The organism is Achromobacter sp. RTa, from assembly GCF_000757485.1.
GTDB lineage: Bacteria > Pseudomonadota > Gammaproteobacteria > Burkholderiales > Burkholderiaceae_B > Achromobacter.
This window is the reverse complement of the sequence record NZ_JPYO01000042.1, coordinates 833,533-889,950: the sequence shown is the minus strand read 5'-3', so window position 1 is coordinate 889,950 and position 56,418 is coordinate 833,533. Positions and strand designations below refer to the sequence as shown.

Below are 56,418 nucleotides of genomic sequence, written 5' to 3'. Positions count from 1 at the left end.
ATGTGCAAAAGCAAGGAGAATGACCATGCATCGAAGAGCTGTGCTAGGGGGAGGGATGGGGGCGCTGGCCATTGCCGTGGGAGGATGGCGTCCGGCCATGGCCAGCCCGCCGGGAGTTGGCATCGAGGAGCCGGTATTGTTTCCAGAAGGAAAGCCGGTCCCCACGGTCGAGCAGATATTGGCCAGCTTGCCCAGGTTCCAGGGGGGGCACCCCGCCTACGCGAAGGAGATCGAGAAGGGCCGAAGGATCATGGAGGGCTGCGCGCGCGATGTTGCGCCCATGGCTGTCGCCCAGTACTTCGCGACCTTGTGCGGGGGAGCGCTCAACGAGGAATACGGAGACGATGCGCATCTGTATGCGCAGGAATGGCCGGTGCGCGCCAATCCCGTGATCGTGGATTTTTTCAATGCCACGAGCACCAGGGTGCCGAATGGGGACGTGACGCCTTGGTGCGCGGCATTCGTGAACTGGTGCCTGTGGCGCAGCGGGGCCGTGGACGGCACCAATAGCGCCGCGTCCTCCTCGTTTCGAAGCTGGAAGCTAGCCACGACAGAGCCTCGGCCGGGAGATATCGTGGTCTTCCAGCACAAGCATGACGCCTGGAAGGGCCACGTGGGCTTCTTCATCAGCCGGACGGCAGGTGGAACCTATGTGCTGGGCGGCAACCAGATGCCATTGCGGCGCGATCTTCCCCCAGGCACCTACGAGGCAAGAAACACCGGGGAAGTGAATGTCAAGCTTCTGCCGGATAACGGGAAGGACCTGAAACTGCATTCCTTTCGTACCGTCGACGGCTTGCGGGGCGGCTGAGCGAGCGCGGGAAGGCTGCATCGAGCATCGCGGTCGCAGCCTCTGCGACCATCTCCGTTAGATGGCCGCATGGGTTGCGCGCGCTGTATACCTGAGTCCTTTCTTAAGGACTCTCGCGCTACACCCATCCTACACACCGAGGTACCGGTGCGCCAATTCGGGTTGGGCGGCAAGTTCGGCGGGGCTGCCCTGCCACACGACGCGGCCTTTTTCCAGGACGTGGTGGCGGTCGACGAGCGTGGCCATCTCCTTCAGGTTCTTGTCGATCACCAGGATGGTCTGGCCTTCCTCCTTCAGACGGCGCAGGCAGTTCCAGATTTCCTGCCGGATCAGCGGCGCGAGCCCTTCGGTGGCTTCGTCCAGAACGAGCAGGCGCGGATTGATGAGCAGGGCGCGGCCCACGGCCAGCATCTGCTGTTCGCCGCCGGACAGCGTGCGGGCGGATTGCAGGCGGCGTTCCTTCAAGCGGGGAAACAGGTCGAACACGCGATCCACGTGCCAGCCGGCGCGGGTGTTGCGCGCGGTCGCGACGAGGTTTTCTTCCACCGACAGCGAGCCGAAGACACGGCGGCCCTCGGGCACCAGGCCGATGCCCAGCTGCGCGATGCGGTGCGGCGCCAGGCCCGCGATGGGCTTGCCGTCCAGCAGGATGCCGCCGCCCTGCGCGGGCAGCATGCCCATGAGCGTCTTGACCGTGGTGGTCTTGCCCATGCCATTGCGCCCGATCAGGGACACGACCTGCCGCGGCGCGATGTCCAGGTCCACGCCGAACAGCACCTTGCTTGCGCCGTAGCCGCCCTGCAAAGCCTTGATCTGCAGCATCATTCCTCCTCGCCCAGGTAGGCGGCGCGCACGTCCGGATGCCTGCGCACCTCGTCCGGCGTGCCGGTGAAGATCGTCTTGCCGTACACCAGTACGGTGATGCGGTCGGCCAACGCGAACACGGCATCCATGTCGTGCTCCACCAGCAGGATGGCGTAACGGCCCTTGAGTTCCCGCAGCAGCGCCGTGATGCGCTGCGATTCCTCGGCGCCCATGCCGGCCATGGGCTCGTCCAGCAAGAGCACGGAAGCGTCAAGGGACAGCGCCATGGCCAGTTCGAGTTGCCGTTTTTCGCCATGGGCCAGGGCGGACACGCGCACACCGCCGCGGCCGTCCAGGCCGACGCGTTCGAGCGCCTGGCGGGCCGGGTTGCGCAGCTGCGGCAGCCGGCGCGCGTTTTTCCACAGGTTGAAGCCGCCCGGGCTGTGCGCCTGCACGGCCATGGCGACGTTATCCTCGGCGGTGAAGCCGGGGTAAAGCTGGCTGATCTGGAACGAGCGGGCCAGGCCCGCCGCGGGCCGCTTGTGGGCGGGCATGCGGGTGATGTCGCGGCCGTCGAGCAGGATGGTGCCGTCATCGGGCAGGATCTCGCCGCTGATCTGCGACAGCAGCGTGGTCTTGCCGGCGCCGTTCGGGCCGATGAGCGCGTGCAGTTCGCCGGGCTGGACTGCCAGGTTGACGCCCTGCGTGGCGTGCACGGCGCCGAAACGCTTCTGCAGGCCGCGGATTTCAAGTTTGGGCTGATCAGCCATGGTGCTTTCCCCCCGCGAGCCAGCCGTAGACCCCGCGCTTGCCGAACAGCACCACCAGCACCAGCACCGGGCCCAGGATGAGCATCCAGTGCTCCGTCCAGGCAGTGGCGACCTGTTCCAGGCCGAGATACACGGCTACGCCCAGAACCGGTCCGAAGATCGAGCCCATGCCGCCCAGGATGACCATGGCCATCAGTTCGCCGGATTTCTGCCACGACGACATGTCCGGGCTGACGAAGAGCGCGTAGTTCGCCCACAGCGCCCCGGCCAGTCCCGTGCCGGCCGCCGACAGCACGAAGGCGGTCAGGCGGTAGCGCAGCGGCGCCAGGCCCAGGCCGATGCTGCGGCGGGGGTTCTGCTTGATGCTCTGCAGCGCCATGCCGAACGGCGAATCGACGATGCGGCGGCAGGTCAGAGCCCACGCCGTCATGAGCCCCAGGCACACGTAGTAGAAGGTGGCGGGGTGGTTCATGTCCAGGCCGGGCAGCGTGTTGCGCGCGTCGATCGACAGGCCGTCGTCGCCGCCGTAGACCATCAGGCCGACGAGGATGAAGTACAGCATCTGCCCGAACGCCAGCGTGATCATGATGAACTGCACGCCCGTGGTGCGCAGCGACAGAAAACCCACCAGCAGCCCGGCCAGCGCTGCCACGGCAATGGCCAGCGGCCACATCGCCAGCGCGGCGTTGCTGCCGCCCCAGCCGAACAGCGTGTCGCCCTGGCCCAGGTGGAAACCGGCAATGCCGATGACATATCCGCCCAGGCCGAAGAAGGCGGCGTGGCCGAAGCTGACCATGGCGCCGTAGCCCAGGATCAGGTCCAGGCTGACCGCCGCGATCGCGTAGATGAGGAAACGGGTCATCAGGTTGACCAGAAAGGTCTCGCCCGTGGCCGACGCAATGGCCGGCACCAGGGCGAACAGCAGGAACCCGATCGCGTTGACGATCATTTTTCGTGTCATGGATATCGTTCCTAACGCTGCGCGGGCACAAGGCCCCGCGGCTTGAACAGCAGCACGATGGCCATCAGGATGTAGATGCTGGCCGACACCAGGCTGGAACTGGCGGAATCCGACAGTTCGGGCGGCAGCAGCCGCGACATCCAGAACGGAATGTAGGCGCGTCCCAGCGCATCGGTCATGCCTATCATCAGCGAGCCCGCCAGCGCGCCGCGAACCGAGCCCACGCCGCCCACCACGATGACGACGAAGGTGGTGATCAGGATGCGCTCGCCCATGCCGATCTCCACCGCCAGCAGCGGCGCCGCCATTACGCCAGCGAATCCGCATAGCAAGGCGCCGAGCGTGAAGATCAGCGTGAACAGGCGCTGGATGTTCACGCCCAGCGCGTCCACCATTTCCCCGTCGTCGGCGCCCGCGCGCACCAGCATGCCCACGCGGGTGCGCGAGATCAGCAGCCACAGCCCGACCGCCACGAGCACGCCCGCGCCGATGAAGGCGAGCCGCATCACGGGGTAGTTCAGGCCGGGCAGCAGGGCCACGGATCCCGACAGGAACGGCGGGATGTCCATGAAGGGCGGGCTGCGGCCGAACAGCACTGTGACCAGCTCATTGGTGAACAGCGTCAGGCCCAGCGTGGCCAGCACCTGGTCCAGGTGGTCGCGGCGGTACAGGTGGCGTATGACCAGCAGTTCCACCACCAGCCCGTACAGCGCCGCGCCGGCGAGCGCCGCCAGCAGGGCCGCGGCGAACGAGCCCGTTGCGGCGGCAGCGCTGGCCGCGCAGAATGCACCCACCATGTAGAAGGAGCCATGCGTCAGGTTGATGACGTTCATGATGCCGAACACCAGCGTCAAGCCCGCTGACAGCAGGAACAGCAAAGCGCTGTACTGCAGGCTGTTCAGTACCTGCTCCAGGAGCATCAGCATGGGAATCCCCTACATCTTGCAGTCCGCAGCATGCACGTCGGTGTGGTCCCGGGCGATGACCTTGAGGTTCTTGTAGCGCAGCTTGCCGTCGGGGCCGGCCTCGATGTGCAGCAGGTACCAGTCCTGGATCGGATGCTGGTTCGGGCCGAACTTGAACTTGCCCCGCACGCTGGGGAAGTCGGCGCGGCGCAGCGCGGCGCGGAAGTCATCGGCGCGGCCCGCGACGTCGCCGTCCACGGCCTTGAGCGCCGAGGCGATGAGGTTGGCGGTGTCGTAGGCCTGCGCGGCATAGGCGGTGGGCGCGCGGTTGTAGGCCTTGGTGAAGGCTTCCACGAAGTGCTTGCTCTGGGCGTTGTCCAGATCGGCGCTCCACAGCGAGCTCAGGTAAAAGCCCGCGCCGGCGGAACCGGTCGCGGCCAGCATGCGGTCGTCCATCGAGTAGATCGGCGTGATCATCTTGATCTTGCCGGCCAGTCCGGAGTTGGCGAACTGCTTGGTCAGGTTGATGCCCGCTCCGCCCGGATGGAACTGGAATATGGCGTCGGGATTGAGGGAGCGGATGCGCGCGAGTTCGACCGAGAAGTCCGCCTGCTCCAGCTTGGTATAGATCTCGTCGGCGATTTCGCCTTTGTAGGTGCGCTTGAAACCCGCGACCGCGTCGCGCCCGGCCTGGTAGTTGGGCGCCATGATGACCACGCGCTTGGCGCCGAGCTCGTTGGCCGCCATGCCGGCCGTATCGGCGTAGGAGTCGTTCTGGAACGCCACGGAGAAGTAGTTCGGGTTGCAGGCCTTGCCGGCGTAGTTGGACGGGCCGGCGTTCAGGCTCACATAGAAGGCGCCGGCGTTCAGCACGGTGGGGCCGACCGCCGCCATGACGTTCGAGAAATTGATGCCGGTGAACAGGCGCACGCCGCTTTGCACCATCTTGTCGGCGATCTGTTTGGCGTTGGCGGGTTTGAGCGCGTCGTCCTCGACGCGCACGTTGACCGGCACGCCACCGAGCTTGCCGCCGCCTTCCTTCACCGCCAGCATGAAGGCATCGCGCTCGTCTTCGCCGATGTAGCCGGCGGGCGTCGACAGGGTGCCGATGAAGCCGATGTCGACCGGTTTTTGCTGCGCGCCGGCCGCGAACGCGGCCAGCGCAAGCACGAGGGCGGCGCTGCCGCGGATTGCGGTTTTTCTCATGGTTGTCTCCTTGAGTGCCTGCATTTTTTCTATTGAGAGGATTGCCCCGCGAGGCAGTTTTCCACCTTCCAGCCGTACAGCCATTGCAACGCATCGTAGAACTGGGACTGGCTGCGGCCCGTCCACAGCATGTTGCGCACGGTGCGTTCGACGCCCCGCGCGTGATAGAGCCTGCCCATTTCGCGCGTGGACCACACCACGCGCGCGCTGCGTGGAATGCGGACCGATTCATACAGGCGGAACGCGGCCTCCAGGTCGTGCTCGCAGCGCCTGACGGCTTCGCCCAGGGTCACCGCGTCCTCCAGCGCCATGCAGGCGCCCTGGGCCATGTATTGCGTCATGGGATGGGCGGCGTCGCCCAGGATGGTGACGCGCCCCTGGCCCCAGCGCTCCACGGGCTCGCGGTCGGCGGTGGCCCAGCGCTTCCAGGACGTGGGGCGGTCCAGCATCTGATGCGGGCGCGGGTGGATACCCTCGAAGTACGACAGCACTTCATCCTTGCTGCCCTCGCGTACGCCCCATTCCTCCTGCTCGCGACTATGGAAGGTCACTACCAGGTTGTATTGCTGGCCGCCGCGCAAGGGATAGTGCACCAGATGGCAGTGCGGGCCGGCCCACAGCACGGGCGCGTTGATGCGCAATTCCTCGGGCATGTTCTCGCGCTCGACCACGGCGCGGTAGACCACGTGGCCGGTCACCCTGGCCGGGTCGCCCACCATGCGCTCGCGGATCACCGATTTCACGCCATCGGCGCCCACCACGGCGTCGGCGCGGTAGCGGTTGCCCTGCGTGTCCACGACTTCCACGCCTTTGCCGTCCTGCGACATGCCGGCGATCTGTGTGGAGGTGCGGAAGCTGATCAGGGGATTCTGCTGCACCTCCTCGAGGATGGACAGATGGATGTCGGCGCGGTGGATGACGGCGTAGGGGCCCCCGAAGCGCGCGCGGAAGGCGTCGCCGGTATCGATGCGCACGACTTCCTTCGCATCCACCGCGTCCATCATGATGATGTGGTCGGTGAACACGGCGCGGCCGCGCGCAGCCGGGCCCACGCCCAGGGCGTCCAGCGCCGCGAAGGCGTTGGGACCGAGCTGGATGCCGGCGCCGATCTCGCCGATGTGCGCGGCCTGCTCCAGCAGCTGCACGGCGATTCCCTGGCGGGTCAGGGCCAGCGCGGCGGCCAGGCCTCCGATGCCGCCGCCCACGACGATGACGGATTGCCCGGCGGGCGTTGTTTTGTGCATTGCGTTCATATGTGGTCTCCGCGCCGCTCAGTCCTGGCCGCCGAGGAATGCGCCTTGCCGGCGCAACTGCGCCTGCAGGGCGGGAATGGAAATGTCGGCCGGCAGGACGCCTGTCTGGAGCGCCATCGCAGATGCCGTGCCGGCGGCCTCGCCCATGACGAAGCAGCTGCCGCTCACGCGCGCGGCGGATTGGCCCTCGTGGGTCATGGACGCGCAGCGTCCAGCCACCAGCACGTTGCTCGCCACGCCGGGCCCGCGGCGGGGCACCATCATGCGGAACGGCAGCTGGTTGTAGCCGCGCGATTCCGGAATCGGCGGCCAGACCCACTGCACGTCGCCCGCAGTGTGCATTTCCAGCGGCCAGCCGTTGACGCCGATGCTGTCCTCGAAATCGGCGCAGCCCAGCACGTCTTCTTTGGTCAGCACTGCCTCGCCCACGATGCGGCGCGTTTCGCGGATGCCCAGTTGGGGAGCGATGTCCAGCACATAGGCGTTCTCGAACCCCGGAACCTTGGCGCGCAGAAAGGCCAGGTATTGCACGATCTGGCGCCTGCCCTCCAGCTCGCCGGCCGACAGGGAATCGGCGTCCGTGCCGTCGGCGGCGCTGCCGTCCGCATTGGCCAGCTGCGTGACGTTGACCCGCCATTCATAGTCGTGCTTTTGCGGCCGCACGATGGCGCCGCGGCGCGGGAAGGTGAATTCGCCGCTGGCGGCGGCCTGGTCCATCAGCTGCGGAATGGTCTTCCAGGCTTCCTGAGCGCGCGCGCCATCCACGTTGCCTACCTTGAACATCAGCGTGGGATAGAGCATGTGGCCGCGCTCGTCGCCCTTTTCGAAGGGCAGGCCGCCCCATCGGGCGATGTCGGCGTCGCCGGAGCAATCGATGAATATCCGCGCGCGCACGGCGCACCGGCCGGATTTGGTCTCCAGGAACAGCGCGTCCACGCCGCCGTCCGCACCGCGCGCCGCGCCCGTGGCCAGCGCATGGAACAGCACCTCCGCGCCGCTGTCCTGGAGCAGCCCGTCCGCGGCGCACTTGAAGGCGGATATGTCATAGGCCTGGGCGTGGATCTTGCCCAGGATGAGGTGCGGATCGTTCAGGCCGTCCATGGCGCGCATGCGGTCCAGCAGTTCGTCGGTCATGCCGTGGACCACCTGACGGATGTCGCCATGGATGTTGGCGTGCAGTCCGCAGAAGTTGGACACGCCGGCCGCGGTGCCCATGCCCCCGAGGAATCCGTAGCGCTCCACCAGCAGCACGCTGGCGCCGTTGCGCGCCGCGCTGGCGGCGGCCAGCAGGCCGGCCGGGCCTCCTCCCAGCACGACGACGTCGAATTCGCCGTAAAGAGGGACCTGGCGGGCGGGTTCGGTGATGACCATCTGATTCTCCTTGCTTGTGCTGGCGGAATGCCCCGGCGCCGCGCTATTGGCCCTTGATGCCGAGCTTGCGGATCAGGGGCTCCCAGCGCTTGAGTTCATCGTCCATGTAGCCGCGGAACTCGGCCGGCGTGCTGGCCACCGGATCCATGAACTGGGCTTGCAGGCGCTTGGACACCTCCGGATCGCGGACGGCCTGGATCAGCGCGTCGGAGAGTTTTTTCTGGATATCCGCCGGAACCTTGGACGAAATCACGAAGCCGATCCACGCGGACCCTTCGATGCCCGGCACGCCCACCTCGGCCAGCGTCGGGATGTCGGGCAGCAGGGACGAGCGCTTGGACGAGGTGACGGCCAGCGCCTTCAGCCTGCCGTCCTTCACCATAGACATGACCGCGATGGGCGGCAGGGCCGCGAACTGTGTATCGCCGGACAGCAGCGAGGTCAGCGCGGCGGGCGAGGAGGGATAGGGCACGTGGGTGGCGCGCGCGCCGATCTGCTGCAGCATCAGCTCCACGGCCAGGTGCGACACCGTGCCCGCGCCCGGCGACGGGAAGTTGTACTTGTCGGGGTTCTTCTTGAGCGCGTCCAGCAGCTGGCCCACGTAGGCGATGCCGGCCGTGGCGGGCACGACCAGGACGTTGGGCTGGTGCACGGCGAGGGTCAGCGGCGAAAGGTCGGTCGCGGGCGCGTAAGGCAGCTTGTCGAACAGCAGCGTGTTGTTGACCAGCGGGCCCGTAATGGAGACGCCGAAGGTATAGCCGTCGGGCTTGGCGTTGGCAATGGCGTAGGTGCCGATGTTTCCGCTGGCGCCTGGCTTGTTTTCGATCACGATCGCCTGGCCCAGGATGGCGCCCGCCTTTTCGCCGACGATGCGGGCTACCTGGTCCGGGCTGGAGCCCGGACCGAAAGGCACGATGGCCTTGAGCGGCTGGGCGGGCCAGGCGTCGGCGTGCGCCGCGCCCAGCGGGGCCAGCGCGGCGAGGCCCAGCGCCATCGCGTGGAGCGCGATGCGGCGCGCGAGCTTTTGCGTGCAGGCCGGCGTCGAGGACTTATGCATGGGTGTCTCCCAGGTCTTTCATGGCGTTGAAGTAGGTCTGCTCGTTGGCGATGAAGGCGGCGACCATTGCCCGGTAGGTGGCGTCCACCACCTGGTCCAGGTTGGCGAAGCCCTGGTCGTGGCGCTGCGCCAGCAGGCGGACCTTCTCGAAGACCTGGGCCTGGCGGGCGGGCGCGCTGACCTGGAAGGCATCGCGCTTGAAGCGCGCGGCGTCCTTCACGTACATGGCGCGTTCGGCGATCAGACGGACGATGTCGTCGTCCAGCCGGTCGATATTGGCCCGCACGTCGGCCAGCGTGGCGCAGAGCGGGCGGTAGGCGGGGTCGGTGTAGGCGCGCAGCGGCGCGCCTTGGGCGTCGGGCTCTTGGTTCGTCACTTGCTGTAGTCCGGTTGTTGCGCTGGCGCGGCCTGCTGGAAGGCGGCTTGCGCGTTGCAGTGTTCATGGATGCGCAGCACGCGCGGGTAGGCGGACAGGTCGCAGCCCATGCGCAGGGCGTTCGCCACTTGCGGCACCAGGCAGCAATCCGCCAGGGTGGGCGCGTCGCCAAAGCAATAGGCGCCGTGGCCGTGGCGGGCCAGCAGCGCTTCCACGGCCGTCAGGCCTTCCCGGATCCAATGGTGGTACCAGGTGTTCTTCTGTTCCTCGCTCGCGCCCAGCACGTCCTGCAGATAGCGCAGGATGCGCATGTTGTTGACGGGATGGATGTCGCAGGAGATGGCGTCGGACAGCTCCAGCACGCGGGCGCGCTCCAGCGTGCCGGCCGGGATCAGGCGAGGCTGCGGGTGCGTGGTGTCGAGGTAGTCGATGATGGCCAGCGATTGCGACAGCTGGACCTCGCCGTCGATCAGCAGGGGCACGCCCGCCGAGGGGTTCAGGGCCATGTAGTCCGCGGCGCGCTGCTCCTGCTTGCGCAGGTTGACCGGGAGGTAATCGTAGGACAGGCCCTTGAGCGCGAGGGCGATGCGCACGCGATAGGAGGTGGAACTGTTGAAGAAGCTGTGCAGTTGCATGGAATGGGCGTCGTTGAGGACGGTAGTCCGTGGTTGTATCGGTCCGGGGCCGCTATTCGGCCGTGATGCCGGTGCGGGCGACGATGTCGTCCCAGCGCTTGGCGTCGCGGGCGATGAGGGAACCGAATTCGGCGGGGGACGAGGTGGCCGGGACCATGCCTTGGGCATCGAACGCCGAGGCGGTGGCGGGCGTCTTGAGCACGGCGTTGATCTCCTGGTTCATGCGGTCGACGATGGCGGCCGGCGTGCCTTTGGGCGCCAGTACGCCATACCACATGTCCACGTCCGCGCCTTGCAGGCCGGCCTCGGTCAACGTGGGCGTGTCGGGCAGCTGCGGCAGGCGCTTTGGGCTGCCCGTGGCGATCACCTTCAGTTTCCCGGCATGCACTTGCGGCAGCGTCACGTGCACGGGCAGGAACATGTAGTCCAGCCGGCCGCCGAGCATGTCGGTGACGGCGCCCGCCGTGCCCTTGTAGGGAACGTGGAGCATGGAGGCGCCGGTGCGGTCCAGGAACAGCGCCATCGAAAGATGATGCGGCGTGCCCACGCCCGGCGTTCCGTAGCTGAGCTTGCCGGGCGCGGCCTTGGACGCCTGGACGACGTCGGCGACGGTATTGGCGGGGTTGGACGGGTGCGTTACCAGAAGCAGGGAGCCCCAGGATGTGAGGCCCACGGGCGCGAAGTCCTTTTGCGGGTCGAAACGGAGCTTGCCCTTGTACAGGCTGCTGTTCATGACGAACGTGTTCACCGTCACGAGGAAGGTGTAGCCGTCGGGAGCGGAGCGCGCGACCTTCTCCGTGCCGATATTGCCGCTGGCGCCCGCGAGGTTCTCGACGACGACGGGCTGGCCCAGCGTCCGGGGCAGATTGGCCGCCAGCTGGCGCGCGATCAGGTCGATGCCGGTGCCGGGCGTGAACGGCACCACCAGGGTGACGGGCCGGTCTGGCCAGGCGGCGTGGCTGGCCGCCGCGGCGCACATAAGGGCCGAGGCGGCCAGGATGCGTATGAGCTTGTACATGGTTTGTCTCCGTTCTTGTCGCCGGTCAGGCGCCGGCTTGATAAGGGCGGCGGGGCAGGGCCGAGCCTGCCCGGGGCCTTGGGGCTACACGTAGGAAGCCCGCGCCTTCAGCGCCGCGGGGTCGAAGCCCGCCACCTCCTTGTAGCGGCGCGATATTCCTTCCAATTCCTCGCGGCTGATGACGTCCTCGATGCGGGCATAGGGTTTGTCCGCCGAGCGCAGGTGCGCTTCGCGCAGGATGGCGTCGGGCGGGTTGCTGCGGTTGGTCAGGACGACGCGCGTCGTGGCCTCCACACGAACGCGGTCGTAGTTCTGCAGCGCTTCTGCGCTCAGGCCGTTGCGCTTGAGCTGGCCCGTCAGGTAACGGGCGTCGACCACCGCCTGGCCCGCGCCATTGGATCCGCGCGGAACCATGGGATGGGCGGCGTCGCCAAGCAGTGTCATGCGGCCCTGCGTCCAGGTGGGCAGCGGGTCCTGGTCCACCATGGGGTATTCCAGGATCGAATCGGCGTTCTGGATCAGGCGCGCCACGTCCAGCCAGTCGAAATGCCAGTCGGCGAATGCGGGGAAGAAGTCCTCCAGCCGGCCGCTGCGGTTCCAGTCGCGGACGGCCGGTTCGGCGGCCTCGATCTCGGCCACCCAGTTCACCAGCTGGTTGCCTTCGGCATCGATGTTGTCGCGGATGGGATAGATGACCATCTTGCCGATGGACAGCCAGCCCGCGCGCACCATGCTGGCTCCCGAGAGAAAAGGTTTGCAGCGCGTGGTGCCGCGCCACATGTTCACGCCGGAATAGCGCGGCGCGCCTTCCTGGGGGTAAACCTGCTTGCGCAGCGCCGAGTGGATGCCGTCGCAGCCCACGGCGATGCGGCCGCGCACGGGCGGCAGCGCGTTGCCGTCGCCGTCCTGGAAGCGGGCCGTGACGGAATCGGCGTCCTGATCCACGCCCGTGCACCGCGCGTCGACCACCACGCTGTCGTCGCCCAGGCGCTGGCGCACGGCGGCAAGCAAGGCCATTTGCAGGTCGCCGCGATGGATGGAGTACTGCGGCCAGTCGTAGCCCGCTGCGATGCCGGCGGGCTCGCCATAGATGAACTGGCCATGCCGCGTATAGAACACCGACTCGCGCGTGCGCACGGCGATCTTGTCCAGGGCGGGCAGGAGGCCCAGCTCGTCGAGTTCGCGGGTGGCGTGGGGCAGCAGGTTGATCCCTACGCCCAGCGGCTTGATCTCGCGCACGGCTTCGTACACGCGGCAGGCGATGCCGGCCTGGTGCAGGCTCAGCGCCAGCACCAGGCCCCCCACGCCGGCGCCGACGATGATCACATCGGTGTCTGTTTTCATGGCTACACCATCTCCACGCTGAGCGTGCCCAGGCCGTCGACGCCGCCGACCATCCGGTCGCCGCGCACCACCGGACCCACGCCTTCGGGCGTGCCGGTATAGATCAGGTCGCCGGCTTCCAGCCGGAAGTACCTGGAGAGGTAGGAGACCGTTTCGGCCACGGACCAGATCAGCTTGCCGATGTCGCTTTTCTGCTTGTCGGCGCCGTTGACCTGCAGCCAGATGCCGGCCTTGCCGATGTTCTGGACGGAGGCGGCGGGATGCAGGGGGCCGATGGGCCCGCTCAGGTCGAAGGCCTTGCCCAGTTCCCAGGGGCGGCCGGCCTCGCGCATCTTCATCTGCAGGTCGCGGCGCGTCATGTCCAGGCCGACGGCGTAGCCCCACACGTGTTCCAGCGCCTGGTCGACGGGAATGTTTGCGCCGCCGCGGCCGATGGCCGCGACCAGTTCGATCTCGTAGTGCAGGTTGGCCGTCTCGGGCGGATAGGGCAGCGAGAGCGTGCTGCCTTCAGCCACGGGCACCACGGCGTCGGCGGGCTTGCAGAAGAAGAACGGCGGTTCGCGGTCGGGGTCGAAGCCCATCTCCCTGGCGTGGGCGGCATAGTTGCGGCCCACGCAGTAGACGCGGCGGACGGGAAAGCTGTCCCCGGTGCCGGCCACGGGCACGGTGACGGGCGGGGCGGGATCGAAAACGAAAGACATGGATCACCCTTTGAGTGCGCGATGCGCACGGAATGGAAACGGAGGGGCTGCGGCCGGCGCCTTGGGCGCGGCCGCGGCCGGGGAGCTTCAGCCGACGCGGGCTTCGCGCCAGATACCCAGCGCGTCCTGCACCGGGCGGTCGGAATAGCTGAACAGCGTGGCGTCTTCCAGCGCGGCCAGCTCCACCGGCATCCAGGACGACGCGACGAACACGTCACGCGGGCCGAAATGGAATTCCTGTTCGCCGATGCGGGCCGTGCCGCGGCCCTCGACCACGCTGTAGACCGTGGAATCGGTGCTGCGGTAGGTCCGGCCCTGGAAGCCGGCGGGCAGGAACTGCATGAAGGTCGCCATCGTGGGCATGGGGTAGCCGCCGGTGGCGGGATTCAGGTAGCGCAGCTTCACCCCGTCCCAGGGATCGAGCTCGCCGTGGCGGTAAAGCTGGTCCAGCGCCTCGCGGCTGCGTTCGTAGGGATAGTTGAAGATGGGCGAGGTGCCGCCGGCGGCCTGGTGGCGCACCGGCATCATGTTGTGGCCATAGCGGGCCATGCTGTCGCCTTCGGGACGCGTGACCGGTTGGGTGGACGAGGGGTAGTTCTCGGCAAAGCCCGCGTCCAGGAAACGCAGCAGGGGGATGTCCAGGCCATCCAGCCACACCACGGGCTCGCCGCCCTCGGCCGTTTCGGCATTGCCATGGTCGTGCCAGGTCCAGGACGGCGTGATGATGAAGTCGCCCGGGTGCATGGTGGTGCGTTCGCCGTTCACGGCGGTATAGGCGCCGCGGCCTTCCACGATGAAGCGCAGGGCCGATTGCGTATGGCGGTGGCTGGGCGCGATTTCGCCGGGCAGGATGAGTTGCAGGCCGGCGTACAGGCTTTGCGTGATGCTGGCCTGGCCGGGCAGGCCGGGATTCTCCAGGATGAGCACGCGCCGCACCGCTTCCTCGGCGCTGATGAGCGAGCCGGAGGCCATGACGTCCTCGCGCACGTCGTCGTACTTCCAGATGGCGGGCACGCAGCGCGGCGCGGGCTCGCGCGGCACCAGGTTGTGCAGCGACTCCCACAGGGGAGCCATGTGTTTCTTGGCGATGCGCGCGTAATAGGCGGCGCGATCGGCGGCGGGGATGGGGCCGTCGGGCATGTTTGTCTCCGGAATGTCCGGCTGGCGCCGGCTTCTGCGGGATGGCCGCCGCGTGCTTCGCGGCTGGTCCTGTTCTGGAGACGATTATGCGAAAGGAGCTATGTGTTTTGAAATGAAATTATCTTATTATCCATATCAATAAGAATATATATACGAGACAAACGAGGGCTGTATGGACTGGACTCATCGATTGCGCCTGCGCAATCTGAAAATGCTGCTCAGCCTGGCCCAGACCCGCAACATCAGCCATTCGGCGGCGATGCTCAACACCACGCAGCCGGGCCTGTCCAAGTGGCTGAAGGATCTGGAAGACGACATCGGGCTGCCGCTGTTCGAACGCCACGCGCGCGGCCTGCGGCCGACGCCGCATGGCGAGGTGCTGATCGCCCACGCCCAGCGGGTCGAGGCCCAGCTGGACCGCGCCAGCGCGGACATGGCGGCGCTGCGCGAGGGCGGCGGCGGCAGGGTGGTGATCGGCGCGTCGGGCGCGTCGGCCTCGGACACGGTGCCGCTGGCGGTGATGAAACTGCTGGAGCGCATGCCCCAGGCGCGCGTGAAGCTGGTCGAGGGCACCACCGACCATCTGCTGGCGCAGCTGGCCCAGGGCGACCTGGACATCGTGGTGGGCCGCTCGGCGCCCGAGCACCACGATCCCGCCATCCGCTTCGAGGCCCTGTACCTGGAGCCCATCCACCTGGTGGCGCGGCCCCGGCATCCCCTGTTCGCGGTGGAGCAGCCGTCCTGGCAGGACCTGCTGTCCTACCGCTGGATCCTGTGGCCCAAGGGCACGCCCATCCGCAACGCGGTGGACGCGGCCCTGGCCGCGGCGGGGCAGGCGCCGCCGCCCGACCACGTGGAGTCCAACTCTGTGACCGTCAACCTCACGCTGATCAACAACAGCGACATGATCGGCGTCGCTTCGCATCGCGCCGCGCTGCGCTTTTCGCAGATGCGGGCGATGCGGGTCATCCCTGTGCGATTGTCCGGATTCGGGTCGGTGGCCATGTACTGGCGCGAGGATCCGTTCCGCCCGCTCGCCGTGCAGGAGGCCATGGCGGCCCTGCGCAACACCGTCGCGGAACATGCGCCGGGCACGGCGAGGGCGTAATGGACACGCCGCGCGCGGGCTTGAACGCGCTGATCGCGCAATGCCGCAAGCTGGAGGCGGCCCTCCCGGGACAGGACGAGGCCTCCGCCTCGCCCGCGATGCACCGCTTCGTGGCGGCCATGGACGCGCGCAGCGCGCCGCCGGGCATGTGGTCGCCCCTGGTGCTGGCCGTGCTGGTCATGGCGGGCGGCCTGGGGCTGGGCATCGGCGTCCTGGACCTGCTGCTGCGCGACGCGGGATCGGCGCTGGCGGCCTTTGCGCTGGTGCTGGTCTGCGCGGGCATGGCGCTGGCCCTGGCGATCGGGGTGGTCTCGTTCATGGGCGGGCACGCGTTCGGCCTGGTGGTGCTGAAACGCGTGGCCCTGGGCCTGGTCGCCGTCGGCATCCTGGGCGTGATCGCCTGGACGCAGGGCGACATGCGGGCGGTCGGGCCCGTGGTGGCATTGCTTGGCGGGCTTGGGGCCTGGCTGGTGATGAACAGCAATGGCTTCTATGTGTTCGCGGGCTACCAGATGGCGCGGCGGTACATGGAGCGCGAGCAGCGCCCGTGACGGGCGCTAGGCTGGGGTTTGGTGGTCAGGTGTCTGACATCCGTACGCGATGGCGGCACGGATAGCAGGGATGTCTCCCGGGCGTCTGACACCGTGTCGCGAGTCGGTGTCAGACACCCGGCTAGCGTTGCTTCCAGCTTGCCGCGCTTTGCCGTACGGGTGTCAGACACCTGCTTGCGCTCCAATTCACTTCGCCGCCACCTGCTCCGGCGGCACGGGGTTTTCCCAGCCACCGCCGATCGCGCGGATCAGGCCCACGGCCGAGCGCGCCTGCTCCCCGCTCAGCTGCACCGCCACGCGCTGTTGCAGCAGCACGCTGCGGTCGGCCTCGATCACATCCAGATAGCTGATGGAGCCTTCGCGGTATTGCGTGTGCGACAGCTTGGCGGCGCGCGCGGCAGATTCGACGGCGGCTTCCTGCGCGCGGGTCTGGTCCGCCAGGATGCGCAGGTTGGCCAGGTTGTCTTCCACTTCGCGGAAGGCGTTCAGCACCGTCTGGCGGTAGGTGGCGACGTCTTCCTCGTAGACGGCGCGCGCGCGGTCCAGGCCGGCCTGGCGGCGGCCGCCGTCGAAGATGGGCATGGAGAGCGCGGCGCCCACCAACGGCCCCAGCAGGAAGGTGCGGCTGGACCACTGGAACAGGTTGCCCAAGTCCGACGATTCGTAGCCGAAGGCGCCGGTGATGTCCAGGCGCGGGAAGAACGCGGACTTGGCCGCGCCGACGCGCGCGTTGGCGGCCGCCATCGCGCGTTCGGCGGCCGCGATGTCCGGGCGGCGCTCCAGCAGGGCGGACGGCAGCCCCGCCGGGATGGACAGCGCCACTTTCTCGATGGGCTGCGGCGGCATCGAGAACTCGGACGGCGCGCGGCCCAGCAGCACGGCCAACGCATGCTCGGACGCGGCGCGGCGGCGGTCGATGCCCAGCGCTTCCGATTGCGCGCTGGCCAGTTCCGTCTTGGCGCGGGCCAGGTCCAGCTCGCTGATGTCGCCGGCGTCGTAGCGGCGCTGTATCAGCTGCAGCGTGTCCATGCGCAGCTTGACCGTCTGGCGGTAGAGCTGCGATTCGGCATCCTGTTCGCGGACCAGGAAATAGGTCGTGGCGACGTCGGCCTGCAGGGCCAGCAGCACCGAACGGTACAGCGCTTCGCTCTGCTGGGCGTCGGCGCTGGCGGCATCGTAGGTCGAGGCCACGCGTCCGAACAGGTCGGCTTCGTACGACACCATGCCCTGGGCGCGCCAGGTGGTGACGGGGCTGGTGGACGTGCCGTCCGGCAGGCCTTGCGACACGGCCGAGGGACGTTGGCGGTTGGGGCCGAAGGCCGCGTCCAGGGTGGGGAAAAAGCCGGAGCGGGCTTCGCGCTGCAGCGCGCGCGCCTGGGTCAGGCGCGCAGCGGCGGCCTGCAGATTCTGGTTGGCCTGCAGGGCCTCGTCCTCGAGCTGGTTCAGGCCTTCGTCGTTGAATACCTTCCACCAGGCGCCGCGCAGCGCCTCTTCCGATGGCTCGGCGGGTTTCCAGGTGCCGGCTTCCGACGCGGGCAGGGCGGCTTCCTTGTAGGCCGCGGGAACCGCGGCGGAAGGCCGTTCATAGGTTGGGCCCACCGCGCAGCCGGCCAGCGCGAGCAGGACGGCAAGCAGGGCGGAACCGCGGGTCAGTCTTTGGATCATGATGGCTATTCTCTTTGTGGCGCGCCCCGCCGCCGGGGCGGGACGCGCTGGCTATGCTCTTGGCCTGCCGGCTCAGGCGTTGTGCTGCGGGGAAGGCGGCGCGTTCGTGTCCAGGTGCGGCACGCAGACGGGGGCTTCGTGCGGCGCGGCGGCGTGCAGCTTCTTGCCGCCCAGCGTACGCAGCAGCACGTAGAACACCGGCGTCAGGAACAGGCCGAACAGCGTCACGCCCAGCATGCCGAAGAACACGGCGACACCCATGGCGTGGCGCATTTCCGAACCCGCGCCCGAGGACAGAACCAGCGGCACCACGCCCATGATGAACGCGATGGACGTCATCAGGATCGGGCGCAGGCGCAGGCGGCTGGCCTCGATGGCGGCCTCCAGCGGCGTGCGGCCGTTCATCTCCAGCTCGCGGGCGAACTCCACGATCAGGATCGCGTTCTTCGCCGACAGCCCCACCAGCACCATCAGGCCGATCTGGGTGAAGATGTTGTTGTCGTTGCCGGTCAGGTAGACGCCCGTCAACGCGGCCAGGATGCTCATCGGCACGATCAGGATCACGGCCAGCGGCAGGGTCAGGCTTTCATACAGCGCGGCCAGCACCAGGAACACCAGCAGCACGCTGATCGGGAACACCCACAGGCCGGCGTTGCCCGCCAGGATCTGCTGGTAGGTCAGGTCGGTCCATTCCATCTTCATGCCGCGAGGCAGGGTCTCGGCGGCGATCCGCTCGGCCGCGGCCTGGGCCTGGTCGGACGAATAGCCGGGCGCCGGGCCGCCGTTGATGTCGGCGGCGGTGTAGCCGTTGTAGCGCACCACCATTTCGGGCCCGAAGGTCTGCTTGACGGTCACCAGCGACGACAGCGGCACCATGTCACCGGCGGCGTTGCGGGTCTTGAGCTGCAGGATGTCGTCGGCGTGCGCGCGGAACGGCGCATCGGCTTGCGCGCGAACCTGGAAGACGCGGCCGAAGCGGTTGAAGTCGTTCACGTACATCGAGCCCAGGTAGATCTGCATCGTGTCGAAAACTTCCGTCACCGGCACGCCCAGCTGCTTGGCCTTCACCCGGTCCAGGTCCACGTCCAGCTGAGGCACGTTGATTTCGTAGCTGGAGAAGGCCGGGCCGAGCTCGGGCGTCTGGCGCGCCTTGGCCAGGAAGGCGGCCTTGGCGCGGTCCAGCTCGGCATAGCCGGCGGCCCCGCGGTCCTCGATCTGGAACTTGAAGCCGCCGAGCGTGCCCAGGCCCATAACGGGCGGGGGCGGGAACACGGCGATGAACGAATCCTGGATCGCCGCGAACTTCTGGTTCAGCGAGGCCGAGATGGCGTCGCCCGACAATGCGGCGCTCTTGCGCTCGTCGAAGGGCTTGAGCGTGACGAACACGATGCCCGCGCTGGAGCTGTTGGTGAAGCCGTTGATGGACAGGCCCGGGAAGGCGATGGCGCTTTGCACGCCGGGTTCTTTCAAGGCGATTTCGCTCATGCGGCGGATCACCGCTTCGGTGCGGTCCAGCGAGGCGCCGTTGGGCAGCTGCGTGAAGCCGATCAGGTACTGCTTGTCCTGGGCCGGCACGAAGCCGCCCGGCACCATGTACGAGATGCCGATGGTGGCGGCCACCAGCACGGCGTACACGCCCATCGCGCCGGCCTTGCGGCGGATCACGCCGGACACGCCCGTGCCGTAGGATTCCGACGCGCGGCCGAACATGCGGTTGAACCAGTCGAAGAAGCGGCCGAACACGCGATTCATGCCGCGGGTCAGCCAGTCGGGCTTGTCGTGATGGCCCTTGAGCAGGATGGCCGACAGCGCGGGCGACAGCGTCAGCGAGTTGAAGGCCGAGATCACCGTCGAGATGGCGATGGTCATGGCGAACTGTTTGTAGAACTGCCCGGTCAGGCCGGTCATGAAGGCCAGCGGCACGAACACCGCGCACAGCGTGAGCGCGATGGCGATGATGGGGCCGCTGACTTCCCGCATGGCGCGGTAGGTTGCGTCGCGCGGACTCAGCCCGGCGGCGATGTTGCGCTCGACGTTTTCCACCACGACGATGGCGTCGTCCACCACGATGCCGATCGCCAGCACCATGCCGAACAGCGACAGCGCATTGATGGAGTAGCCGAAGATCAGCAGCAGCGCGAAAGTGCCGACGATGGAGACCGGCACGGCCAGCAGCGGGATGATGGAGGCGCGCCAGGTCTGCAGGAACAGGATCACCACCAGCACCACCAGCGCGATCGCTTCCAGCAGCGTGTGCACCACGGCCTCGATACTGGCGCTGACGAACTGCGTGGGGTCGTATTCGATGCGGTATTCCACGCCCGGCGGGAAGTCCTGGGCCAGCTCGGCCATGGCGGCGCGCACCTTGGTGGAGACGTCGAGCGCGTTGGCGCCCGGCGACTGCATGATGCCCATGCCGACCGCCTGCTTGTTGTCCAGCAGCGAGCGCAAGCCGTATTCCTGCGCGTCGAGTTCGACGCGGGCCACGTCCGACAGGTGCGTTACGGCGCCGTCGGGCGAAGTCTTCAGGATGATGTCGCGGAACTCCTCCTCGGTCTGCAGGCGGCCGCGCGCGTTCACGTTCAGCTGCAGCGGCACGTCGCCCAGCGTGGGGGATGCGCCGATCACGCCGGCGGCCACTTGCACGTTCTGCTCGCGGATGGCGGCGACCACTTCGCCCGCCGTCATGCCGCGCTGGGCCACTTTCTGCGGATCCAGCCAGACGCGCATCGAGTAGTTGCCCGAGCCCCAGACCGTCACTTCGCCCACGCCCGTAATGCGGGCCAGGCGGTCCTTGACGTTCAGGATCGCGTAGTTGCGCAGATAGGTGATGTCGTAACGGTCGTTGGGCGAGATCAGGTGCACCACCAGCGTCAGCGTGGGCGAGCTCTTCGCCGTGGTGACGCCCAGGCGCTGCACGTCCGGCGGCAGCCGCGGCAGCGCCTGCGACACGCGGTTCTGCACCAGCTGCTGCGCCTTGTCGGGATCCACGCCCAGCTTGAAGTTCACCGTCAGGGTCAGGTTGCCGTCGCTATTGGCCTGCGACTGCATGTACAGCATGTCTTCCACGCCGTTGATGGATTCCTCCAGTGGCGAGGCGACGGTCTCGGCGATGACCTTGGGGTTGGCGCCGGGGTATTGCGCGCGCACGACCACGGACGGCGGCACCACTTCCGGGTATTCGGAGATGGGCAGCTGGAACATGGCCAGGATGCCGGCCAGCAGCACCAGCACGGATAGCACGCCGGCGAAGATCGGCCGGTCGATGAAGAATTTCGAGATATTCATGGAAGTTCTCGTTGCGCCTTGCAGGGTTCGGGGCGGCTCAGTTGGCGGCGGCCGAAGCGGTCGTGACAGGCTTGCGCTGGGCCGCGATCATGGGGACGACGGTGGGAGTCACGGCGTCGCCCGGGCGGATGCGCTGCAAGCCATTGACGACGATGCGTTCGCCCGGGGCGAGGCCCGAGTCGATGACGCGCAGGCCGTCCTGGTTGGCGCCCAGCTTGACCTGGCGGTAGGTGGCGTGGTTCTTGTCGTCCAGCACCAGCACGTAGCGCTTGTCCTGGTCGGTGCCGATGGCCCGCTCGTCGATCAGCACGGCCTCGCGCGGATCGCTGCCGCCCAGGCGGATGCGGGCGTACAGGCCCGGCAGGAGCTGGCCGTCGGCGTTGTCGAACTCGGCGCGCACGCGGATGGTGCCCGAGGTGGCGTCCAGGCGGTTGTCCACCGAATGCACGACGCCGCTGCGGGAATAGCCTTCCTCGTTCGCCAGGCCCAGTTCCACCGGCACGGCCGCCGTGCTGTGGCCGTTGCGGGCCGGATTCACGTAGCGCAGGAAGGTCTGCTCGTCCACGTCGAACGAGGCATACATCTTGGACACCGAGACCAGGGTGGTCAGCGGCACCGAGGCGGCGCCGGCGGCCACGACGTTGCCGACCGTGACTTCGGCGCGCGATACGCGGCCGGCAACCGGCGCTTCGATGCGCGTGTAGCCCAGGTTCAGCTTGGCGTAGTCCAGCGCCGCCTGCGCGCCCTGCAGATTGGCGGCGGCCTCGCGGGCCGCATTCTGCTTTTCCTCGAAGTCGCGGCGGGCGATGGCGTTGTCGGCCAGCAGCCGCTGGCCGCGCGCCAGTTCGCTGGCGGTATAGGAAGCCCGCGCCTTGGCGGCGGTCAGGGCGGCGGCGGCCCGGTCCACCTCGGCCGCGTAGGGGCGCGGATCGATGGTGAAGAGTACGTCGCCTTTCTTGACGATGCTGCCGTCCTGGAAGTGCACGGCGGTCAGGGTGCCGGATACCAGCGGGCGGATGTCGACGCGGTCGATGGCTTCCAGGCGGCCGGAATAGCGCTGCCAGTCCACGATGGTCTTGTTCAGGACCTCGGCCACCTCGACCGACGCCGCCGCAGGGGCGCTTTGCGCCTGGGCAGCGTTGGCGCCGGCGGGGGCGCGGAAAAGGGCATAACCGCCGCCGGCCGCGATGACGGCTGCGAAAACGGCAAGCACAGCAATACGATGACGCGAAACCATGATGTTTCCTTGAGATGATGTCGGGACGGAAGCGCGCTTGCCCGGGAGCCGGGGGCGGGTGGCGGCAACGGCGATCCGGGGATGCCAGTCCTCAGATTCCGGTTGGGATGCTGCGATGCAGCATGTGGCGCGGTCGCCTATTCCAGGCAAAGCCGCCTTGGCGGGGCGGGTCTTCGCGGTGGCCGGAATCTGAGGATTGACATGCCCTTTGGGGTCGCCGGGCGGCAAGGGCACTTCAAGATGGTTTGAATTCTGAGTGTTTTACGGGGGCGGATAAACCCGTACATTCCGGCAACACTAGTCGGTGAAAACGACTAATCTGCGCCGAAATCGGGTTATGCTCCTTCCACCCCGACTTATTTGTCTCAAGGACACCGTCGCCATGGACCGTTTTCAGGCTATGCAGGTGTTTGTGCGCGTCGTGGACGCCAACAGCTTCACCCGGGCGGCCGACAGCCTCTCGCTTCCGCGCACCACCGTCACCACCATCATCCAGAATCTCGAACGCCTGCTGGGCGTGCGCCTGCTCAACCGCACCACGCGCCGCATCGGCCTCACGCCCGACGGCGCCGGCTATTACCAGCATTGCGTACGCATCCTGGCCGACGTAGAGGAAACCGAGGCCTGCTTCCAGGAGGCGGCGCTGCGCCTGAAGGGCCGGCTGCGCATCGACGTGCCCACCAGCATCGGGCGGCTGATCCTGATTCCCGCATTGTGTGATTTCCACGACAAATACCCCGACGTGGAACTGGTGCTGGGCCTGGGCGACCGCCCGGTGGACATGGTGCAGGAGGCCGTGGACTGCGTGATCCGCGCGGGCGACCTGGAGGATTCCAGCCTGGTCGCGCGCCGCATCGGCACCCTGCAGACCGTAACCTGCGCTTCGCCCACCTATGTGGCGCGCCAGGGCTTGCCGCAGACTATCGAGGCGCTGCGCGACCACCATGCCGTGCATTATTTCTCCAGCCGCACCGGCCGCAATTGCGCCTGGGATTTCAACGTGGACGGCAAGCACCAGGAAGTGGACATGAGGGGCGCGGTGGCCGTGAACGAGGCCGGCGCCTACCTGGATTGCGGGCTCAAGGGTTTCGGCCTGATCCAGGTGCCCCGCTACATGGCGTTGCCGCACCTGCAATCGGGCGAGCTGATCGAAGTGTTGCCGCAATGGAAGCCCAGCCCTACCGCGATTTCGGTGCTGTACCCGCAGAGCCGGCAACTGTCGCCCAAAGTGCGGGCCTTCACGGATTGGGTGGCCGAACTGTTCGCGGGCTGCCCGCTGCTCAGCGGCCGCGACGAGACCGACCCGGCCGCGGCGCACTGCGGCGTCTACGCGCGCAGCCAGGGCGCACAGCCCGCCACGGTGGCGGCCACCATGCAGAGCCCCGCGCTGCCCGTCGTGCCGCAACGCCGCCGCAGCGCCCGCGAAGAGGCCGCCGAGTACGCTTTGTAAGGGGGGACGGGGCGGCGGGCGAACGCCGGCCGCCTTGGGAAACACGGGAAACTCCGTAGTAAATACAGGCCTTGTGTCCCTCGTATCGCGCGAAACGTCTGTATAGTCCGACAGTCAAAGCCTTACAACGCACTTACTGTCGATCCGCTCCATGCAGCCTGTACTACCCGCCTACCTGATCGCCCGTTGGCTTTTGTTGCTCGTGCTGTTGGCGGGGGTGTATTTCCTCAGCGGCTTCCTGGTTCCCGCCCTGGCGGCGCTGATCATCGGCCTGGCAAGCTGGCCCCTGTACCAACGCCTCGTCGCGCGCTGCGGCGGCCGCACCACGCTTGCCGCCTCGCTGGCGTTGCTGGTGGTCGTGGTCGTGCTGATCGTGCCGATGTCCCTGGCGCTGTCCTACGCCATCAAGGAAGCCAGCGCTTTTTTCGCCTGGGCCATCGCGGCCAATCGCCACGGCGTGGACGTGCCCGCCTGGATTACCTCGATGCCCGTCCTGGGCGAGCGCCTGGCCCAGTACTGGGAGTCCTACATCGGGGAACCCCACGCGCTGGGCGCGCTGGTCGAGGCCGTCAGCGGCGAACATCTGGGCAATATCTACCGCATGGTGCTGGCCGCCACGGGCAACGTGTTCCAGCTGCTGCTGACCGTGCTGTTCATGCTGATCACGCTGTTCTTCGTCTACAAGGACGGGACCCGCATGGTGGCCCAGCTGGACGTGCTGGGCGAACGCATCCTGCCCGCGCGCTGGCTGCGCTTTTCGCGCGTGGTGCCGGCCACCATCAACTCTACCGTCACCGGGATGGGCCTGATCGCGCTGGGCGAAGGCGTGGTTCTGGGCATCGCCTACTGGGTGGCGGGCGTGCCGTCGCCGGTGCTGCTGGGCGTGGTGACCGGCTTCATGGCGCTGGTTCCGGGCGGCGCGCCGCTGTCGTTCACCCTGGTGTCGCTGTACCTGGTCGGCTCGGGCCACCTGGTGGCGGGCATCGCCCTGATGGTCTGGGGCAGCGTCGAACTCTTCATCGTCGACAAGACCCTGCGCCCGCGGCTGGTGGGCGGCCCCGTCAAGCTGCCGTTCCTGCCGACCTTCTTCGGCCTGGTCGGGGGCGTGAAGACCATGGGCATCGTGGGCCTGTTCGTGGGCCCGGTGCTGATGGCCCTGCTGGTGGCGGTGTGGCGGGAATGGGTGCACCATGAAGTCCAGGAACGCGACGCAGCCCGGGTGAATCCTCCGCCGGCCTGACGCCGGGCCTGCCGGCGGTTTTGGTAATCTAGCCATCCCCGCGTATGCCGGCGCCTGGCCGGTGCGCGCCTGCGCCGCATGCAGACGCTTTGCAGCTTACGCCGCGGGGTGTGAGGATCGAGATGTCCGGGTTACCGCTTGATGATCAGATAGCTGAACTGCGCGAGCAGGGGTTTGTGGTGCTGCGCCAGTTCGCCAGCCCGGAGCAGGTGGCGGCGCTGCGCGCCGCGGCCGAGCGCGATTTGCTCGGCCAGGTGGCGCCCATTGAATACGAGGCCGACCTGCGCTATCCGGGCGCGCCCGAATCCCGGGCCGCCGAGGGCGGGCTGACCGTCAGGCGCCTTCTCAACGCCTACGCCCGCGATCCGCTGTTCGCGCAATGGGCCACCGGCCCGCGTATCGCCCAGTGGCTGGCGCGCTACTTCGGCGAAACCCCGGTGTTGTCCACGGTGCACCACAATTGCGTGATGACCAAGCATCCCGCGTACGGCAGCCTGACGGGCTGGCACCAGGACATCCGCTACTGGTCGTTTTCCGACACCGATCTGGTGTCCTGTTGGCTGGCGCTGGGGCCGGAAACGCGCGCCAACGGCGGGCTGTCGTTCATTCCCGGCTCGCACGCCGCGGCTTATGCTCCCGAACAGTTCGACGAACAGAAATTCTTCCGCGACGACGAGCCCCGGAACGCCGAGTGGATCGCGCGCGCGGTCTGTCCGGAGCTGCAGGCGGGCGACGTCGTCTTCTTCCATTGCCGCACGCTGCACGCGGCCCAGGGCAACCGCAGCGAGCGCGTGAAGCTGTCGGTCGTCCATACCTACCACCCGCAGTCTTGCCACCCGATGCCGGGCACTCGGTCCGCGTCGCAGCCCGGCGTGCCGCTGGAAGCCGCTGCCGGATAGGGAAAAAACGATTGGAATCTGCTATTAATAATTGAATTACAATTAATATTAGCGCACTGCGCATGGCCGAGCCGCTCCGGAATCCGCCATGCCCAGTTTCCTGCGCCGCATCCCTAGAACTCGAATAGGCTGTTTCCTGTGCGCAATCCACCCCAAGCCGACACGGAAAAGACGCAAGCGACGACGACCGAGACCCGGTCTTCGCTCTTCGTAGGCTCCACTGAAAAGGCCTTCCAGGTCCTGCATGCGTTCGACGGCCCCAAGCGTCACATGACCCTGGCCGACATCGCCCGCGCCTCGGGCCTGGACCGCAGCGCCACGCAGCGCCTGGTCTACACGCTGGAAACGCTGGGCTACCTGCGCCGCATTCCCGATACCCGCAATTACGGGCTGACGCCGAAGGTGCTGCAGTTCTCGTACAACTACGTGCGCGCCAACGAACTCATCGACAAGGCGTCGCCGTACCTGCTGGACATCAGCCGCACGCTGGGCGAAACCACCAACCTGCAGGAACTGGACGGCCACGAGATCGTGTTCGTGGCGCGCTTTCCCGGCCATCACCTGGTCAACGTGGACATCGCGGTGGGCAGCCGGCTGCCGGCCTATTTCACGGCCTCGGGCACGGCGATCCTGTCGCGCCTGTCCGACGAGCAGCGGCGCGAGATCCTGGCGCAGACGCGCCTGGAAGCGATCACGCCCTATACCGAAATCAACCCGGACAAGCTGCTGGAGCGTGTGCGGCGCGTGGCCGAGAAGGGCTACGCGATCATCGTGAACGAAACGGTGCTGGGAGATATTTCGGTGGCGGCGCCGGTGATCGATCACCGCGGGCTGGCGGTGGCGGCGATCAATATCGCGGTGCCGACGACGCGCTGGACGGTCGCGAGGGTGGAGGCCGAATTGGCGCCGCATGTGCAGGTGGCGGCCACGTCGATTTCGAAGTCCAAGTTTTCGGCGTATTCGCGGTAAGGGGGCGGGGGTATTGCTGGTCGGGCTTCGTAGGCCGCCCGGCGGCGCGGGCGCAGGGCGTGTCATAAGTGTGTCAGACACCCGGCGGCATTGCGGCCAGCCGTAGATCGTCTCGTACGGGCGTCAGACACTCCAGATAAGTGTCTGACACCCGTATGAGATGCCGGCCCTGTTGAAACGGACCTTCCCGGGTGTCTGACACGAGCCTGGACCGCTATCGTTGACCCGCATACCGCGGCCTTCGCCGCGCCCGGCGTCTCAAGAGATCAAAACAATCGAAGCCCTCAAGCCACCCCCTCAAACTCCTTGAGCAAAGGAATCAACTCCGCCCGCAAAGCGGCCTGCAGCCCGCCGTCCGGCGCCACCAGCGGATCCAGCACCTCCGGCGCATCCACGCCGATCAAATCCATCACCGACTTCATCGGCCCAGGATTGGTCTCGGCGAACGCCAGGTTCATCAGGGGGATCAGCCGGCGGTGCAATTCCATCGATTCCCGCGTGCGTCCCTCGGATGCCAGTTCGTAGACCTTGCGCCACGCCGTGGGCAGCAGGCTGGCGGTCACGACGATGCCGCCGCGCGCGCCCGCGGCCAGGTGCACGGGCAGCAGCGTGTCTTCGCCGCTGAACACCGCAAAGGAATCATCCACGCCGGCGACCGTGCGCAGGAAGTGGTACATGTCCGTGTTGCAGGCCTTCATGCCGATGATGTTCTCGTGGCGCGAGAGTTCGTGCAGGACTTCCGGCGCGATTGCGATGCGCGTGCGGTACGGAATTTCGTAGATCATCACGGGCAGCGGCGAAGCATCGGCGTAGCGCAGGAAATACTCGCGGATGCCGGCCTGCGTGGGCGTGGTGTAGTAGGGCGTCAGCACCATCAGCGCATCGGCGCCCGCGTCGGCGAATTCCTGGCCGGCCTGCAAGGCGTCGTGGAATCCGGGATCCAGCACGCCGGGGATCACCGGCACGCTGCCCTGCACGGCGTCCACCGTCAGCTTGCACATGCGGATGCGCTCGGCGCGCGCCAGCGCTCCGTACTCGCCGGTGCCGCCCAGAGGCACGATGCCGTCGATGCCCTGCTTGAGCAGGTAGGCGATCAGGGCCTGCGCGGCCGGGACGTTGATGGTGTCGTCGGCGTTGACGGGGGTCGGGATGGCGGGGAAGACACCGCGCAGTCGGGTAGCGTTCAGCATGAAACTTATCCTAAGAGGTGAAACAAGCGCGGATCAGCCGGCCAGGCTGCGGCGGCGCAGCCTGTCGGCCAGCCAGATCAGCGCGGCAATGAAGATGAAAAGGCAGGTGGAGACGGCGGCGATCACCGGGGATATCTGCAAGGTCACCTCGTCCCAGAACTGCTTGGGCAGGGTGGCGTTCAGGCCGCCCGAGGCGAACAGCGCGATGGTCAGTTCGTCGAATGACGTGGCGAACGCGAACAGGAACGACGACATCAGGCCGGCGCCCAGGATCGGGAACGTCACGAAGCGCAGCGTGGCCCAGGGGCCCGCGCCCAGGCTTTGCGCCGCCAGGTCCAGCCGCGTGTCGTAGTTGCGCAGCACCGCCATCATGGTGATCACCACGTAGGGAACGGCCACCACCGTGTGCGCCAGGATCAGGCCGATGGACGAGCCCACCAGGCCAACCCGGGCGAAGAAATAGAACATGCCCACGGCGATGATCATGCGCGGCACCACGATGGGCGACAGCACGAAGGCCAGCATGGCCGACTTGCCCCGCATGTTGGCGCGCACCAGGAGGAAGGCCGCCGGCGTGCCGATCAGCATCGCCAGCAGGCCCGTGCCCACGCCGACGATGAGCGAGCGCGTGATCGCCTGCATCCACACGGGCGACGTGAACATCTGCTCGTACCACTGCAGCGAGAAGCCCTTGGGCGGCCAGGTCAGGCCCGAGCCGGAGTCGAACGACAGCGGAATCATCAGGAAGGCCGGCGCCGACAGGAACGCCAGCATCAGCAACACGATCCACCACAGCGTGCGCGATTGCCCGGTGCCCGACACGGAACGCCGCAGGCGCTTGGGCAACAGGGCGAACAGGCGGTCCGAGATTCCGGCCAGCAGCGTCAGCACCGCGTCGCCGGCCCGGCGGCTCAGGCTTTCCTTGCCCGAGGCGCGCACCCGCGTGGAGGCGGCGCCCGTCATGGTCGAGAGCCCCAGCACCTTGTCGTAGATGGCGAAGACCACCAGCACCACGACCAGCAGCAGCACCGACACCGCGCCGGCGAATTCCCAGTTCATGGTCTGCTGGACCTGGTCGATGATGATCTGGGTGATCATCGTCTCCTTGCGCCCGCCCAGCAGCGCGGGCGTGATGAAGAAGCCGATCGCGGTCACGAACACCATGATGGCCGCGGCGGCCACGCCGGGCATCGACAGGGGGAAGTAGATCTTCCAGAACGCCGTGCCGGGCCGGGCGCCCAGGGTGGAGGCCGCCCGCGGCAGGTTGCGGTCGATGTTCTCCATGACCGACAGCATCGTCAGCACGGCCAGCGGCATCAGCGCATGCACCATGCCCACCAGCACGCTGCCGAAGTTGTAGAGCAGGTTGGCCGGCGCATCCAGGATGCCCAGCGCCTGCAGCAGCTGGTTGACCACGCCGTTGCGTCCCAGCAGCACCACCCACGCGAAGGTGCGCACCAGGAAGCTCGTCCAGAACGACAGCAGCACCCAGAACAGCAGCGAGGTCTTGCGCCGGGCCGAAAGGCTGGAGATCAGGTAAGCCACGGGGTAGCCCGCGACCACCGAGAAGAACGTCGTCCACAGCGAGATCTTCAGCGTGATCAGCAGCACGTTCACGTACACGCTCGACTCGAACAGCCGGTGGTACTGCGACAGCGAAAAGCCCTGGTCGCCGAACACGCTCAACAGCAGCAGCTGGCCCACCGGGTAGATGAGCAGCACCAGCAGCAGCACGACCAGCGGCGCCGCCATCAGGAAGTGGCGCCGCCCCTGGCTCATGCGCTTGCGGGGAGTGGCAAGGGTCGTCATGCGCTTACTCCGGGATGGCGACGGCGTCGGCCGCCTGCCAGCTGACCGACAGGGCCTGGCCGATGGCGTAGTGCTCGGCCTGGCGCTGCGTGGGGTAGGCCACCACGATGGGTTCGGCATCGGCGACGCCGGGGTCCAGGTAGAGCTTGGTCAGGCTGCCGGTCACCATGACGTCCAGCAGCTTGCCCGTCAGCTGAGGGGCGCCGCCGGCGCCGGCCGCGCCAATGCGCAGGTTCTGCGGGCGCAGCATCAGCGTGACTTTCTGGCCGGCCCGCATGGGCGCGCCGTTGGACAGGGCCAGGCCGGTCACGCCCTGGCGCTCCAGCTTGACCGACAGGGTCTCGCCATCGACCGAATCGACCACGCCGCGCAGCAGGTTCGATTCGCCCAGGAAGTCGGCCACGAACAGGGTGCGCGGGCGGAAGTACAGGTCCGCCGGCGTGCCCAGCTGTTCGATCGCGCCGCCGTTCATCAGGCAGATGCGGTCGGACATGGTCATGGCCTCTTCCTGGTCGTGCGTCACGTAGACGATGGTCGTGCCCAGTTCGCGGTGGATGCGCTTGATCTCCAGCTGCATCTGGTCGCGCAGTTTCTTGTCCAGGGCGCCCAGCGGCTCGTCCATCAGGATGATCGCGGGGCGGTACACCATGCAGCGGGCCAGCGCGATGCGCTGCTGCTGGCCGCCGGAGAGTTCACGCGGCAGCCGGGCCGCCACGTGGGGCAGGCGCACCATCTCCAGCGCCTCCATCGCGCGGCGGCGCGCTTCGGCCGCCGGCACCTTGCGCATCTTCAGAGGAAACGCGATGTTCTCCTCGATGCTCATGTGAGGGAACAGCGCGTAGTTCTGGAACACCATGCCGATGTCGCGTTCGTACGGCGCGCCGTAGGTCACGTCGGCGCCGTCGATCAGCACGCGGCCTTCGTCGGGCTGGGCCAACCCCGCGATCAGGCTCAACAGGGTGGTCTTGCCCGAGCCGGAGGGCCCCAGCAGGGTCAGGAATTCGCCGCGGGCGACGTCCAGGTGCGTGGGCGCCAGGGCGACGAAGTCTCCGTAGCGTTTGCCCAGGCCCGAGATTTGCAGATTGGAGGAAGACATGGTGTTCAACTAGATAAGGATTACTTCAGGACCCAGCCGTTGAAGCGCTCGAGCACGTCGCGCTGCTTTTCCAGCCAGTAGGCGGCGTTGATGTGCAGACCCGTCTTGATGTTGTCGGGATGGGTCGGGCAATTGCGGGCTACTTCGGGCTTGATGTAGTCGAAGGCGGCGGGCTGGGTGACGCCGGCGGCGAAGTACTCGACCAGCGCGGCCTGGCGCTTGGGGTCGGAGGCGAACTTGATGAATTCGCGGCACGCGTCCGCATTCGGCGTGCCCTTGAGGATGGACCAGTTGTCGCAGCCCCAGATGTTCTGGTCCCACACGATCTGCACGGGCGCGCCGTTGGCGATCGCGGATTGCGCGCGCGAGACCCAGGTGGCGATCATGTCGACCTCGCCCGAGCCCAGCATCTGCTCGACCTGGGCGCCGGTGTTCCACCACACGTCGACCGACGGCTTGATCTTGTCCAGGCTGGCCAGCGCCCGGTCGATGTCGCAGGGGTAGACCTTGTCGGTCGGCACGCCGTCGGCCATCAGCGCTTCCTCGATGGTGTCGAACGGATGCTTGCGCAGGCCGCGGCGGCCGGGGATGTTCTTCACGTCCCAGAAGTCGGCCCAGGAGGCGGGTGCGCGCCGGCCCTTGAAGGCGTCCGTGCGGTAGGCCAGCACCGTGGAGTACACGTTGTTGCCGACGCCGTAGGGCGACATGTACTGCTTGGGTATGGTGGCCACGACGGGATCGGACTCCAGGCCATGCTTTTCCAGGTACACCTTGCCGCCTTCGGTCAGCATCAGGATGGCGGGCTGGCTGATCTTGGCCATGTCCCAGGTGTAGTTGCCGGTGTCCACCATGCTGCGGATCTGCGCGGTGGGCTCGGCGTTGGCCTGCACGCCGACCACCTGGATGCCGGTGGCTTCGGAGAACGGCTTGTAGAACACGGCCCCGTAGGCCTTGCTGTAGATGCCGCCGTCGTCGCGTACGACGATGCGCTTGGAGGCCGCGCGCGACGGCGTCCAGATCATGGGCATGGCCAGGGCGGCGGCGCCGGCGGCCACGGTTTTGAGCGCGTTGCGGCGCGAGGCGTTATGGGAGGTCGGTTTCATTGAGGACTCCTGCGGATCGAGAACGACGGCTCAAGGCAACAAGCGGCCGGGGTTGAAAAGATGGGCGGGATCGAAAGCCTGTTTCACGGCGCGCATCATCGCCAGCTCGACTGGCGATTTGTAGTGCTCCATTTCGGCGAGGGAGCTGCGGCCCACGCCGTGTTCCGCGCTGAAGGTGCCGCCCAGCGCGGCGGCCACGTCGTTGACCGAGCGGCGGATCGCGGCCGCCATGGCGTCGCGGTCGGGCAGGGCGTTCCAGGCATCGAAGGTGAAGAAAGGAATGAAGTGCACGTTGCCGTCGCCCAGGTGCGCGACGATCAGCACGGGCAGGCCGGGCACCAGCCCGCGCACGGCCTGCGTGGCCTCGTCGATGAAGCGCGGCACGGCGGACACGGGCACCGCCGTGTCGGTGGTGAGGCCGACGCCGGCCTTCTTGTTCCCTTCCGACACGCTGTGGCGTACCTCCCAGAGCGCGGCGCGCTGGGCGCCATTGCTGGCGACGACGGCGTCGTGCAGCAGGCCTTGCGCGGCGGCCTGTTCCAGTATCCGCTGCAGCAGGTCCTGGAGCTCGGCGTCGCCGCCCGTGTCGGACAGTTCCACCAGCACGTGCCAGGGATGCGCGCCGGCCAGCGGATTCTTGCGGCCCGGCACGTGCGCCATCACCACATCCAGCTGGTTGCTGTCGATCATTTCGAAGGCCGACAGGCGCGAACCGCAGGCGCGCTGGAACAGGCCCAGGATGTCCAGCGCGGCTTGCGGGCTGTCGGGAGCCAGCCAGGCCACGGCGTGCGCGGTGGGCAGCGGATGCAGCTTGAGCACGGCGGCGGTGACGATGCCCATCGTGCCCTCGGCGCCGATGAACAGATGCTTGAGGTCGTAGCCGGTGTTGTTCTTGCGCAGCGCGGTCAGGCCGTTCCACATGGAACCGTCGGGCAGCACCACTTCCAGGCCCAGGACGTTGTCGCGGGTGTTGCCGTAACGCAGCACGCCGGTGCCGCCGGCGTTGGTGGCGATGGTGCCGCCGATCTGGCACGAACCTTCCGCGCCCAGGCTGATCGGGTACAGCCGGCCTTCGGCGGCCGCCGCTTCCTGCACCGAGGCCAGGACGCAGCCGGCCTCGACCTCCATGGCGTTGTTGGCCGCGTCCACGCGGCGGATACGGCGCATGCGCGACAGGTTCACGATGACCGGCGGCCGGCCCGCATCGGCCGGCACCGCGCCGCCGCACAGGCTGGTGTTGCCGCCCTGGGGCAGCACGGGCGTGCCATGCGCATGGCAGAGGCGCACGATTTCCGACACCTGCCGGGTATCGCCAGGCAGCGCGACGCATAGCGCCGGGCCCTTGTAGCGGCCGCGCCAATCTTCGGTGTACCCGGCCGTGTCGGCCTCGGAATGGAGGATGGCGTCCGCGCCCAGGGCCTGGGTCAGCGCGTCTAGCAAGGTGATGCCGTTGGTCATGTCTGGGATCCCGGATGGAGCCTCGGGATGGACGGAACCCCGAGTTCATTCGGGCACAGCATACGATTACTTAAATTGCTTTTCGATTTAAATAATCTCAATACGATTGAATTTAGGGTATGTCCTTAGACCTCCGCGCGGTTTGCGGCGCGCGTTGCCCTACGGGGGCGGGCCAGTGCCGGCGAGCAGGGCGGTTCCGTATTGCGATTTTTAAAATGATCGAAATCCAATCATATCGTTCTGTATGCAATTTAATATAAAACACTAAACCGCCATTGGGGAACAAGGAAGAAACATGCTGCCCAACGTAATGGATTACCGGCGGCGCGCGCGCAAGCGCCTGCCCCGGCTGGCGTTCGATTACCTGGAGGGCGGCGCCGAGGACGGCATCGCGATGGCGCGCAACGCGTCGGCCTATTCCGATCTCGAGTTCCGTCCCGACGTGCTGGTGGATGTGTCGGAATGCCGGCTGGAGGCGCCCGTGCTGGGCGTTACGGCCGCGATGCCGGCCGTCGTGGGGCCTACCGGCCTGAATGGCCTGTTCTGGCCCGACGCCGACATCCATCTGGCGCGCGCGGCGCACAAGGCCGGCCTGCCGTTCGTGCTGTCGACGGCGTCCACGTCCCTGCTGGAGGACGTGCGCGCGGCCAGCTCCGGCGAGCTCTGGCTGCAGCTCTATGTGCAGCGCGACCGCCGCATCGCCGAACACCTGATGGACCGCGCCTGGCAGAGCGGCTATACCGTGCTGTTCCTGACCGTGGACGTGCCGGTGCATGGCAACCGCGACCACGACAAGCGCAATGGCTTCAAACTGCCCTTGCGGCCCTCGCGCCGGCTGCTGCTGGACCTGGCCGCGCATCCCGGCTGGTGCTGGCGCATGCTGCGCCATGGCGGGCCGCAGTTGAAGAATCTGGCGGTCAGCTCGAACGCGCGCGAGAACATCACCGAACAGGCCTCTGCCCTCAGCCGCCAGATGGACCTGGCCCTGACGTGGGACGACGTCGCCTGGCTGCGGCGGGCCTGGCGCGGGCGCATCGTCATCAAGGGCATCCAGGGCCTGGCCGACGCGCGGCGCGCGCAGTCGCACGGCGTGGATGGCATCGTCCTGTCCAACCATGGCGGCCGCCAGCTGGAGAGCGCGCCTTGCCCCTTGGAAGTCCTGCCGGAAGTGGCGGCGGATTTGGGTCGGTCGCTGGAGATCCTGGTGGACGGCGGGGTGCGCCGCGGCAGCGACATCGCCAAGGCGGCGGCGCTGGGCGCGCGCGCCGTGCTGTTGGGCCGCGCGCCCTTGTACGGGCTGGCGGGTCGAGGTCCGGCAGGCGCTGACGAGGTGCTGGCCATCCTGCGCACCGAACTCGAAAATACCCTCAGGCTGCTGGGCCGCGGCAGCATCGGCGCGCTCGACGCCACGGCGGTGCGCCGCCGTTGAACCCCATTGCAAACTTTCATCGGAACGACATGCGCGAAAAAATCGCCTTCATCGGCGGAGGCAATATGGCCTGCGCCATCATCGACGGCCTGCTTGGCCAAGGCCGGGCATTGGCCGATTTCCTGGTGGTGGAGCCCTACGCTCCCGCGCGGGATGCGCTGGTCGCGCGCGGCCTGGCCTGCCGCGAAGCCGCAGGCACCGAGCTGGCGGACGCCGCGCTGTGCGTGTTGGCCACCAAGCCGCAGGTCCTGCGCGAGGCTTGCGGGCAGATCCGGCAGTATCTGCCCGCAGGCGCCACGGTGGTCAGCATTGCGGCCGGCGTGGAACTGGCCTCGCTGTCGGATTGGCTGGGCGGCCATGCGCGCATCGTGCGCGCCATGCCCAACACGCCGGCCAAGGTGGGCCTGGGCATGACAGGCCTGTATGCCACGCAGGCCTGTGGCCAGGCGGAGCGCGAGCAGGTCGACGCGCTGTTCGCCGCCGTGGGCGAGCGCATCTGGACCGCCAGCGAGGCCATGATCGACGCCGTCACCGCAGTGACGGGCAGCGGGCCGGGCTACGTGTTCCATTTCATGGCGGCGCTGGAAAAAGGCGCTGAGGAACTGGGTTTCACGCCCGCGGAGGCGCGCCGGCTGGCGGTGTCCGCCTTCCGCGGCGCGGCCGCGCTGGCCGCCAGCGAAGACGTGCCGCTGACCGAGCTGCAGGACCGGGTCACGTCCAAGGGCGGCACCACTCATGCCGCGCTGTCGCACATGCAGGCGGCGGGCGTGGGCGAGGCGATCACCCTGGCCGTGCACAAGGCCGAGCAGCGCGCGCGGGAACTGTCGGCGGGCTGAGGCCCGCTCACCGGCCCAGGCTGCCGCGAGCGTGGCGGCCCAGCCACCACAGCAGCGCCGTGGCCGCCAGGATCGCCGCCACGTTGAACCGCAGGGCGCTGGCGAACGCCTGGGCGTGGCATTCGGCCACGCCGCCGCCGCAGGCCTGCAGCGTGCCGCCAAACAGCATGCCCACGGCGGATACACCGAGCGCGGCGCCGATCTGCTGCAGCGTCGAAACGATGCCCGCCGCCATGCCGGCCTGGCGATCGTCCACGAACCCCAGCGCCAGGTTCACCAGCGGCGTGTTCACCGCGCCCTGCGCCGCGCCCAGCCACACCAGCAGGGGCAGCAGCGACCAGGGGTCCAGGCTGGCCCCCGCGGCGCCCACGCGCATCATCAGCGCCGCCGTCGCTCCGCCGTACAGCAACGCGGAAAGCGCGATGGCGGGCGTGCCGAAGCGCGCGACCAGCCGCGGCGCCGCCATGGAGCCCGCCACGAAGCCCGCGCTGGCCGGCGCAAAGATCAGGCCGGCCGTCAGGGCGTCAAGCCCGAATCCCGTCTGGACCAGCAGGGCGTAGCAGAGGAACAGCGCGCTGGTGGTCGAGAACACCAGCATGACCAGCAGACAGCCCGCCGCGAACCGCGGCTGCGCCAGCAAGGCCATGTCGACCAGCGGCGCGCCGCCCCGGACGCGCATGCGGCGCTGCATCCGCGCGAACCACGCCAGCACGGCGGCGGACGCCGTGCCGCAAGCCACGGTCCACGCGGGCCAATGCCGCTGCGGGCCTTCGATCAGGGCCAGCAGCAGCAGGGCCAGCCCCGCGCCCACCAGCGCGGCGCCGGGCCAGTCCATGGCCGCGCCGGAAGCCTCGCGGGATTCGGGGATGTGGCGCGCCAGGCGCCAGGCCAGCAAGCCCAGCGGCACGTTGATGAGGAAGATGCTGCGCCACGCAAGGCCGAAGAGGTCGGCATGCACGATCCAGCCGCCCAGCACCTGCCCGGCGATCGCGGCCAGCCCCAGCGTCATGCCCAGCAGCCCGAAGGCGCGCCGCCGCGCGTGTCCGTCGTAGCTGACGCGGATCAGCGCATACACCTGCGGAAACAGCATGGCCGCGGCCATGCCCTGCAGGATGCGCGCGGCGATCAGCGTGTCCGCCGTGGGGGCCAGGCCGCACAAGGCCGAGGCGAGCGCGAAGCCCGCCATGCCCAGCATGAACACGCGCCGTCTTCCGTGTCGGTCTCCCAGTCGGCTGCCCGCGATCAGCAGCACGCCGTAGGCCAGTTCGTAGGCGGCGATGATGAATCCGACCTGCGCGAAGCTGGCGGACAGGGTGGCCTGCATGCTGGGAATGGCGACGTTGACCACGAACAGATCGAAGATCGTGATGAAGCCGCCCGACAGCAGGACGGCCAGGCCCAGGCGCCCCATGGCCGCGGACGCGGGCGTGGGATCGGCAGGACGGGAAAGCGTGGTGGAGGTCATGGAATGCGCCATCGAGTGAAGATGGGCGCTATTCTGGTGAGGCTTTCAGCCTTATACAATTTAGCTGTTTATGCTATTACTGCCTGCAATACGACCATGACTGAAACCGCGGCGTCCCGGCGCCTGGAGCGTACCCGCTCCGATCTGTCCGAATTCCTGCGCCTGCGCCGCGCGCGGCTCGCTCCCTCCGAGCTCGGCCTGCCCGCCGGCGGCCGCCGGCGCACGCCGGGCCTGCGCCGCGAGGAAGTGGCCGCGCTGGCCGGCGTGGGGCTGGCCTGGTACACCTGGTTCGAACAGGGCCGCAACATCAGCGTGTCGGCCGGCTTTCTGGAAAACCTTGCGCGCGTGCTGAAGCTGGATGCCGCCGAACGGCGCCACCTGTATCTGCTGGCGCACCAGCGTCCTCCGTCCGAACCGGGCCGCACCTGGTGCACGGTGCCGGCGCAGGTGCGCCGCCTGATGGACGATCTGCCCGCGCGCCCGGCCTATATCCTGAACCTGCGCTGGGACGTGGTGGCGTGGAACGCGGCGGCCGACCGTGTGTTCGGCTTTGCGGCGCAGCCGGCGGGGCGCCGCAACCTGCTGTGGATGCTGTTCGCGGCCCCGGCGATGCGGCAATTGTTCGTGGACTGGTCGGCGCAGGCGCCCGCGATGCTATCCACCTTCCGGCGTGATTTCGCCAGCGCCGCGGGCGAGCCCGACGTGGCGGAACTCGTCGACGAACTGGAGCGCGTGTCGCCGGACTTCAAGGCCTGGTGGCGCGAACACGACGTGCACGGCGCGTGCATAGGCCTGCGCAGCCTGAGGATCGAGCCCCTGGGTGAACTGGCGTTCGAACACGCGACGCTTTCCGTCGACGAGAGCCGGCACCTGCGCCTGGTGGTCTATGCCCCGGCGCCCGGCGAATCACGGGCGGGAGAGTTCGCGCGCTGGCTCCAGGCCCCGGGCCCGCATGCGCCCGGCGTGCGTGGCCCCAGAGAATAGGCGGGGCGTGGGTCTACGAGCCGGCCACGCGCGGCTCCTATAGTCGGCTTTTCCTTTCCGGCTTTCCGCGGATTCCGCCGCTGCCATCATGTCCGACGCCGTGCTTTCCCGCCGCAATGCGCTGTTGCTTCTGGGCGTGGTGGTGCTGGCCTGGGGATTCACCTGGGTCGTCAACAAGCTGCTGCTGCAATACATGACGCCCATCTGGGCCGCCGCCGCGCGCAGCATCGCAGGCACCGCCGCGCTGTTGGCGCTCGGCCTGGCCTTGCGCCGCGTGGCCTGGCCGGTGAAGGCCGATATCCCCGTCATCCTCAGCGTGGGGCTGCTGCACATGGGCGCGTTCGCGGCCCTGGTCAGCCTGGGGCTGCAATATGTGTCCGCGGGCAGATCGGTCGTGCTGGCGTACACCACGCCGCTGTGGGTGATTCCGGCCGCCTGGCTGTTCCTGGGCGAATCCATAGGCCGGGCCAGGCAGGCCGGCCTGGCGCTGGGCATGCTGGGGCTGATCGTCATATTCAATCCGCTCGCCTTCGACTGGCACAGCCGAGACGCGCTGGCCGGCAACGGCCTGATCCTGCTGGCGGCCCTGTGCTGGGCGGCCAACATCGTCTACGTGCGCGCGCACCGTTGGGCCACGCCGCCCTTCGAACTTGCGTTCTGGCAGGCCTTGCTGGCGTCGGCGGTGCTGTCGGCGGCGGCGTACGCAGCGGAAGGCGCGCCCGTGGTGGCGTGGAGCGCGGACCTGGCATGGCTGCTGGGCTACGCCGGCATATTCGGCATCGCGGTGGCGTACTGGGCGGCCGTGACCGTGAACCGGGCCTTGCCCGCGGGCGTTACGTCCATCGGCCTGCTGGGTGTGCCGGTGTTCGGCCTGCTGTGCTCGGCGGTGATCCTGCAAGAGCCGGTCGGCGCTTCGTTGCTGGCGGGCATGGCGCTGATCGTGGGCGGCATCGCGGCGGGGGTGAGCGAATGCCGGGCTTGACGGAAAGATCATGGTGCGTATATCGTAAGATATATATCTTAAGATACACGGAAAGGAGATTCCATGCGCCATCCCCAATTCCTGACCGCATTCCCCCGCGGACCGCGCCGCTCCCGCAACCAGGCCCACGGCCATGGCCATGGCCACGCCCCGCAACACGATCACGACGGCCGGCACGCCCATCACCAGCGCCTCGCGGGCGCGGAGGGCGACTGGTTCTCGGGTTCGCCCGATGGCCGCGGAGACGCCGACGGTTTCGGCGGAGACGGGCGCGGCTGGGCGCGCGGCCGCAAGGTCAGCAGCGACGACCTTCAGCTCATGCTGCTGGGCCTGCTGGAGCAAAACCCCAGCCACGGCTATGAGCTCATCAAGGCGCTGGGCGCGCTCAGCAACGGCTTCTACACGCCCAGCCCCGGCATGGTCTATCCCGCGCTGACCTACCTGGAAGAACTGGGCTACGCCACGGTCGAGCAGGCCGGCGCGAAAAAGCGCTACCACCTGGCGGAGCCCGGCCGCGCGCACCTGGACGGCAACCGCGAGCGCCTCTCCCTCATGTTCAACAAGCTCAAGCACGTCGCGCGCAAGATGGACTGGATGCGCCAGGCCTGGAGCGGCCAGCCGCGTGCCACGGGCCCCGAAGGCGAGGACACCGCGACCGGATGGCTGCCGGAATTCGTGGAGGCTCGCCAGGCGCTCAAGCGCGCGCTGCTGGAACGCACCGACGCCACTCCCAAGGAGCAGCGCCGCATCGCCGCCATCCTGGCGCGCGCAACAGAAGAAATCACGGGCCCCTGTTCCTGATTTCAGACCTCATTCCTGGAGTATTCATGACCCGTACCGACCTGAATGTCGAACGCGTCCGCCACGAGCTGAAGATGCGCGTGCTGACCGTTGCAAGCGTCGAGCGCATTGCCGGCCTGCTGGCCCGCGTCACCTTTACTGGCGACGATCTGCATGACTTCGTGTCCGCCTCGTTCGACGATCACGTGAAGCTGTTCTTTCCCGCCGACCCGTCGCAGCCCCCGGCGCTGCCCACCGTCGGGCCGGACGGCGTCAAGTTCCCCGAGGGCGCGCCCAAGCCCGCCGCGCGCGACTACACGCCGCGCCGCTACGACACGGCAAGCAAAGAGCTCGTCATCGATTTCGTGCTGCACGGCGACGGCCCCGCCTCGACCTGGGCCGAGCAGGCCGCGCCTGGGCAACAGTTGGGCATCGGCGGGCCGCGCGGCTCTTTCGTGGTGCCCAAGGGTTTCGATTGGCACGTGCTGATCGGCGACGAAACCGCCTTGCCCGCCATCGCGCGCCGCCTGGAAGAGCTGCCCGCGGCCGCACAGGCGCTGGTGCTGATCGAAGTGCCGGCCGAATCGAACGAAATCCCGCTGCCCACCGCCGCCCAGGCGTCGATCCGCTGGCTGCACCGCAACGGCGCCGCGCCAGGCCACAGCGTGCTGCTGCTGGAGGCCGCGCGCGACCTGCGCCTGCCGCCGGGCGAAGGCTATGTGTGGGTGGCGGCGGAGTCGGCCGTGGCCAAGGCGCTGCGGGAAATCATGGTTGCGGGGCATGGCGTCGACAAGAGCCGCATCCGCGCCGCCAGCTATTGGAAGCGGGGAGCGGTGGCGGTGCATGAGTCGCATGAGGGGTGAGTGTCTGACACCCCCATGTAAAGCTACCCCGCCAGTTCCAACAAATTCCGCACCCGTCCCCCCATCCCTTCCCGTCGCACCGCCAGCCCCAGCACCGCGCGCGGCCAGTCCAGCGAGAAAGGGCGGTACACCACGCCGTCGGGGCGCAGGTGGCGCAGGGAAGCCGGCACGACCGCCACGCCCATGCCCGCCGCCACCAGGTTCACCGCGGACGACAGCTGCGGCGCGCGCTGCCCGATCTGCGGGCTCAAGCCGTGTTGCCGGCATGCCGCCATGATGTCCGCGCTAAGCCCGTAGCCGGACTTGCGGGAATACAGAATGAAGCGTTCCCGCGCCAGGTCGGCGGGCGCCAGCCGCTTGCGCCGCGCCAGCGGGTGGCCGAGAGGCAGCGCCACCACCAGAGGCTCCTGCGCCAGTTGCGTGAACGCCAGCCCGCCGTCCAGCGCAAAGGGCGGCCGCACGAAAGCCGCGTCGATTGCGCCGTTGCGCAGCTGCGCCACCAACGTTTCGCTGTCGCCCTGCGATAGCGTCATCTCTACGTCCGGGTAGCGTTGCCGGTACTGCCGGATCAGCTCGGTCACCACGCCATTGAACGATGCGGATTCCGTGAACCCCAGGGTCAGTTCCCCGACCTCGCCGCGCGCGGCGCGTTGCGCCACCAGGACGGCTGCCTGCGCGCGTTGCAGGATGTCCTGTGCGCAGCCCAGGAAGGCGCGGCCCGCGTCGTTCAGCGCCACGCCGCGTCCGGTGCGGTCGAAAAGCGGCGTGCCGACTTCCTGCTCCAGCTGGCGGATCTGCTGGGACAGAGGCGGTTGCGCCATGCCCAATTGTTCCGCCGCCCGAGTGAAATGCTGGGCCTCGGCGGTGGCGACGAAGTAGCGCAGATGGCGGAGTTCCATATCAGTATGTAAAAAGTACTAATTATAAATTTTTCATATATTGGACATTCTATTCCGACGGGCGGATCATGGCTGCATTCGATCCACTCCTGCAAGGAATCCGCATGACCGCCGCTCCCAAACCCAGCACCCTGTTGCGCCAGCGCCTGGCCGAAGACATCGTCGTCGCGCCAGGGGCCTATGACGGCATGTCGGCGCGGCTGGTGGCCGCGGCCGGCTTTCCCGCCGTCTATGCCAGCGGCGGCGCCATTGCGCGCGCGGCCGGCTATCCGGACATCGGCCTGCTGAGCTTTACCGAAGTGATGGACCGGGTGGAGAAGATCGTGGACGCCAGCGGCCTGCCTGTGGTGGCGGACGCCGATACGGGCTTCGGCGGATCGGCCAACGTGGAGCGCACCGTGCGCATCCTGGAGCGTGCCGGCGTGGCGGCTTTCCACATCGAGGACCAGTCTTTTCCCAAGCGCTGCGGCCACCTGGACGACAAGAGCCTGGTCGACGTGGAAGAGATGTGCCGCAAGGTGCACATCGCGCGCCAGACCTTGAGCGACGCCGATGCGCTGGTCATCGCCCGCACCGACGCCATCGCGGTGGAAGGCTTCGACGCCGCGTTGTCCCGCGCGGAACGCTACCTGAAGGCTGGCGCCGACATGCTGTTCGTGGAGGCGCCCGAGACGCCGGAGCAGATCCAGGCCATCGCGCAGCGCCTGCCCGGCCTGAAGCTCATCAATATGTTCTATGGCGGCAAGACGCCGCTGGTGCCGCTGCCCGAGCTCGCGGCGATGGGCTACCGCCTGGTCATCATTCCGTCCGACCTGCAGCGCGCGGCCATCCACGCCATGCAGGCCACGCTGGCCGCCATCCGGCGGACGGGCGACAGCAGCGAGATGGCCGACAGGCTGACCAGCTTCAAGGAACGCGAGGAAATCGTGCAGACCCGCCGCTACCTGGCGCTGGACGCGCAATAGGCGTCCAGCGCCAGGCGGGCGTCATTTGCGGCAGCGCTTCGGCAGGGTCAGCGGCCACAGCCGCTGGTTGTGCGAGCCATACAGCGCGCGCACGCCGCATTCCATGGCCACCCGCGCGACCTGCCGCCCAGTGGGATCGATGATCATCGACATGTCCATCGTAGACACGACGGCGCGCTGGCCCCGGAAGAGCGACACGACATCGTACGCGGGCAGGAGGGCCAGCTGGCCTTCGCTGTTCGCGTAGCCGTAGGCGCCCTCCGTGTAGACGGGCGCCAGGCCTTCGCTCAGCGGCCCCAGCACGTCGAACGCAGGGCCGGTCAGCGCGCCCTTGGCGTCGATCGCGCGCATGGCGTTGCTCGACAGGCGCGACACGGCGAACCCTTCGGAATAGCCGGATGCGTCTCCGTCGACGGTGAGGCGGGCCTTGCCGTCCAGCCCCGTATAGTCCGTCTTCTGCCTGTCGTTGGCGTAGTAGCGCCGCAGTAGCGTGGGGGAGCCGAGGGGCCAGCTCCATTCCCCGGAGGGCAGCGCGGTAACGGTCTTGCCCTGCGCGTCGATCACGCGGGCGCCGTCGTCGCCCGTCAGCAGCGCGCGCGCGGGCGAGCCCCGGAACGTGCCGGCGACGGCGGAGCCGGGCGCGATCTGCCACTGGCCCTGCGCGTTCAGGTAGCCGCTGCGCGGGGCGCGGCGGATCGCCATCCAGTCTCCGAGGCGGCTATAGCTGGCGTCTTCCATGTCCATTGCGTCGGATCCATCGGGCGAGACGATCCAGCGGTGCGCGCCGTCGCCGGCCATGATGGTGCCGTCTTCGTCCGCGGCTGCCTGCAGCCTGGGCAGGAAGGCGGTCAGCGCGCGGCCCTGGGCATTGAACAGGGCTGCGGGGCGCTCGTACTCGTCCTTTTGGGGGCCGGCCTGTTGCACCTTCCACAGCTGCGCGTTGACGCGCTCCGCGGCATGGTGGCTGGCCGGCACGATCCATTTGCCCTGGCGGTCGACGACACCCACGCGATCGGGCCCCAGCGACGCGATGGCCTGGCCATCCTGGAAGTCGCCGATGTGCTGGTAGAGGGGCGGCGACAGTTCCTTGCCGGCGACGAAGTCGTACAGGCCCCAGCGGGCGTCCTCGGCCGCGGTCTTCAGGAAGCGGACCACGCCGGGCGCGACGACTTCCGTGTCGAAATAATCGGGCAGCGCATAGGTTTTGCCGTCGCGGTCGATCATGCGGCTCACGCCGCCGGCATAGGCCAGCGCATAGCCGTGGCGGAACGCCCCGATGTGCTGTTGCACGGGTAGGTCCATGGGTTTGCCGGCGGCATCCAGCAGCCGCATGCCGTCGGCCGTTTCCGCGGCATAGCGCAGCTGTTCCGCCTTCAGGTCGCTTTGCTGCGGGACCTGGTAATCGTCGTAGCCGTCGGCGCCGTCCAGCGGGATCACCGCCGACCAGGAAGGATCCGCCGCGATGCTGCCGTCGGCCAGCACCAGGCCCGCGCCGGTCTCGCTGCCGCAATGGCAGTAGCCTTGCGCCAGCAGGCCGAGCGGGCCGCCGGAGATGTCCAGAGGCAGTTGCTTCAGCGCCATTTCCTGCGCGGCCGCGACGGCTTCCGGCTTGAGCAGCGCCCGGCCTTCCGCGTCCAGCACGTTCAGCAACCCCCCCTCCTTGAAGAGCCACAGCTTGCCCTGCTGCACTTCCATCCGGCCGACCTCGTCCAGCCCGGCGGGCGCCGTGTCGCCATGAAGCCAGGCGCCCGTGGGGGTCAGCAGGCCGACGGGGACGCGCTCGGCGTTCGAGAACAGCACGTAGCCTTCATCATCGGCGGCGACGGACAGGTCCGCGCCCAGCGCCAATGGTTCGCTGCGGCCCGGCGCCAGCGCCATGAGCTTGCCGCCGGAGGGGTAAAGGAGGATATCGCCGTAGCGCTTGGATCCGTAGGCTTCGTCCGATCCCAGTTTGGCCACGGGCGCGCCCGCGGCATTCAGGACGACGTAGTTGCCGCGGCCCTGTTCCGCGCTCCAGAAGGCCTTGCCCAAGGGCGACAGGTTCCAATAGCCCTGGTCTTCGCCGATCGGCTTGCCTTCCGAGTCCAGCAGCACCGCGCCGCGCGGGCCGTGGGCCGTGGCCAGCACGCCCTCGTCGCGGGAGGTCGAGATGTTCTCGTAGACGGGTTCCAGCACCCAGTTCCACTTCTGGTCCACCAGCCCGTACCGGCCCTCGTCCGACATCGCGACGTACAGGCCCTTCCCGAAGGCCCCGGTCAGCTGGATGCGGGCATCGCCGTAGCGGCGTTCTCCGGCGTCGGAGCGGTACTCCAGCTTGTATTCCACCGTTGCCAGCGCCGGCACGCCGTCTTGCAGATGGAGGGACGCCACGCCCTCGTCCAGCGGTTCGCCCACGCGATTGCCCTGGCGGTCGATCAGTTCGTGCTGGCCGTCGATCGTGGCCACGGCCAGGCCGATCTCCGCGAAGTCCTGCACCGCGTGGAATTGCGGCCGCACGGCCATCCGGCCGCGGGTGTCGATGAAGCCCCACAGGCCCTGCCATTTGACGGCGGCCAGTCCGTGGCGGAAATCGCGTACCGCTTCGAAGATCGGCGGGATCGCCAGCCGGCCATTCTGGTCCAGGAAGCCCCACGCGTGGCGGCGCAGCGAATTGTCGCCAGGCGCCGGGCCGACGCCTTCCAGGGCGGAGGGCAGCAGCACCGCCGCGCGCTGGTCGGACAGCGCTCGGATGCAGCCGTTGATGTAGGGGCTGCCTGTGCCCGAATCCAGCGCGGCATTGCTGCCGTAGGGAGCATTTTCCAGGCAAGCGTCATGTCCGCCGTATTGCGCCTGGGCGGACAGGGACACGCCCAGCGCGCCCACGGCGCAGGCAAGGCGGGTGATGCGTAGTGCGCGTGACTTCATGATTGTTCCGCTTTGGCGTTGACGGGGGCGAGTTCGAACTTGTCGGCCGTGGGGCAGCTCATCTTCTCCTGCGGCCAGGTGATGCGGCCGACGTTGTCCAATATCGTCACCGTGTCGCACACCACGGCAAACGTCGCGAGGGGCTCTCCCTTTGTATCGATGAACTGCATGAAGCCGTCCTGGCGCACCAGCGCGCGTTCTTCCTGGAAGTTCGCGGCCCAGGTGAAGAGGGGCGGGATGGCATAGCGGCCGGTCAGGTCGATGTAGCCGTAGAACTTGCCGGTGCGCTGCTTGCGCTGCGCCGCGGCAAGTCCGTTTTTCAGTGGGCCCAGCGAGTCGAAATGCGGCCCTACCACCCGCTTGCCGCTGGTGTCGAGGAACCCGTACTTGCCGTTGCCGCCGCCGCCGCGATAAGGCACGACGCCTTCGCTGGCGCTTCGCGTTTCCACGCTGTACGTGCCAGGGATGCGCGTGATCTCCTTGCCTTGCAGGTCCGTCATGACGGTGCTGGACGTTTCATCATCCTGGAAGACGATGCGCTTCATGGTGGCCAGCGGCGTCCCGTCGCCGCGCTTGCCCAGCATCGGCTTGCCATCCTGGTCGATCACGCGGTAGCGCGATCCGTCATAGGCGCGCGCAAGGCCTTCGGGCTGCACGAAGAAGGGATTGAACTCGCCGTAGAGGGCGGGCACTTTCAATTCGCCCCGGGCGTCGATCGCGCCTTCGCGTTCTTCGTTCTCGACGTAGATCCAGTCCTCGTATTGCTCCCGGCGCGCGGGCGGGCCGTCGGAGATGCGCAGGGCGCCGCCTTGCGGATCGAACAGCATGGTGCCGGTGTCCGCCAGCTTGGCGATGTAGCGTCCGCCCTTCAGCTTTTCCGGCTTCTCCGACAGCAGTTCGCTGGACTTGCCGTCGCGCAGGTTGACCAGCCGGTAGGCGCGGTCGGAATAGCCGCCGCGGCGTGATTTGGATTCGGTGTCGCGGACCAGCATGAGGCCGTTGCCCAGGTACTCCAGGTCATAGGCGCTTTCGTAGGTGGCGGGCAGAACCCACTGGCCCTTGCGGTCGACGACGCCCCAGCGGCGCTCGTCCCGGACCTTGGCCCAGTCATCCTGGAATTTCTCGATCTGGTCGTATACCGGCTTGAGCACGGGCGCGCCGTCGCGCACGCTCCAGACGCCCCAGCGCTGCTCGCGGTTCTCGTCCGGCTCGCGATAGAGGATCAGCTCGCCATCGAATTCCGCGGCGCCGTCCAGGATCGCGGCGGGAACGGCGGCGGTCTTGCCGCGCGCGTCGATCAGCACGCTGTCGCGCCGCTTCGCCGTCTCCGGAGGGCGGGCCCAGGCGTAAGGGCCGCGGAAGGAGCGGATATCGAGGAAGCGGGGCGGAATCGTCCAGTTGCCTTCGGCGTCGATTGCGCCGGTCTTGTTGTCGTGGGTGCGGACGGGCAGGGGCATGGCGGCGTCATAGGCCGAGATATCTTCCCACTCCGCGTTCGTGACGATTCTGCCCGTTGGGGTCAGGATGCCCATGGGCAGCGAATAGTCCAGCGGGTTCAGCAGCGCCAGGGGCAGCTTGGCGCGGGCGCTGTCGCCACGCGCGCGGTCGCTGGGGTCTAAAGTGCGGACCCGATAGGCACGGAGCTGCGCGAGCGTGGCGGCGTCCAGCAGCGGCTTACCGTCGCGCGTATAGATCTGCACCAGGCCGCCGTCGCTGACTTCGGCGCCGCTGGCCGCCGCTGCCGCCGCCTCGGCCGCCGCGCTTGCCGCGGCGGCAGGAGGGGCAGGAGGCGCGGGCGCTACGGCCACCATGGGCGGCGACGGTACGCCGGGCGGGGCCACGGCGGCGTCGGCTGCTGCGTCCATGCCGGCATCCGCCGTAAGCGCTTGGTTCGTCACTGCCATTTCGCCTTCGGCCCCGGCCTCCGCCGCGGCTTCGGCCGACATCGCGGCGTCCACCGCTACGCCCGGCGTTTCCGGGCCAGCTTCCGCGCTGTCTTCCACGGTGGCTTCAGCTCCCGAGCCCGGCGCCTCCGCCTGCGCGGCGTTGCCGGGCAGGTTGCCGTAAACCCAGGCCTGCCCGTCTCGCACGTCCACGTGGCCCTGGCCGACCGCGATATTCCGGAGCTTGCCGGCGGGATCGACCAGCAGCACCGCCTCGTCGTCGATCACGAAATGCCAGCCGTCTTTTTCTTGTTCCCTTGCGTAGTCCGAGGCGAAGCGATGCAGCACCTCGCGCTTGCCGTTCAACAAGAGCGCCTTGTCGCGGTCGCCGGGCTTGGCCAGCCACAGGCCGGAGGCCACGAATCGCAGGTGCGTGTAGCGTTCGGGGGCGAGCTCCTGGCCGCGCGTGTCCACGAACTGCCAGCGCCCTTCGCGCCTGACGGCCACCACATTGCCGTCGCGCACCGGCGTTTCCTCGGACCGGAGCGTGTGCGGTTCGATTGCCCAGCTACCGTCGGTATTCAGCAGGCCCCACCAGCCGCTGTAGCGGGTGTCGCGCAATTGGGCGGGCAGGTAGCCGTCCGTGGGAGCCGCCAGCCTCATCACGCCTGCGGGCAGCGTGACCGCCTTGCGGGTCGTGGCGTTGAACAGCTTCGGCGGCTGGGGCATTTCCATCGACGCCAACTTCTGGCTGGGCTGGAAACCCCAGGTGCGCGTGCCCAGCGGGAAGGTCTTGACCACCTTGCCCTGGCGGTCGATCAGCACGTCGCGGCCGTTTTCCTCGACCAGCGCCGTGCCTTCGGCGTTGAAGCCGGTGGCGCGCGCGTAACGGGGCTCGATCGCCCACTTGCCCTGGCGGTCGATATAGCCCCAGCGATCGCCCTGGCTCACGGCGGCCAGTCCGTTCTGGAACGATTCGGCATCGGTGTAGGCGGGCGCGATCGCCATGCGGCCTTGCTTGTCGATGTAACCCCAGGTGCCCGCGTTGTCGCCGGCCGATCCGGTCAGCACTGCCGCCAGGCCTTCCCGGTAGGACTGTTGGCAGTCCGGGCGGGAGCCCTGGTCGTGGAATCCACCGCTGCAGCGGCTCATCCAGTCGGATTGCGCCTGCGCCGTGCCCTGGAAGATGGCCAGGCCGCTCAGCGCCAGGGTGAGGGCCAGCGGCTTGAGAACGGGCGGGGCCTTCATTGCGCGGCGGGGCGGAATTGGACCGCGAAAGCAAAAAGGCCGAGCGGAGCGTGCCACATGGTCATATGTCTGCCAGAAGAGAAGGGAAGGCAGCACTGTAACGAGCCGTAGCAAGCAATGGCTCGATAAATGTAACTATAGAAAACGAAGCGTTAACGAGGCGCACGCCGGCGGCGCAAACAGCCCGGCCCAAGGGGGATTGGCGTGCCGGATTCAGTCGTCCAGCCGCACCCCATGAGCCTGCATGCGCGTCCGCAACAGGGCGCGGGCTCGCGACAGGCGGCTGCGCACCGTGCCGACGGGCACGCCCAGCCGGGCCGCGGCATCCTCATAGGAGAGGTGTTCCACGCAGATCAGCAGCAGCACCTGGCGCGAACCCTGGGGTATCTCCCCCATGGACAGGTCCAGCACGCTTATCGTCTGCCGCAATTCCGCCTGAGCGGACGGGTCGGGGCGCGGACAGGCTTCGGGCTCGAGCTGGCTCTCGTCCACGAAGGTGTAGCGCCGCTCCGGCGCCCGCGCCAGATGGTTGCGGATCAGATTCAGCGCAATGCCGTACAGCCAGGTCGACAGCTTGCTGTCGCCGCGGAAGTGCGCGTACGACAGCGACATCTCCACGAATGCCTGTTGCGTGATGTCGTCCGCTTCCGTGTGGTTGCCGATGTGCCGGCCCACGAAGCGCCGCAGCGGAATGCCCTGCTCGCGCACCAATTGCCCGATGAGGTCGGACGGCGCCAGGCGCGGCGAGGCGGGCGGTGGGGCGTGATGGGAGGCAGCGATGGGAGCAGGGTGCATGGCGACGGTGCAGCTGTTCATGGACGGGTTGCTCGGTGGGGACGGCGATGCGTGGGGCGCGAGCCTTCCCGGCCCGCGGGCTCGGCGGCCTGCGGGAACGGATGGAAGCAAGAGGGGGTACGGCGCAGGCCCGCGATCCCCCATGGCCCTTGCGGAAGGGATGGCGGGGCGCTGCGGAGCCAGTCTAGTGTTGGAAGATTCAGTAGCAAATACGGCGCATGCCGTATTTTTCCGCGCTGCCGCGCGCGGGCGTCAGGCCGTGGGCAGGCCCAGGCGCACCGCGTAGGCGACCAGTTCGGCGGTGTTGTGCAGGGCGAGTTTGCGCATCAGGTTCTCGCGGTGCTTGCGCGCCGTGTAGGGGCTGATGTGCAGGTCCTGCGCGATCTGCGCCGCGGTGGCGCCAAGCGCGGCCAGCGCCAGCACTTGCTGCTCGCGCGGCGTCAGCGTTTCCGCCGGGACTTCCGGCAGGGCCGCCTGCGGCGCGCGGGCGCGGGTCGGTTCGCCCGCCTGCCGGGCAATGGCGGCGAGCAGCGCCTGGGCATTGCCCGTCTTGGCCAGGTATTCGTCCGCGCCCGCCTCCAGCACCGCCGCGCGCGTGCGCTCGTCGGTATTCGCGGTCAGCACGATGATTCGCAATGCCGGGTGGCTTGCGCGCAGGGCGCGCACCCAGCCCGAGCCCGACACGCCGGGCATTCCCAGGTCCAGCACCAGCAGGTCCGCGCCATGCGCCGCCAGCAGGGCCAGCACCTGTTCGCCCGTCGCGGCCTCGTCGATCGCGCCGATGGCGGCGGGCATGCCGGCCAGCACCATCTTCAGGCCTTCGAGCACGATCCCGTGGTCATCGGCCAGCAGGATGCGCAGGGGCGCGCGAGGGGCGGGAAAGGTCATCGGGGAAGCGGCGGAATCGGCCACAGAATGTGTCAGAATGATGCGTCATTATAGGGACCCCCCCTGTCAGGCCCATGACTTCCTCCGCCGCGCAGCCCTCGGCCCCTTCCTCCCCGGTTTCCCGCGCCACCCAGGCGCCGCTCCTGTCCGCGCCGACGCAGGCAGCCTCCACGGCGGCCGCGCTGGCCGGCCTGTTGTACCGCCAGTCCTACGGCGTGCTGTTCGCCAATTTCGCGGTGGTGGTGCCTGTTGCCTACGTGATGCGGGCCAGCGTGCCGGGATGGCTGCTGCTGGCCTGGGCCAGCGCCATCTATGCGCTCACCGCGCTGAGGGTGGTGGTCAATCGTGGTTTCCTGCGCCGCCAGGTTCCGGCCGAGGCGCTGAGCCGCTGGGTAGGCGGCTTCAGCGTGCTGTCCTGGCTGTCCGGCCTGCTGTGGGGGCTGGCCGGCCTGGCTGCCGTGCTCTCCCATGACGACATGATGCTGGCGTTCGGCTGCGTCATGCTGGCAGGCATGTGCAGCGGCGCCGTGCCGTCGCTGTCGGCCTACCCGCCGGCCTACGCGGGCTCGGCGCTGGCCATGCTCGCGCCTTTCACCGTGGCCTGCCTTGCCGAAGGCGATGGAGTGCACCTGGTCTACGCGGCCTTCGCCATGTGCCTGTTCGGCGTCAATCTCTATTTCAGCGCCATCACGTACCGCAGCCTCAAGACCACGGTGGCGCTGCGTTTCGAGAACATGGCCCTGATCACGAACCTGGAGCGCGAGCGCGACCGCGTCGCCGCCGCGGACCAGGCCAAGACCCGTTTCCTGGCAGCCGCCGGGCACGACCTGCGCCAGCCCGTCCATGCGCTGGGCCTGTTCACCGACATTCTGGCCAGCCGGGCCGAGCAGGGCCACGTCAGCCCGCAGGACACGCTGCACGTGGCGCGGCGCCAGCAAACCGTGCTGGAGGGCCTGAACCGCCTGCTGGACGGCTTGCTGGACGTCTCCCGCATGGATGCGCATCTGCTGCGCGTGGAGCGGCGCCGGGTGCGGCTGGACGACCTGTTCGAAAGCCTGCGGCAGGACTACGAGCCGCAGGCGCTTGCGCATGGGCTGAGGCTGACCGTCCTGCCGACCGATGTCGAACTCGACACAGACCCGGCGCTGTTGCGCCGCATCCTGGACAATCTGCTGGGCAATGCGCTGTCGTACACGCCGAAGGGCCGCGTGCTGCTCTGCGCCCGGCCCCGGCGCGGCGGCGCGCTGATCCAGGTGTGGGATACCGGCGTCGGCATTGCGCCCGAGGCTCAGGAGGCGGTGTTCGCCGAATTCACGCGCGGCGCGGGAGCGCCCGGCGCGCCGCCGGGCGGCCAGGGGCTGGGCCTGGGGCTGGCGATCGTGCGCCGGCTGTCGGGGCTGCTGGGCTACGAGGCCACGCTGCGGTCCCGGCCCGCCCGCGGCTCGGTGTTTTCGATCTGGGCGCCGGCGGCCGCTGACATTCCCGCAAGGCATGCAGCGGACAAAAAATAATCGGTTGAACCGCGGGCGCGGCGCCCCTGTAATAGGCACGGTGCCCGCCTGAACGGGGGCGAAGCCTAATGCAGAGGTCCGCCATGTCCGCCGTACGCAAGTCTTCCCTGGATGCCCCTCAACTCTGGCTGCTGGTCCTGGCCGGCGGCGTCGTCATGGGCATGGCCCTGGGCGTGCGCCATGTGCAGGGCCTGTTCCTGCTGCCCGTCACCATGGACCGGGGCTGGAGCCGGGAAACCTTCGCCATGGCGATGGCGGTGCAGAACCTCACCTGGGGCATCGTCCAGCCTTTCACCGGCATGATCGCGGACCGCTACGGATCGGCCAAGGTCATTGCGGGCGGGCTGGCGTGCTACGCGCTGGGGCTGGCGGGCATGGCCCATGCCGCGACCCCCGCGGCCTTTCTGTGGACGGCGGGCGTATGCATCGGCGTGGCCTTGTCCGGCACGGCGTTTGCCGTGGTCTACGGCGCGCTGAACCGGCTGGTGGCGCCCGAGCGCCGCAGCTGGGCCCTGGGCGTGGCTGGGGCGGTGGGCGGACTGGGCCAGTTCACCATGGTGCCGGCGGCGCAATGGCTGATCGGCGGCTGGGGCTGGGTCGCGGCCTTGCTGTCGTTCGCGGCGATCTGCGCCATGATGCTGCCCCTGGCGTTCCCGCTGAGGGAGCCGGATAGCCGGCCGCAGGGCGCGAACGCCCCGGATGCAGGCCTGTCGCTGTCCGCCGCGATCCGCGAGGCCTTTTCGCAGCCCGGATTCTGGCTGCTGAACCTGGGGTTCCTGGCCTGCGGCTTCCAGCTTGCCTTCATCGGCACGCACCTGCCGGCCTACCTGATGGACAAGGGCCTGCGGGCTTCCGACGCGGTGGCCGCGCTGGCCATCATCGCGCTGGCCAACGTCATGGGCACGTATGTCTGCGGCTTGCTGGGCGGGCGCCATCGCCGCAAGTACCTGCTGGCGGGCATCTACCTGGTCCGCGCGGCGGCCATCGCGCTATTCGTGCTTCTGCCGCTGTCCACGTGGAGTGTGTACGCTTTCGCGGCCGTCATGGGCTTCATCTGGCTGGGCACCGTGCCGCTGACCAACGGGCTGATCTCGCAGGTGTTCGGCGTGCGCTACATCACGACCCTGTTCGGCTTCGTGTTCTTCGGCCACCAGCTGGGATCGTTCCTGGGGGTCTGGCTGGGCGGCATCGTGTTCGAGACGACCCGGTCCTATGACCTGATCTGGCTCGGCGCCATGGCGCTGGGCGTGCTGTCGGCCGCGCTGCACTGGCCCATCGACGATCGCGAAATCCGGCGCGCCCGCGCGGCCGGCGCGGCGGGCTAGGGCGGCCGGCTAGAGCGGCCGGTGCTGCGTGCCCGCGCCCATGGTGACGTGCAGCATGCGGCAGGGCTCCAGGACCTTGACCGTGTGCCACGCGCCCCTGGGAATCACATAGGCGTCGCCGGCCCGCAGCCGGATGGCCTGGATGCCGGTGGGCCATTCCAGTTGCAACTCGGCCGCGCCGGACATCAGGCGCACGACCTCGTCGGCCTCCGGATGCATTTCCCATTGCGGCCAGTCCGAGGCGAATGTGTATTCGGACAGCAGCCAGCCGCGCCCGAAACGGTCCAGTTCATCGGGCGGCCGAGACCAGAATGCGTCCCCGCCTTCCACGGTGGAGCTGGCGCCGGAGGCGTCCAGCAGGACATAGTGCGATGACAGATCGGTAGCCATGATGCGCTTCCTTGGATGAGGGGCGTCGGGCCAGTGTAAAGCGATATCATGTTGGTCATCGGCAACGACAGGAGAGGGCGATGAGCCAGGGATTCGACGGCGTCAGGCCCGCGTCCGAGTCTTCCATTGAGATCGGCTTCTTCCATGACGGCCGGCACTGCGTCGAGCGCATCCGGGTCAAGCCCACCGCCGCCAATCTGAAACGCGCGGCCGAGCGGCGGGCCGCCATCCTGGAAGCCATCGCGCGAGGCGAGTTCGACTACGATGCCGAATTTCCGAAACGCGGCCGCGCGGCCAAGCCATCACAGGGTTCCGCATGACGAGCAACGAACATCTGGAAATCAATGACCTGACGCCCGAGGCCTTTCGCGCCTACGGCTGGATGCTGGGCAAGCCCATGCCGGACGGCAACGGCGTGCCGCTGTATTCCAACCCGGCCACCGACTTCTGGCAGGAACACCTGTTCAATACCGGCGCGGGCGGCGACGCCGAGCTGCTGTGGGTCAACTACCGCAGCCAGTCCCAGGAAATCGCCAGCCTGGAAAAGCATCTGCTGACGCAGCAGGCCATCGTTCCCCTGACCGGCGAAATCATCCAGGTCGTGGCGCGTAGCGCGGCGGACGGCGGCCCCGACCTGTCCACCCTGGCGGCCTTCCGGGTGCCGCAGGGGCAGGGCGTCTGCATGCGGCCCGGCTGCTGGCACGCCACCCGCGTTGCCGTTGCGGAGGTCACTTGCCTGATGCTGCCCCGCCGCTCCACCACGCTGGACCTGATCCAGCACCTGACCACGGACGCCGCCGCCAGCGAAAGCGCGATCGTGGCGATCCCCGTGCAGCGCCTAGAAGGCGCGGTCCAGGCGGCCTGAGGCCGCGTTCCGCCCGCCCGGGCGCCGTCCAGTTCAAGCGTTGGAGCCTCGAATGCGCGACCGTCACCTCAGCATCGGATCCGTTCTTGCGGCCAGTCGCCTTCGTTTCGCGCGGGCCGCCATCCGGCTGGCCGCCGCGGCCATGCTGGCAGGCGCCCTGGCCGGATGCAGCTTCAACTCGCCCGATGCCGCTTCCGGCTCGCAATCGGTCGGCATCGACGGCGTCACCGCGCAGCAGGCGCGCGCCATCGCCCGCGAAGCCTATCTGTACGGAACGCCCATGGTCGCCAGCTACCAGGCCATGTACGCTTTCAGCATCGACAAGAGCAGCCCCCAGTACAAGGGGCCATTCAATACCGTCAATAGCGTTGCGCGCATCTTCACTCCCGAAGACAAGGCCTCCGCCACGCCCAATTCCGATACTCCGTATTCGTTCGCGGTGCTGGACCTGCGGGCGGAGCCCGTGGTCATCAGCGTGCCCGCGATGGAGCCGCGGCGCTACTTCGCGCTGCAGCTGATGGATCTGTACACGCATAACTTCGCCTACATCGGCAGCCGCAGCACCGGCAACGGCGGCGGCAGGTTCCTGGTCGCGGGCCCGCGCTGGAACGGCAAGGCGCCCGCGGGCATCACCAAGGTATTCAAGTCGGAAACCGATCTGGTCAACCTGGTGGGCCGCACCCAGCTCTTCAATGCCGCCGACCTGAGCAACGTCAAGCGCATCCAAGCGCGCTACAAGATCCAGACGCTGTCCGCCTTCCGCAAGCAACGTCCGCCCGCGCCTGCGGCGGAAGTGGACTGGATCCCCGCAGAGCCGCCAGCGCAGTTGCGCAGTTCGCTGGAGTTCTACAACCAGCTGGCGTTCCTGCTGCAGTTCGCGCCCACGCATGCCTCCGAGGCGCCGCTGCGCGAACGCTTCGCCAGCATCGGCCTGCGGCCCGGCGAACCCTTCCAGACCGGCAACATCAATCCCGCCCTGCGCCGGGCCTTGCAGGAAGGGATGCACGATGGCCAGAACGATATAGACAAGAAGCGCGAGGCCTTGAATGGCCGGACCGACGGGCTGTATGGCGACCGCAAGGCGCTGAAAAACGATTACCTGGCGCGCGCCACCGGCGCGCAGGTCGCCCTCGGCGGCGGCAGCCGCGAAGAGGTTTTGGCGCCAGTGCTTGAGAAGGACGCCTACGGCCAGCTGCTGGACGGCCGGAACGCGTATACCTTGCGCTTCCCGCCCCGCGGCCTGCCGCCCGTCAGGGGATTCTGGTCCATGACCATGTACCGGCTCCCCGACCAGCAACTGGTGTCCAATCCCATCAAGCGCTATCTGATCAATTCATCCACGTTGCGGTCGCTGAAGCGGGATGCGGATGGCGGGGTGACGATCTACATCCAGCCGGAGTCGCCGGGAAAGTCCAGGCAGTCCAATTGGCTGCCGGCCCCGCAGGGGCCGTTCATGGTGACGATGCGGTACTACTGGCCCAAGCCCGCCATGCTGGACGGCAAGTGGACGCAGCCGGAGATCAAGCGGGTGGCAAGATAGCGGCATGAAGCGCAACTTCAATATCCACGACCTGCGTATCTTCTATACGGTGGTCATGACCGGCTCGACCCGGCAGGCCGCGCAGGTCATGCACCTGACGCAGCCCGCCATCAGCCACGCCATTTCGCGCCTGGAGGGCGCCACGGGCGTGCTGCTGTTCGACCGGTCCCACAAGACGCTGCGGCCGACGGAGGCCGGGCAGTATCTCTACAGCGAAGCGAAGTTCGTGCTGGACGAGCTGGTGCGCATCGACGAAGCGCTGCACAGCATCGAACAGTTCGGCGGCCGCGGCCTCAGGATCGCCTCGTCGCCGGCCCTGGCCCTGGGCTACGCGCCCGATGCCGTGCGGCGCTACCTGGATGCGAACGGCACACGGCCGTTTTCCATCGATATCGAATCGTCCGTGCAGGCGATCAGCGCCGTCGAGACCATGCGCGCGGACTTCGGCCTG

The 56,418-nt window shown here is 68.1% G+C and carries 49 protein-coding genes (1 of these 49 only partly in view); 20 read left to right on the top strand and 29 right to left on the bottom strand.

The window, feature by feature from the left end:
• Positions 1-25 precede the first annotated feature (25 nt).
• On the top strand, positions 26-811 hold the full coding sequence (locus tag JL37_RS29805; RefSeq protein ID WP_197064642.1) for a TIGR02594 family protein: 786 nt from the start codon (positions 26-28) through the stop codon (positions 809-811).
• Positions 812-940: 129 nt separating this feature from the next.
• Here JL37_RS29805 and JL37_RS21575 read toward each other — a convergent pair whose 3' ends face one another.
• The 14 genes from JL37_RS21575 to gtdA form a co-directional block, all read right to left on the bottom strand.
• Positions 941-1,633 carry an ABC transporter ATP-binding protein gene (locus JL37_RS21575; protein WP_043546637.1) on the bottom strand — a complete coding sequence of 231 codons (693 nt, stop codon included), beginning with the start codon at positions 1,631-1,633 and terminating at the stop codon, positions 941-943.
• The gene (locus tag JL37_RS21570) at positions 1,633-2,385 is read right to left on the bottom strand and encodes an ABC transporter ATP-binding protein (protein WP_043546635.1); all 753 of its coding nucleotides are present in this window, start codon (positions 2,383-2,385) and stop codon (positions 1,633-1,635) included. The genes JL37_RS21575 and JL37_RS21570 overlap by 1 nt, the downstream gene beginning before the upstream one ends.
• Complete coding sequence (locus JL37_RS21565) at positions 2,378-3,346, bottom strand: branched-chain amino acid ABC transporter permease (protein ID WP_043546633.1); 969 nt, start codon at positions 3,344-3,346, stop codon at positions 2,378-2,380. The genes JL37_RS21570 and JL37_RS21565 overlap by 8 nt, the downstream gene beginning before the upstream one ends.
• 11 nt (positions 3,347-3,357) lie before the next feature.
• Positions 3,358-4,272 carry a branched-chain amino acid ABC transporter permease gene (locus JL37_RS21560; protein WP_081955143.1) on the bottom strand — a complete coding sequence of 305 codons (915 nt, stop codon included), beginning with the start codon at positions 4,270-4,272 and terminating at the stop codon, positions 3,358-3,360.
• Positions 4,273-4,281: 9 nt separating this feature from the next.
• Entirely contained in the window at positions 4,282-5,457 is a 1,176-nt protein-coding gene (locus JL37_RS21555; RefSeq protein ID WP_043546632.1) for an ABC transporter substrate-binding protein, read from the bottom strand.
• Positions 5,458-5,486: 29 nt separating this feature from the next.
• Positions 5,487-6,701 carry a 3-hydroxybenzoate 6-monooxygenase gene (locus JL37_RS21550; protein WP_156124377.1) on the bottom strand — a complete coding sequence of 405 codons (1,215 nt, stop codon included), beginning with the start codon at positions 6,699-6,701 and terminating at the stop codon, positions 5,487-5,489.
• A gap of 27 nt (positions 6,702-6,728) precedes the next feature.
• Entirely contained in the window at positions 6,729-8,081 is a 1,353-nt protein-coding gene (locus JL37_RS21545) for an FAD-dependent oxidoreductase (protein WP_043546628.1), read from the bottom strand.
• Between the two features lie 43 nt (positions 8,082-8,124).
• A complete protein-coding gene (locus JL37_RS21540; protein ID WP_043546626.1) occupies positions 8,125-9,138 on the bottom strand; it encodes a tripartite tricarboxylate transporter substrate binding protein in 1,014 nt (337 codons plus the stop codon).
• Positions 9,131-9,514, bottom strand: a complete 384-nt coding sequence (locus JL37_RS21535; protein ID WP_043546625.1) for a chorismate mutase — start codon at positions 9,512-9,514, stop codon at positions 9,131-9,133. Before JL37_RS21535 ends, JL37_RS21540 begins: the two co-directional genes overlap by 8 nt.
• Positions 9,511-10,149, bottom strand: a complete 639-nt coding sequence (gene maiA, locus JL37_RS21530; protein WP_043546623.1) for a maleylacetoacetate isomerase — start codon at positions 10,147-10,149, stop codon at positions 9,511-9,513. Before maiA ends, JL37_RS21535 begins: the two co-directional genes overlap by 4 nt.
• A 52-nt stretch (positions 10,150-10,201) precedes the next feature.
• Positions 10,202-11,167 (bottom strand): tripartite tricarboxylate transporter substrate binding protein, encoded by a 966-nt coding sequence (locus tag JL37_RS21525; RefSeq protein ID WP_043546622.1) that lies wholly within the window; start codon positions 11,165-11,167, stop codon positions 10,202-10,204.
• An 84-nt stretch (positions 11,168-11,251) separates the two neighbouring features.
• Entirely contained in the window at positions 11,252-12,511 is a 1,260-nt protein-coding gene (locus JL37_RS21520) for a flavin-dependent oxidoreductase (RefSeq protein WP_043546620.1), read from the bottom strand.
• A 2-nt stretch (positions 12,512-12,513) separates the two neighbouring features.
• The gene (locus JL37_RS21515; RefSeq protein ID WP_043546618.1) at positions 12,514-13,212 is read right to left on the bottom strand and encodes a fumarylacetoacetate hydrolase family protein; all 699 of its coding nucleotides are present in this window, start codon (positions 13,210-13,212) and stop codon (positions 12,514-12,516) included.
• A gap of 87 nt (positions 13,213-13,299) precedes the next feature.
• The gene (gene gtdA, locus JL37_RS21510; protein WP_043546617.1) at positions 13,300-14,352 is read right to left on the bottom strand and encodes a gentisate 1,2-dioxygenase; all 1,053 of its coding nucleotides are present in this window, start codon (positions 14,350-14,352) and stop codon (positions 13,300-13,302) included.
• A 172-nt stretch (positions 14,353-14,524) separates the two neighbouring features.
• On the opposite strand from gtdA, the gene JL37_RS21505 reads away from it, so the two are divergent.
• Positions 14,525-15,460, top strand: a complete 936-nt coding sequence (locus JL37_RS21505; protein WP_043546616.1) for a LysR family transcriptional regulator — start codon at positions 14,525-14,527, stop codon at positions 15,458-15,460.
• Positions 15,460-16,011, top strand: a complete 552-nt coding sequence (locus tag JL37_RS21500) for a hypothetical protein (RefSeq protein ID WP_043546615.1) — start codon at positions 15,460-15,462, stop codon at positions 16,009-16,011. Before JL37_RS21505 ends, JL37_RS21500 begins: the two co-directional genes overlap by 1 nt.
• A gap of 186 nt (positions 16,012-16,197) precedes the next feature.
• Here the strand turns inward: JL37_RS21500 and JL37_RS21495 are convergent, their stop codons facing one another.
• From JL37_RS21495 to JL37_RS21485, 3 genes are all read right to left on the bottom strand, one after another.
• Positions 16,198-17,676 carry an efflux transporter outer membrane subunit gene (locus JL37_RS21495; protein WP_043546614.1) on the bottom strand — a complete coding sequence of 493 codons (1,479 nt, stop codon included), beginning with the start codon at positions 17,674-17,676 and terminating at the stop codon, positions 16,198-16,200.
• A gap of 72 nt (positions 17,677-17,748) precedes the next feature.
• Entirely contained in the window at positions 17,749-20,964 is a 3,216-nt protein-coding gene (locus JL37_RS21490; protein WP_043546613.1) for an efflux RND transporter permease subunit, read from the bottom strand.
• Between the two features lie 37 nt (positions 20,965-21,001).
• Positions 21,002-22,201 (bottom strand): efflux RND transporter periplasmic adaptor subunit, encoded by a 1,200-nt coding sequence (locus JL37_RS21485; RefSeq protein WP_081955142.1) that lies wholly within the window; start codon positions 22,199-22,201, stop codon positions 21,002-21,004.
• A 382-nt stretch (positions 22,202-22,583) separates the two neighbouring features.
• Here JL37_RS21485 and JL37_RS21480 point away from each other — a divergent pair, with 382 nt between their 5' ends.
• From JL37_RS21480 to JL37_RS21465, 4 genes are all read left to right on the top strand, one after another.
• On the top strand, positions 22,584-23,651 hold the full coding sequence (locus JL37_RS21480; RefSeq protein ID WP_043546612.1) for a LysR family transcriptional regulator: 1,068 nt from the start codon (positions 22,584-22,586) through the stop codon (positions 23,649-23,651).
• 151 nt (positions 23,652-23,802) lie between these two features.
• Positions 23,803-24,891, top strand: a complete 1,089-nt coding sequence (locus JL37_RS21475; RefSeq protein WP_043546611.1) for an AI-2E family transporter — start codon at positions 23,803-23,805, stop codon at positions 24,889-24,891.
• 122 nt (positions 24,892-25,013) lie between these two features.
• Positions 25,014-25,790 carry a phytanoyl-CoA dioxygenase family protein gene (locus tag JL37_RS21470; protein WP_043546610.1) on the top strand — a complete coding sequence of 259 codons (777 nt, stop codon included), beginning with the start codon at positions 25,014-25,016 and terminating at the stop codon, positions 25,788-25,790.
• 138 nt (positions 25,791-25,928) lie between these two features.
• Positions 25,929-26,759, top strand: coding sequence for an IclR family transcriptional regulator (locus tag JL37_RS21465; RefSeq protein ID WP_043546609.1), 831 nt, complete (start codon positions 25,929-25,931; stop codon positions 26,757-26,759).
• Between the two features lie 284 nt (positions 26,760-27,043).
• Here JL37_RS21465 and dapA read toward each other — a convergent pair whose 3' ends face one another.
• The 5 genes from dapA to JL37_RS21440 are packed head-to-tail and all read right to left on the bottom strand — an operon-like array spanning position 27,044 to position 33,415.
• Positions 27,044-27,949: a 4-hydroxy-tetrahydrodipicolinate synthase gene (dapA, locus tag JL37_RS21460; protein WP_081955141.1), complete on the bottom strand. Its 906-nt coding sequence runs from the start codon at positions 27,947-27,949 to the stop codon at positions 27,044-27,046.
• A 33-nt stretch (positions 27,950-27,982) separates the two neighbouring features.
• Positions 27,983-29,758 carry an ABC transporter permease subunit gene (locus JL37_RS21455; protein ID WP_043546606.1) on the bottom strand — a complete coding sequence of 592 codons (1,776 nt, stop codon included), beginning with the start codon at positions 29,756-29,758 and terminating at the stop codon, positions 27,983-27,985.
• Positions 29,759-29,762: 4 nt separating this feature from the next.
• A complete protein-coding gene (locus JL37_RS21450; protein ID WP_043546605.1) occupies positions 29,763-30,854 on the bottom strand; it encodes an ABC transporter ATP-binding protein in 1,092 nt (363 codons plus the stop codon).
• A gap of 20 nt (positions 30,855-30,874) precedes the next feature.
• Positions 30,875-31,957, bottom strand: coding sequence for an ABC transporter substrate-binding protein (locus tag JL37_RS21445; RefSeq protein ID WP_043546604.1), 1,083 nt, complete (start codon positions 31,955-31,957; stop codon positions 30,875-30,877).
• Between the two features lie 30 nt (positions 31,958-31,987).
• Complete coding sequence (locus tag JL37_RS21440) at positions 31,988-33,415, bottom strand: FAD-binding oxidoreductase (protein WP_043546602.1); 1,428 nt, start codon at positions 33,413-33,415, stop codon at positions 31,988-31,990.
• Positions 33,416-33,710: 295 nt separating this feature from the next.
• Here JL37_RS21440 and JL37_RS21435 point away from each other — a divergent pair, with 295 nt between their 5' ends.
• Together JL37_RS21435 and proC are read left to right on the top strand one after the other, a co-directional pair.
• On the top strand, positions 33,711-34,844 hold the full coding sequence (locus JL37_RS21435; RefSeq protein ID WP_043546601.1) for an alpha-hydroxy acid oxidase: 1,134 nt from the start codon (positions 33,711-33,713) through the stop codon (positions 34,842-34,844).
• 29 nt (positions 34,845-34,873) lie between these two features.
• Entirely contained in the window at positions 34,874-35,680 is an 807-nt protein-coding gene (gene proC / locus JL37_RS21430) for a pyrroline-5-carboxylate reductase (protein WP_043546600.1), read from the top strand.
• A gap of 7 nt (positions 35,681-35,687) precedes the next feature.
• Here proC and JL37_RS21425 read toward each other — a convergent pair whose 3' ends face one another.
• A complete protein-coding gene (locus JL37_RS21425) occupies positions 35,688-37,145 on the bottom strand; it encodes an MFS transporter (RefSeq protein ID WP_043547161.1) in 1,458 nt (485 codons plus the stop codon).
• Between the two features lie 96 nt (positions 37,146-37,241).
• Between JL37_RS21425 and JL37_RS21420 the strand changes: the two genes are divergently transcribed.
• The 4 genes from JL37_RS21420 (at position 37,242) to JL37_RS21405 (ending at position 40,754) form a co-directional block, all read left to right on the top strand.
• A complete protein-coding gene (locus JL37_RS21420) occupies positions 37,242-38,129 on the top strand; it encodes a helix-turn-helix transcriptional regulator (protein WP_052097496.1) in 888 nt (295 codons plus the stop codon).
• An 88-nt stretch (positions 38,130-38,217) separates the two neighbouring features.
• Positions 38,218-39,111 carry a DMT family transporter gene (locus JL37_RS21415; protein WP_043546599.1) on the top strand — a complete coding sequence of 298 codons (894 nt, stop codon included), beginning with the start codon at positions 38,218-38,220 and terminating at the stop codon, positions 39,109-39,111.
• A 63-nt stretch (positions 39,112-39,174) separates the two neighbouring features.
• Positions 39,175-39,912 (top strand): PadR family transcriptional regulator, encoded by a 738-nt coding sequence (locus JL37_RS21410; protein ID WP_043546597.1) that lies wholly within the window; start codon positions 39,175-39,177, stop codon positions 39,910-39,912.
• A gap of 26 nt (positions 39,913-39,938) precedes the next feature.
• The gene (locus JL37_RS21405) at positions 39,939-40,754 is read left to right on the top strand and encodes a siderophore-interacting protein (RefSeq protein ID WP_043546594.1); all 816 of its coding nucleotides are present in this window, start codon (positions 39,939-39,941) and stop codon (positions 40,752-40,754) included.
• Positions 40,755-40,777: 23 nt separating this feature from the next.
• On the opposite strand, the gene JL37_RS21400 is transcribed toward JL37_RS21405, so the two are convergent.
• Positions 40,778-41,653 carry a LysR family transcriptional regulator gene (locus JL37_RS21400; RefSeq protein ID WP_043546593.1) on the bottom strand — a complete coding sequence of 292 codons (876 nt, stop codon included), beginning with the start codon at positions 41,651-41,653 and terminating at the stop codon, positions 40,778-40,780.
• Between the two features lie 104 nt (positions 41,654-41,757).
• On the opposite strand from JL37_RS21400, the gene JL37_RS21395 reads away from it, so the two are divergent.
• The gene (locus JL37_RS21395) at positions 41,758-42,618 is read left to right on the top strand and encodes an oxaloacetate decarboxylase (protein ID WP_043546592.1); all 861 of its coding nucleotides are present in this window, start codon (positions 41,758-41,760) and stop codon (positions 42,616-42,618) included.
• 21 nt (positions 42,619-42,639) lie between these two features.
• Here the strand turns inward: JL37_RS21395 and JL37_RS21390 are convergent, their stop codons facing one another.
• From JL37_RS21390 to JL37_RS21375, 4 genes are all read right to left on the bottom strand, one after another.
• On the bottom strand, positions 42,640-45,522 hold the full coding sequence (locus JL37_RS21390) for a WG repeat-containing protein (RefSeq protein ID WP_043546591.1): 2,883 nt from the start codon (positions 45,520-45,522) through the stop codon (positions 42,640-42,642).
• Positions 45,519-48,653 carry a WG repeat-containing protein gene (locus JL37_RS21385; RefSeq protein ID WP_043546589.1) on the bottom strand — a complete coding sequence of 1,045 codons (3,135 nt, stop codon included), beginning with the start codon at positions 48,651-48,653 and terminating at the stop codon, positions 45,519-45,521. Before JL37_RS21385 ends, JL37_RS21390 begins: the two co-directional genes overlap by 4 nt.
• A 213-nt stretch (positions 48,654-48,866) precedes the next feature.
• Positions 48,867-49,469 carry an RNA polymerase sigma factor gene (locus tag JL37_RS21380; protein ID WP_231570407.1) on the bottom strand — a complete coding sequence of 201 codons (603 nt, stop codon included), beginning with the start codon at positions 49,467-49,469 and terminating at the stop codon, positions 48,867-48,869.
• Positions 49,470-49,700: 231 nt separating this feature from the next.
• The gene (locus tag JL37_RS21375) at positions 49,701-50,336 is read right to left on the bottom strand and encodes a response regulator transcription factor (RefSeq protein ID WP_052097494.1); all 636 of its coding nucleotides are present in this window, start codon (positions 50,334-50,336) and stop codon (positions 49,701-49,703) included.
• Positions 50,337-50,410: 74 nt separating this feature from the next.
• On the opposite strand from JL37_RS21375, the gene JL37_RS21370 reads away from it, so the two are divergent.
• Positions 50,411-51,847, top strand: a complete 1,437-nt coding sequence (locus tag JL37_RS21370) for a sensor histidine kinase KdpD (RefSeq protein WP_081955140.1) — start codon at positions 50,411-50,413, stop codon at positions 51,845-51,847.
• Positions 51,848-51,930: 83 nt separating this feature from the next.
• Positions 51,931-53,172, top strand: coding sequence for an MFS transporter (locus tag JL37_RS21365; RefSeq protein WP_043546588.1), 1,242 nt, complete (start codon positions 51,931-51,933; stop codon positions 53,170-53,172).
• A 9-nt stretch (positions 53,173-53,181) separates the two neighbouring features.
• Here JL37_RS21365 and JL37_RS21360 read toward each other — a convergent pair whose 3' ends face one another.
• Positions 53,182-53,562 carry a cupin domain-containing protein gene (locus JL37_RS21360; protein WP_043546586.1) on the bottom strand — a complete coding sequence of 127 codons (381 nt, stop codon included), beginning with the start codon at positions 53,560-53,562 and terminating at the stop codon, positions 53,182-53,184.
• Between the two features lie 80 nt (positions 53,563-53,642).
• On the opposite strand from JL37_RS21360, the gene JL37_RS21355 reads away from it, so the two are divergent.
• The 4 genes in view from JL37_RS21355 to JL37_RS21340 are tightly spaced (at most 52 nt apart) and all read left to right on the top strand, a layout consistent with a single transcriptional unit that may run on beyond the window.
• A complete protein-coding gene (locus JL37_RS21355; protein WP_043546585.1) occupies positions 53,643-53,882 on the top strand; it encodes an Arm DNA-binding domain-containing protein in 240 nt (79 codons plus the stop codon).
• Positions 53,879-54,427, top strand: a complete 549-nt coding sequence (locus tag JL37_RS21350; RefSeq protein WP_043546584.1) for an ureidoglycolate lyase — start codon at positions 53,879-53,881, stop codon at positions 54,425-54,427. Before JL37_RS21355 ends, JL37_RS21350 begins: the two co-directional genes overlap by 4 nt.
• Before the next feature lie 52 nt (positions 54,428-54,479).
• Positions 54,480-55,967, top strand: a complete 1,488-nt coding sequence (locus JL37_RS21345; protein WP_043546583.1) for a DUF1254 domain-containing protein — start codon at positions 54,480-54,482, stop codon at positions 55,965-55,967.
• A 4-nt stretch (positions 55,968-55,971) separates the two neighbouring features.
• Positions 55,972-56,418: the 5' end (the start) of a LysR family transcriptional regulator gene (locus JL37_RS21340; protein ID WP_043546582.1), read on the top strand. It continues 483 nt past the right edge of the window; only the first 447 of its 930 coding nucleotides appear in the window; it begins with the start codon at positions 55,972-55,974; its stop codon lies off the right edge, out of view.

Bases quoted from the DNA above. Each gene is read 5' to 3' on its own strand.
- JL37_RS29805 (WP_197064642.1), top strand. From the start codon at position 26: ATGCATCGAAGAGCTGTGCTAGGGGGAGGGATGGGGGCGCTGGCCATT.
- JL37_RS21575 (WP_043546637.1), bottom strand. From the start codon at position 1,633: ATGCTGCAGATCAAGGCTTTGCAGGGCGGCTACGGCGCAAGCAAGGTG.
- JL37_RS21570 (WP_043546635.1), bottom strand. From the start codon at position 2,385: ATGGCTGATCAGCCCAAACTTGAAATCCGCGGCCTGCAGAAGCGTTTC.
- JL37_RS21565 (WP_043546633.1), bottom strand. From the start codon at position 3,346: ATGACACGAAAAATGATCGTCAACGCGATCGGGTTCCTGCTGTTCGCC.
- JL37_RS21560 (WP_081955143.1), bottom strand. From the start codon at position 4,272: ATGCTGATGCTCCTGGAGCAGGTACTGAACAGCCTGCAGTACAGCGCT.
- JL37_RS21555 (WP_043546632.1), bottom strand. From the start codon at position 5,457: ATGAGAAAAACCGCAATCCGCGGCAGCGCCGCCCTCGTGCTTGCGCTG.
- JL37_RS21550 (WP_156124377.1), bottom strand. From the start codon at position 6,701: ATGCACAAAACAACGCCCGCCGGGCAATCCGTCATCGTCGTGGGCGGC.
- JL37_RS21545 (WP_043546628.1), bottom strand. From the start codon at position 8,081: ATGGTCATCACCGAACCCGCCCGCCAGGTCCCTCTTTACGGCGAATTC.
- JL37_RS21540 (WP_043546626.1), bottom strand. From the start codon at position 9,138: ATGCATAAGTCCTCGACGCCGGCCTGCACGCAAAAGCTCGCGCGCCGC.
- maiA (WP_043546623.1), bottom strand. From the start codon at position 10,149: ATGCAACTGCACAGCTTCTTCAACAGTTCCACCTCCTATCGCGTGCGC.
- JL37_RS21525 (WP_043546622.1), bottom strand. From the start codon at position 11,167: ATGTACAAGCTCATACGCATCCTGGCCGCCTCGGCCCTTATGTGCGCC.
- JL37_RS21520 (WP_043546620.1), bottom strand. From the start codon at position 12,511: ATGAAAACAGACACCGATGTGATCATCGTCGGCGCCGGCGTGGGGGGC.
- JL37_RS21515 (WP_043546618.1), bottom strand. From the start codon at position 13,212: ATGTCTTTCGTTTTCGATCCCGCCCCGCCCGTCACCGTGCCCGTGGCC.
- gtdA (WP_043546617.1), bottom strand. From the start codon at position 14,352: ATGCCCGACGGCCCCATCCCCGCCGCCGATCGCGCCGCCTATTACGCG.
- JL37_RS21505 (WP_043546616.1), top strand. From the start codon at position 14,525: ATGGACTGGACTCATCGATTGCGCCTGCGCAATCTGAAAATGCTGCTC.
- JL37_RS21500 (WP_043546615.1), top strand. From the start codon at position 15,460: ATGGACACGCCGCGCGCGGGCTTGAACGCGCTGATCGCGCAATGCCGC.
- JL37_RS21495 (WP_043546614.1), bottom strand. From the start codon at position 17,676: ATGATCCAAAGACTGACCCGCGGTTCCGCCCTGCTTGCCGTCCTGCTC.
- JL37_RS21490 (WP_043546613.1), bottom strand. From the start codon at position 20,964: ATGAATATCTCGAAATTCTTCATCGACCGGCCGATCTTCGCCGGCGTG.
- JL37_RS21485 (WP_081955142.1), bottom strand. From the start codon at position 22,201: ATGGTTTCGCGTCATCGTATTGCTGTGCTTGCCGTTTTCGCAGCCGTC.
- JL37_RS21480 (WP_043546612.1), top strand. From the start codon at position 22,584: ATGGACCGTTTTCAGGCTATGCAGGTGTTTGTGCGCGTCGTGGACGCC.
- JL37_RS21475 (WP_043546611.1), top strand. From the start codon at position 23,803: ATGCAGCCTGTACTACCCGCCTACCTGATCGCCCGTTGGCTTTTGTTG.
- JL37_RS21470 (WP_043546610.1), top strand. From the start codon at position 25,014: ATGTCCGGGTTACCGCTTGATGATCAGATAGCTGAACTGCGCGAGCAG.
- dapA (WP_081955141.1), bottom strand. From the start codon at position 27,949: ATGCTGAACGCTACCCGACTGCGCGGTGTCTTCCCCGCCATCCCGACC.
- JL37_RS21455 (WP_043546606.1), bottom strand. From the start codon at position 29,758: ATGACGACCCTTGCCACTCCCCGCAAGCGCATGAGCCAGGGGCGGCGC.
- JL37_RS21450 (WP_043546605.1), bottom strand. From the start codon at position 30,854: ATGTCTTCCTCCAATCTGCAAATCTCGGGCCTGGGCAAACGCTACGGA.
- JL37_RS21445 (WP_043546604.1), bottom strand. From the start codon at position 31,957: ATGAAACCGACCTCCCATAACGCCTCGCGCCGCAACGCGCTCAAAACC.
- JL37_RS21440 (WP_043546602.1), bottom strand. From the start codon at position 33,415: ATGACCAACGGCATCACCTTGCTAGACGCGCTGACCCAGGCCCTGGGC.
- JL37_RS21435 (WP_043546601.1), top strand. From the start codon at position 33,711: ATGCTGCCCAACGTAATGGATTACCGGCGGCGCGCGCGCAAGCGCCTG.
- proC (WP_043546600.1), top strand. From the start codon at position 34,874: ATGCGCGAAAAAATCGCCTTCATCGGCGGAGGCAATATGGCCTGCGCC.
- JL37_RS21425 (WP_043547161.1), bottom strand. From the start codon at position 37,145: ATGACCTCCACCACGCTTTCCCGTCCTGCCGATCCCACGCCCGCGTCC.
- JL37_RS21420 (WP_052097496.1), top strand. From the start codon at position 37,242: ATGACTGAAACCGCGGCGTCCCGGCGCCTGGAGCGTACCCGCTCCGAT.
- JL37_RS21415 (WP_043546599.1), top strand. From the start codon at position 38,218: ATGTCCGACGCCGTGCTTTCCCGCCGCAATGCGCTGTTGCTTCTGGGC.
- JL37_RS21410 (WP_043546597.1), top strand. From the start codon at position 39,175: ATGCGCCATCCCCAATTCCTGACCGCATTCCCCCGCGGACCGCGCCGC.
- JL37_RS21405 (WP_043546594.1), top strand. From the start codon at position 39,939: ATGACCCGTACCGACCTGAATGTCGAACGCGTCCGCCACGAGCTGAAG.
- JL37_RS21400 (WP_043546593.1), bottom strand. From the start codon at position 41,653: ATGGAACTCCGCCATCTGCGCTACTTCGTCGCCACCGCCGAGGCCCAG.
- JL37_RS21395 (WP_043546592.1), top strand. From the start codon at position 41,758: ATGACCGCCGCTCCCAAACCCAGCACCCTGTTGCGCCAGCGCCTGGCC.
- JL37_RS21390 (WP_043546591.1), bottom strand. From the start codon at position 45,522: ATGAAGTCACGCGCACTACGCATCACCCGCCTTGCCTGCGCCGTGGGC.
- JL37_RS21385 (WP_043546589.1), bottom strand. From the start codon at position 48,653: ATGAAGGCCCCGCCCGTTCTCAAGCCGCTGGCCCTCACCCTGGCGCTG.
- JL37_RS21380 (WP_231570407.1), bottom strand. From the start codon at position 49,469: ATGAACAGCTGCACCGTCGCCATGCACCCTGCTCCCATCGCTGCCTCC.
- JL37_RS21375 (WP_052097494.1), bottom strand. From the start codon at position 50,336: ATGACCTTTCCCGCCCCTCGCGCGCCCCTGCGCATCCTGCTGGCCGAT.
- JL37_RS21370 (WP_081955140.1), top strand. From the start codon at position 50,411: ATGACTTCCTCCGCCGCGCAGCCCTCGGCCCCTTCCTCCCCGGTTTCC.
- JL37_RS21365 (WP_043546588.1), top strand. From the start codon at position 51,931: ATGTCCGCCGTACGCAAGTCTTCCCTGGATGCCCCTCAACTCTGGCTG.
- JL37_RS21360 (WP_043546586.1), bottom strand. From the start codon at position 53,562: ATGGCTACCGATCTGTCATCGCACTATGTCCTGCTGGACGCCTCCGGC.
- JL37_RS21355 (WP_043546585.1), top strand. From the start codon at position 53,643: ATGAGCCAGGGATTCGACGGCGTCAGGCCCGCGTCCGAGTCTTCCATT.
- JL37_RS21350 (WP_043546584.1), top strand. From the start codon at position 53,879: ATGACGAGCAACGAACATCTGGAAATCAATGACCTGACGCCCGAGGCC.
- JL37_RS21345 (WP_043546583.1), top strand. From the start codon at position 54,480: ATGCGCGACCGTCACCTCAGCATCGGATCCGTTCTTGCGGCCAGTCGC.